36 protein-coding genes (1 of these 36 only partly in view) are annotated in these 49,600 nt (G+C 52.6%); 32 read left to right on the forward strand and 4 right to left on the reverse strand.

Annotated elements, in window-relative coordinates:
* From yicI to AC0YOA_RS30640, 6 genes are all read left to right on the forward strand, one after another.
* Positions 1–765, forward strand: the end of a protein-coding gene (gene yicI, locus AC0YOA_RS30615) for an alpha-xylosidase (RefSeq protein ID WP_475789848.1). The gene continues 1,563 nt to the left of window position 1, outside the view; only the last 765 of its 2,328 coding nucleotides appear in the window; the start codon falls outside the window, past its left edge; the stop codon is at positions 763–765.
* A 271-nt stretch (positions 766–1,036) separates the two neighbouring features.
* Positions 1,037–2,842, forward strand: coding sequence for a sensor histidine kinase (locus tag AC0YOA_RS30620; protein WP_475789849.1), 1,806 nt, complete (start codon positions 1,037–1,039; stop codon positions 2,840–2,842).
* A complete protein-coding gene (locus AC0YOA_RS30625; protein ID WP_475789850.1) occupies positions 2,820–4,373 on the forward strand; it encodes a response regulator transcription factor in 1,554 nt (517 codons plus the stop codon). The genes AC0YOA_RS30620 and AC0YOA_RS30625 overlap by 23 nt, the downstream gene beginning before the upstream one ends.
* Before the next feature lie 399 nt (positions 4,374–4,772).
* A complete protein-coding gene (locus tag AC0YOA_RS30630) occupies positions 4,773–5,726 on the forward strand; it encodes an ABC transporter permease (RefSeq protein ID WP_475789851.1) in 954 nt (317 codons plus the stop codon).
* Between the two features lie 14 nt (positions 5,727–5,740).
* Positions 5,741–6,646 carry a carbohydrate ABC transporter permease gene (locus tag AC0YOA_RS30635; RefSeq protein WP_210037364.1) on the forward strand — a complete coding sequence of 302 codons (906 nt, stop codon included), beginning with the start codon at positions 5,741–5,743 and terminating at the stop codon, positions 6,644–6,646.
* Between the two features lie 83 nt (positions 6,647–6,729).
* Entirely contained in the window at positions 6,730–8,469 is a 1,740-nt protein-coding gene (locus AC0YOA_RS30640; protein ID WP_210037638.1) for an ABC transporter substrate-binding protein, read from the forward strand.
* A 101-nt stretch (positions 8,470–8,570) separates the two neighbouring features.
* Here the strand turns inward: AC0YOA_RS30640 and AC0YOA_RS30645 are convergent, their stop codons facing one another.
* Positions 8,571–9,458, reverse strand: coding sequence for a helix-turn-helix domain-containing protein (locus AC0YOA_RS30645; RefSeq protein WP_475789852.1), 888 nt, complete (start codon positions 9,456–9,458; stop codon positions 8,571–8,573).
* Between the two features lie 124 nt (positions 9,459–9,582).
* On the opposite strand from AC0YOA_RS30645, the gene AC0YOA_RS30650 reads away from it, so the two are divergent.
* The 8 genes from AC0YOA_RS30650 (at position 9,583) to AC0YOA_RS30685 (ending at position 20,173) form a co-directional block, all read left to right on the forward strand.
* Positions 9,583–10,365: a phytanoyl-CoA dioxygenase family protein gene (locus tag AC0YOA_RS30650; protein ID WP_210037366.1), complete on the forward strand. Its 783-nt coding sequence runs from the start codon at positions 9,583–9,585 to the stop codon at positions 10,363–10,365.
* A gap of 220 nt (positions 10,366–10,585) precedes the next feature.
* Positions 10,586–11,575 carry a Gfo/Idh/MocA family protein gene (locus AC0YOA_RS30655; RefSeq protein WP_475789853.1) on the forward strand — a complete coding sequence of 330 codons (990 nt, stop codon included), beginning with the start codon at positions 10,586–10,588 and terminating at the stop codon, positions 11,573–11,575.
* Positions 11,576–11,635: 60 nt separating this feature from the next.
* Positions 11,636–12,568: an aldo/keto reductase gene (locus AC0YOA_RS30660; protein WP_475769303.1), complete on the forward strand. Its 933-nt coding sequence runs from the start codon at positions 11,636–11,638 to the stop codon at positions 12,566–12,568.
* Positions 12,544–13,356, forward strand: a complete 813-nt coding sequence (locus AC0YOA_RS30665; RefSeq protein WP_475789854.1) for an alpha/beta hydrolase — start codon at positions 12,544–12,546, stop codon at positions 13,354–13,356. The genes AC0YOA_RS30660 and AC0YOA_RS30665 overlap by 25 nt, the downstream gene beginning before the upstream one ends.
* 202 nt (positions 13,357–13,558) lie before the next feature.
* The gene (locus AC0YOA_RS30670) at positions 13,559–15,316 is read left to right on the forward strand and encodes an ABC transporter ATP-binding protein (RefSeq protein WP_475769305.1); all 1,758 of its coding nucleotides are present in this window, start codon (positions 13,559–13,561) and stop codon (positions 15,314–15,316) included.
* Complete coding sequence (locus AC0YOA_RS30675; RefSeq protein ID WP_475769306.1) at positions 15,297–17,117, forward strand: ABC transporter ATP-binding protein; 1,821 nt, start codon at positions 15,297–15,299, stop codon at positions 17,115–17,117. The genes AC0YOA_RS30670 and AC0YOA_RS30675 overlap by 20 nt, the downstream gene beginning before the upstream one ends.
* 178 nt (positions 17,118–17,295) lie before the next feature.
* The gene (locus tag AC0YOA_RS30680; RefSeq protein ID WP_475789855.1) at positions 17,296–18,288 is read left to right on the forward strand and encodes an aldose epimerase family protein; all 993 of its coding nucleotides are present in this window, start codon (positions 17,296–17,298) and stop codon (positions 18,286–18,288) included.
* Between the two features lie 385 nt (positions 18,289–18,673).
* Positions 18,674–20,173, forward strand: coding sequence for an IMP dehydrogenase (locus AC0YOA_RS30685; protein ID WP_475789856.1), 1,500 nt, complete (start codon positions 18,674–18,676; stop codon positions 20,171–20,173).
* 100 nt (positions 20,174–20,273) lie between these two features.
* On the opposite strand, the gene AC0YOA_RS30690 is transcribed toward AC0YOA_RS30685, so the two are convergent.
* Positions 20,274–21,167 carry an AraC family transcriptional regulator gene (locus tag AC0YOA_RS30690; protein WP_475789857.1) on the reverse strand — a complete coding sequence of 298 codons (894 nt, stop codon included), beginning with the start codon at positions 21,165–21,167 and terminating at the stop codon, positions 20,274–20,276.
* Positions 21,168–21,370: 203 nt separating this feature from the next.
* Here AC0YOA_RS30690 and AC0YOA_RS30695 point away from each other — a divergent pair, with 203 nt between their 5' ends.
* From AC0YOA_RS30695 to lspA, 3 genes are all read left to right on the forward strand, one after another.
* A complete protein-coding gene (locus AC0YOA_RS30695) occupies positions 21,371–22,252 on the forward strand; it encodes a sugar phosphate isomerase/epimerase family protein (protein WP_475789858.1) in 882 nt (293 codons plus the stop codon).
* 145 nt (positions 22,253–22,397) lie between these two features.
* The gene (locus AC0YOA_RS30700) at positions 22,398–23,414 is read left to right on the forward strand and encodes a Gfo/Idh/MocA family protein (RefSeq protein ID WP_475789859.1); all 1,017 of its coding nucleotides are present in this window, start codon (positions 22,398–22,400) and stop codon (positions 23,412–23,414) included.
* A 249-nt stretch (positions 23,415–23,663) separates the two neighbouring features.
* Positions 23,664–24,140, forward strand: coding sequence for a signal peptidase II (lspA, locus tag AC0YOA_RS30705; RefSeq protein ID WP_475789860.1), 477 nt, complete (start codon positions 23,664–23,666; stop codon positions 24,138–24,140).
* A gap of 150 nt (positions 24,141–24,290) precedes the next feature.
* On the opposite strand, the gene fabV is transcribed toward lspA, so the two are convergent.
* Both fabV and AC0YOA_RS30715 read right to left on the reverse strand, forming a co-directional pair.
* The gene (gene fabV, locus AC0YOA_RS30710; protein WP_475789861.1) at positions 24,291–25,481 is read right to left on the reverse strand and encodes an enoyl-ACP reductase FabV; all 1,191 of its coding nucleotides are present in this window, start codon (positions 25,479–25,481) and stop codon (positions 24,291–24,293) included.
* A gap of 938 nt (positions 25,482–26,419) precedes the next feature.
* On the reverse strand, positions 26,420–27,559 hold the full coding sequence (locus AC0YOA_RS30715) for a GntR family transcriptional regulator (protein WP_475789862.1): 1,140 nt from the start codon (positions 27,557–27,559) through the stop codon (positions 26,420–26,422).
* Positions 27,560–28,088: 529 nt separating this feature from the next.
* Between AC0YOA_RS30715 and AC0YOA_RS30720 the strand changes: the two genes are divergently transcribed.
* From AC0YOA_RS30720 to AC0YOA_RS30790, 15 genes are all read left to right on the forward strand, one after another.
* Complete coding sequence (locus tag AC0YOA_RS30720) at positions 28,089–29,723, forward strand: type 2 periplasmic-binding domain-containing protein (RefSeq protein ID WP_475789863.1); 1,635 nt, start codon at positions 28,089–28,091, stop codon at positions 29,721–29,723.
* 87 nt (positions 29,724–29,810) lie between these two features.
* On the forward strand, positions 29,811–30,737 hold the full coding sequence (locus AC0YOA_RS30725) for an ABC transporter permease (RefSeq protein ID WP_210037384.1): 927 nt from the start codon (positions 29,811–29,813) through the stop codon (positions 30,735–30,737).
* Positions 30,731–31,681 carry a carbohydrate ABC transporter permease gene (locus AC0YOA_RS30730; protein WP_210037385.1) on the forward strand — a complete coding sequence of 317 codons (951 nt, stop codon included), beginning with the start codon at positions 30,731–30,733 and terminating at the stop codon, positions 31,679–31,681. Before AC0YOA_RS30725 ends, AC0YOA_RS30730 begins: the two co-directional genes overlap by 7 nt.
* Before the next feature lie 52 nt (positions 31,682–31,733).
* A complete protein-coding gene (locus AC0YOA_RS30735; RefSeq protein ID WP_475769317.1) occupies positions 31,734–32,579 on the forward strand; it encodes a phytanoyl-CoA dioxygenase family protein in 846 nt (281 codons plus the stop codon).
* 25 nt (positions 32,580–32,604) lie between these two features.
* Complete coding sequence (locus tag AC0YOA_RS30740) at positions 32,605–33,828, forward strand: enolase C-terminal domain-like protein (protein WP_475789864.1); 1,224 nt, start codon at positions 32,605–32,607, stop codon at positions 33,826–33,828.
* A 201-nt stretch (positions 33,829–34,029) separates the two neighbouring features.
* On the forward strand, positions 34,030–35,658 hold the full coding sequence (locus AC0YOA_RS30745) for a response regulator transcription factor (protein ID WP_475789865.1): 1,629 nt from the start codon (positions 34,030–34,032) through the stop codon (positions 35,656–35,658).
* A 366-nt stretch (positions 35,659–36,024) separates the two neighbouring features.
* On the forward strand, positions 36,025–37,770 hold the full coding sequence (locus tag AC0YOA_RS30750; protein WP_475789866.1) for a sensor histidine kinase: 1,746 nt from the start codon (positions 36,025–36,027) through the stop codon (positions 37,768–37,770).
* Positions 37,771–37,869: 99 nt separating this feature from the next.
* Positions 37,870–39,612 (forward strand): extracellular solute-binding protein, encoded by a 1,743-nt coding sequence (locus AC0YOA_RS30755; RefSeq protein WP_475789867.1) that lies wholly within the window; start codon positions 37,870–37,872, stop codon positions 39,610–39,612.
* Positions 39,613–39,675: 63 nt separating this feature from the next.
* On the forward strand, positions 39,676–40,575 hold the full coding sequence (locus AC0YOA_RS30760; RefSeq protein ID WP_210037391.1) for an ABC transporter permease: 900 nt from the start codon (positions 39,676–39,678) through the stop codon (positions 40,573–40,575).
* Positions 40,576–40,596: 21 nt separating this feature from the next.
* Positions 40,597–41,481 carry a carbohydrate ABC transporter permease gene (locus AC0YOA_RS30765; protein ID WP_475789868.1) on the forward strand — a complete coding sequence of 295 codons (885 nt, stop codon included), beginning with the start codon at positions 40,597–40,599 and terminating at the stop codon, positions 41,479–41,481.
* A gap of 215 nt (positions 41,482–41,696) precedes the next feature.
* A complete protein-coding gene (locus AC0YOA_RS30770) occupies positions 41,697–44,123 on the forward strand; it encodes an alpha-L-rhamnosidase-related protein (protein WP_475789869.1) in 2,427 nt (808 codons plus the stop codon).
* Positions 44,120–45,745, forward strand: a complete 1,626-nt coding sequence (locus tag AC0YOA_RS30775) for a beta-galactosidase (RefSeq protein WP_475789870.1) — start codon at positions 44,120–44,122, stop codon at positions 45,743–45,745. The genes AC0YOA_RS30770 and AC0YOA_RS30775 overlap by 4 nt, the downstream gene beginning before the upstream one ends.
* 18 nt (positions 45,746–45,763) lie before the next feature.
* Positions 45,764–47,512 carry a glycoside hydrolase family 2 protein gene (locus AC0YOA_RS30780; RefSeq protein WP_475789871.1) on the forward strand — a complete coding sequence of 583 codons (1,749 nt, stop codon included), beginning with the start codon at positions 45,764–45,766 and terminating at the stop codon, positions 47,510–47,512.
* 377 nt (positions 47,513–47,889) lie between these two features.
* On the forward strand, positions 47,890–48,645 hold the full coding sequence (locus AC0YOA_RS30785; RefSeq protein ID WP_475789872.1) for an IclR family transcriptional regulator: 756 nt from the start codon (positions 47,890–47,892) through the stop codon (positions 48,643–48,645).
* A 76-nt stretch (positions 48,646–48,721) separates the two neighbouring features.
* A complete protein-coding gene (locus AC0YOA_RS30790) occupies positions 48,722–49,495 on the forward strand; it encodes an SDR family NAD(P)-dependent oxidoreductase (protein ID WP_475789873.1) in 774 nt (257 codons plus the stop codon).
* Positions 49,496–49,600: the final 105 nt, after the last annotated feature.

Consider the following 49,600-nt stretch of genomic DNA (forward strand, 5'->3'; position numbering starts at 1 on the left):
ATCTTCAAGCGCTGGCTGGCCTTCGGCTTATTGTCAAGCCACAGCCGCTTGCATGGCAGCAAATCGTACCGGGTACCTTGGGCCTATGATGAAGAGGCAGTCGATGTGACGCGTTTCTTCACGAAGCTGAAATGCCGCCTGATGCCTTATCTGTTCAACACGGCCGGACAAGCGGCGGAGCTGGGCCTCCCCTCCATGCGGGCGATGGTGCTTGAATTTCCGGAGGATCCGGCAACGGAAACGCTGGACCGCCAATATATGCTCGGCGATTCCATTCTGGTCGCGCCGGTGTTCCATGAACAAGGCAATGTTTCCTATTATCTGCCGCAAGGCACCTGGACCCATCTGCTTACCGGAGAGACCGTACAAGGCGGCTCATGGCGGAAGGAAAACTACAATTTCTTCAGCCTGCCGCTGTTTGTGCGCCAGAATTCCATCGTTGCGCTTGGGGCCAATGACCGGCGTCCGGACTATGATTTTGCGGACGGGGTCGAGCTTTCCTTGTATAATCTGGAGGATGGGCATACGGCAAGCACCGTGGTCCGCAGCATCAAAGGCCAGCCGGAGCTTGGCGTAAGCGCAGGCCGTCAGGGAACAACCATACAGGTCGATGCCGAAGGCAGCGGCAAACCGTTCCGCTTCTCCCTGCAAGGGGGAGCAGTCATCGTTTCGGCTGAGGGGCATTCGGGAATTTCGATCGACGGAAACACCGTATCCATTCCTGCCGGATCGCCGAAAGTGAGCTTCAAACTTACGATTCAATAAGCCAGTGGCGCCAGCTGTAAACGGTAGATACCCCCTTATCTCACATGGAAGCTGTCTGTGAGGTGAGGGGGTTCTTTGCGCGGGCAAGGGAAATGTCTAATTATGAACTGAAAAAATGGAAAATTTTTAATGGTTTTTATCAAACTCCACTCGTTTAAAATGAAGAAAGCGTTTATTGCTAAAGCGCTTCCACAAGAAGGCCGGTTATAAACTGGCCAGAGCAGGCGGAAACAGTCCGTGCAGCATCCGAAGAAGAAAGGAGCCAGGCCCAGTGTTTCGGATCATCATCCGCGGAATTAACGATTTAAAGCTGAGAACCAAGCTGATCCTCTCCTTCATTGTTGTGGTATTCATCCCCGTCATGATTGTCGGGTTGTTCCTGACCAATGAGCTGCGGCATCAGGCGCTGGATAATGCGCTGGAGCAAACAGCTGTGAATGTGGACCGGGTCAAGAAGCGGACCTCGGAGGTGATTAACGCCGCTTATGATATTTCTTACCGTCTTTCCAATGACAGCCGGTTGGCCCGTCTGGCTGCTACGGAATATGAGACGGTCTATGATGTGGTCAAGGCCTATAAGGATTATCCCGATATCAAGGAATATATCAGCCTTTACAAGGAAATTTCCAACATCCGCATCTATCTGGACAATCCTACGCTGCTGGATAATTGGGAGTTCATTCAACCCAGCGAGTCCATTATTAATTCCGGCTGGTATCAATCCGCCATGAGCAGCAGCGGCCTGATTGGCTGGAATTATATCGAGGATGAACGGGACGGCAAGAAATATTTGAGCCTGGTCCGCAAGATTGATTTCCGCGACGAGATGAGCAGCGCCGTGCTGGTCATCAACGTCAACTCCCGGATGCTCGATGCGATTCTGAACCAGGAAACCTTCGAGACCATGATTGTTGATGAGAACAACAATATTATTTCGTCCAATCGGCCGGGCCGGGTAGGCAAGGGTCTGTCGGAGATCGATTTTGACCCGAGTATCGTGAACAAGCAAAGCGGCACTTATAATGCAGTGGTCAATGAACAATCGTCCAAAATCCGGATTGAGACCCTTATTCCCCTTTCCAGCTTGAATGGTATCCGGATTTTGTCGGTATTTTCGGTCAAAACCATCGTGAAGGATGCCAACCAGATTATCATTCTGGCGACCATTGTTATTTTCATCAGCCTGATTGTTGCTATTGTCCTGATCTATGGCTTCTCCAATCTTCTCTCCAAGCGCATGCTGCGTTTAAGCAAGCATATTACGAAGGTGGCTACGGGAAATCTCGATGTGACGCTTGCGATCGACGGCAAGGATGAGATCGGCCAGCTGTCCAGGCAGTTCAATGCGATGGTCGGGAGTATCAACGTCCTGCTCGCCGAGGTTCAGGAATCCAATCTGCAGAAGACCCAACTTGTTACCAGGCAGAATGAAATCAAATTCAAAATGCTGGCGAGCCAGATTAATCCGCATTTTCTCTTCAACGCCCTGGAGTCGATCCGGATGAAAGCCCATATCAAGGGCGAGAAGGAGATAGCCAAGGTCGTCAGGCTGCTCGGGAGAATGATGAGGAAGAATCTGGAGGCGGGAAGCAAAGAAGTGACTTTGCGAAGCGAAATCGAGGTCGTCCGCTGCTATCTGGATATTCAGAAATTCCGCTACGAGAGCCGGCTGGGCTATGAGCTTGTGATCGATCCCCTGACAGAGCAGCTGCATATTCTCCCGCTCATTATCCAGCCGCTTGTTGAGAACGCTGTCATCCATGGACTGGAGAACAAGCAGGAGGGCGGATACGTGCGGATCAAGGCTGAGCTGATGGATAAATGGATGCGTATCGAAGTGTCGGATAACGGGGAGGGAATGGATAAGGAGAGGCTTGATTTTGTGCTGCGCTCCCTTGAGGAGCAGGAGGACGAAGCCAATAACCGGATCGGTCTGCGGAATGTGCATATGAGACTTCAGCTCTCTTACGGGAGGGAGCATGGACTTGTGATCACAAGCAGCCCGGATAGCGGGACGAAGATAAGTTTTACAATTCCGACAGGAGGCGGTAAACATGTACAAAGTGCTGATAGCTGACGATGAGCCTACGATTCGTGAAGGGCTGAGGACGCTTATTGAATGGGAGCTGTACGGTTATGAGGTCGTGGATACCGCTGCAAACGGCCAAGAGGCGCTCCAGAAGGCTGCCCATCATTCGCCTGATCTGATTATTGCGGATATCCGGATGCCAGGGATGAGCGGTCTGGAGCTGGTGGAGGCGCTCCGGAAGAACGGCTCCACTCTTCATGTCCTTATTCTAAGCGGATACGCCGACTTCGATTATGCCAAGAAAGCCATCTCCCTGCAGATTGATGGTTACATGTTAAAGCCCGTCGATGAGGATGAGCTGATCGAGTATTTGGAGGTGCTCCGGATGACGCTCGAACGGGAGAAACAGGACAAACAGAAGACGGCCGCGTTAAGCGGCTTGTCCAGAGAATTAATCGTGCAATCCCTGCTTGCGCCGGGAGGCTCGCCGGTTAACGCTTATAGCGAGGAGGAGATTCTGGCTGCGGGATTGCTGTGGGATTGCTATGAGATTATATTGATCAAGTTTCAAGCAATGGAGCAGGAGACTGAACCAGGAGCTTCCGCGCTTCTGAAAAGCCGGTTATGCGAATTGTACGAACAATCGGGCAGAGGCGTCGTTTTTTCCATGGAGCCGTATGTGGGTCTGCTGCTGAATGGTGATCTGCATAATGAGCATACACGTCATCATATTCACACTGAAATCACTGCAGTCGCGGCGCGGCAGAATATGGAATTTACCGCTGCTGGCGGCTGCGTAAGGAGTCTGACGGACATTGGCGCCTCCTGCGGGGAGGTTATGCGGCTCATGAACCAGCGTTTTTATTACGCTGAGGATCTGATTGCGGCTCCCGGAGATATCCCAGCCAGCCTCCCGGCATCAGGCGGTTCCGATAACGAGCCGATGCCTGACTATTCCGCTGTCGCCGATAAAATCTATTTCGCGATCGATGTCGGCAACCGTATGTCCGTAGCCCAGCTGGTTTCGGAAGCAGCAGACCGAATGCTTGCCGCCGGATGCCCGGAGCCCAAGATCAAATCCGGCTTTGTCCAAATCATTACGGAGACGCTCGCCAAACTCGCACGGAATCATTCCGCCAATCCGTCCGTGAGTCAGGACCATTCCGCAGGTATTCTCGATATCTACCGGCAGATGACCTGCAGCTCGCTTGTGCGGCATGTAACCGGCTATCTGCAAACGCTCATTAACGAGCAGCCAGGCGGAGGGATTGACAAGCAGATGAGGAAAATGATCGACCTGATCCAGCGGAATTTTCATGAGAATCTGAAGCTCGAAACGCTGGCTGAGGTGTTCAATTATAACAGTGCTTACCTGGGCAAGCTGTTCAAAAATGTGACCGGCGAATACTTTAATACCTACCTCGACAAAGTCAGGATCGAGAAGGCCAAAGAGTTCCTGGACAGCGGCTTGAAGGTCTATCAGGTGGCAGAGAAGGTCGGCTATACGAACGTCGATTATTTTCACAGCAAATTCCGCAAGTACGAAGGTTCTTCGCCTTCCGCTTACCGCAAGAAGTAGGCGGAGCAGGTGGAAATAGTCTGTAGAAGCGTAAGCGTTCGTCTTTGTACCCCGAATTTATCAGATAAAGGGTTCCAAAATAAAAAATTCAGAGGTACAACAGCGATCCCGACAAGTGACAAGCGATAGACATGCTTGTAGCACTTGCGAGTATCGAAAGACGTTTCCACATGCGCAGCCAGTCATTTTTAAAATAAAAGAACGTATAAAATTTCTCCATACTTTGCTTCTATTTCGGTGGGAAGAAACTTACTGTGCCGCCAAAAGGACGGCCTCAGCCGTTTCTTCTTGACGGACGTTCAAAGCGCTGATTTTTATATGATTTTCGCTTGAATTGGTCGGGTATTGCGGGCATCGCATTTCCATTATCATTAGGACATACAGCAAGGAGGGAAATACATGGCAGCGGTTACAACCGAAATGAAAGCCCCTGCGAAGCATGGCAGAAAACGATTCTGGAGCGTTTTTTTCCAGCAGCGGTATCTGTACCTTATGTCGCTTCCTTTTATCGCATGGGTATTCGTGTTCAGCTATCTGCCCCTGTGGGGCTGGACGATGGCATTCCAGAAATTCAAGCCGGGGCGAAACTTCTTCGATCAGGAGTGGGTGGGGCTCCAGTACTTCAAGGAGCTATTTCACGACCCCCAATTTTACCAGGTGCTCCGCAATACGCTTGCCATGAGTACGATGGGACTGGTCGCCGGGTTCACGGTACCGATCATCTTCGCGATTGTGCTGAACGAAGTGAAAACGATGGCCGTCAAGCGTTTTGTGCAAACGGTTTCGTACCTTCCGCATTTCGTGTCCTGGGTCGTCGTCGCAGGTATCGTAACGAAGATGCTGGCAACCGACGGCGCCGTCAACGGACTGCTTATGAGCCTTCACATCATCGATCAGCCGATCCAGTATATGGCGAAGGGCAATTTGTTCTGGTATATCGTAACCGGCTCGGATGTCTGGAAAGAGATGGGCTGGAACACGATCATTTATCTGGCCGCCATTGCCGGCATTGGGCCTGAGCTGTATGAAGCGGCGAAGGTAGACGGTGCGAACAGGATCCAGCAGATATGGAATATTACAATTCCGGGCATCCGCTCTACGATCATCATTCTGCTGATCATCTCCATCGGGCACCTGGTCAGCATCGGCTTCGAGAAGCAATTCCTGCTCGGCAATCCGCTTGTCAGCGACTATTCGCAGGTGCTGGACCTCTACGCGCTGAACTACGGGCTTGGAATGGGACGGTTCTCCTTCGGTACAGCGATCAATATTTTCAACTCTCTGATCAGCATCATCCTGCTGCTTGTCGCAAACGGCATATTCAAAAAAGTAACCAAAGAAAGTATTTTCTAGGAGGAGGATGCCGCATGGCTTCGCGCAAATGGTCCTCCGGGGCATCCTGGCCGGACAGAACCTTTGACCTGCTTGTCTATCTCATTCTGGCGGTCGTTACGATTGTTACGCTGTATCCGTTCCTGAATGTGCTGGCGATTTCGCTTAATGATTCCACTGACAGCGTGCGCGGCGGACTCACCATTTATCCCCGGGTGTTTACGCTGAAGAACTACGAGACGATCTTTGCCTTTGGCGGGCTGATTACCGGGCTGAAAATCTCTATTCTCCGAACGGTTATCGGGACGATTCTGGGACTTGTCAGCGCTTCGATGCTGGCCTTTACGATCAGCCGCATTGATTTTCAGGGACGCAGATTCGTTTCGGCTTTCCTCGCAATGACGATGTATATATCTGGCGGGCTGATTCCGTTCTACATTCTGATTCGCGACCTGCATATGATCGGCACCTTCGCCGTCTACGTGCTTCCCGGTCTTGTGAGCGCATTCAACGTCTTCATCATCCGTTCCTTCATCGATGGCATTCCTTATGCGCTGCAGGAGTCGGCGAAGCTGGACGGGGCGAACGACTGGACGATCTTCTGGCGTGTCATCCTGCCGCTGACCAAGCCGGCGCTGGCGACGATTGCGCTGTTTCTGGCGGTGGGACAATGGAACTCCTGGTTCGATACCTACCTGTTCAACGGCTCGAAGGAACACTTGACCACCCTGCAGTTTGAACTGATGAAGGTGCTGCAGAGCACGACGACCAACGCCGATTCCTTCCGTGGCCGCAACATGACCGAGGTCATGCGCCAAATCTCGCCTGAATCGGTGAAGATGGCCATTACGATCGTCGTGACCGTTCCCATTCTGGTCGTCTATCCGTTCCTGCAGAAGTACTTTGTAAAAGGCATGACGCTCGGCGCGGTCAAGAGCTGAGTGCAGCTGATAAACCGGTATAGACAGATAATCTGTTCATTACGATATTTCTTTACTACAAATTGGGAGGGTTTTTACGCATGATGAACACAAGATCCAAAGCGGCGGCGCTGCTCATGACATTCGCGCTCTCCGTCGGCTTGCTGGCCGGCTGCTCCAGCAACAATAATGGCGAGAACAGCAAGGCTGCGAACAACACCGGCACGGCGAATACGAGCACGAACGCCGGTGCGGAAACAGAAGACTTGTCCCCGGTCACATTCAGCTTTTTCGCCGAGGATCCGAATCCCAACTGGAACAACATGCAGGATGAAGTGTCCAAGGAAATTACGAAGAAAACAGGCGTTACCCTCGATGCGGAATTTGCCGTAGGCGATCCGGCCCAGAAGGTTGCGCTCATGGCGGCAAGCGGTCAATATCCGGACATCATTTCGGCCAAAGGCGATATCGGCAAGCTCGTCGATGCCGGCGGCGTCATCGATCTGACCGACTTGATCAACAAATATGCGCCCAATATCAAGAGAGTGCTTGGTCCTTACCTCAGCCGGGCCAAATATACGACTGAGGATCAGTCCATCTACGCCATTCCGACCTGGGCAGCCGTTGATGAACAGCGATTCGTGGCCGGTGGAGGCTTCGAGCTTCAGCATCGCGTCGTGAAGGAAGCGGGTTACCCGCAGATTCGTACCGTACAGGATTATGAGAAGGCCATCAAGGATTATCTGGCCAAGCATCCGACGGACGAGAATGGCAACAAGAACATCGGAGTTTCGCTGAATGCGGATGACTGGCATATACAAATCTCCGTTACCAACCCGGCCGTTGCCACAACCGGCGGATCCGATGACGGCGAATACTGGGTCGATCAGGACACATTTGAAGCCAAGTACCACTTCCGCCGTCCGGAAGAAAAGGAATATTTCCGCTGGCTGAACCATATGAACGCCGAAGGGCTGCTTGACCCGGAAAGCTTTGTGCAAAAGTATGACCAGTACAAAGCCAAGGTCGCTTCCGGCCGCGTACTCGGCTTGATCGACCAGGACTGGGATTACAACGACGGCCAGCAGGCTCTGAAGTCAGCCGGCAAGTTGGACCAGACATACGGTCATTATCCGGTGACCCTGAGCGAGGATTTCAAGGAAACATCCTTCTGGCCAACCGGTTTCATGGGCGGCTACGGGATCTCGATTTCAAGTACCGCGAAGGATCCGGTGCGCATCATCAAGTTCCTGGATTTCCTCGCATCCGATGAAGGCCAGATTCTCAACAACTGGGGAATTGAAGGCAAGCATTATGTCATGGAGGACGGCAAGCGCGTCGTGCCGCAGGAAGTGCAGGACCGCATCAATAACGACAACACGGCATTCACAAAAGAAACCGGTATCGGCTTCTATTGGAACATGATGGTGCACTATGGCGACGGCGCGAAGGATTCAACCGGCAACTACTACACCAAGAACAATCCGGAGATGATCCCGACCGGCTACAGCGATGTGGAGAAAGAAACGCTCAAAGCGTATGATGCTACAATTTGGAAGGATCTATTCCCCAAAGAAGACGAGTTCAAGGTGAAGGCGTACGGCGCAGCCTGGAATATCCAGATCCCGGGCGAAGATGAAGTAGCCGTTCTCGGCAACAAGATGAAGGACATCACCTGGAAGCGCGTTCCCGAGGCGATCCTGGCGAAGCCGGAGAACTTCGATAAAGTCTGGGAGGCGTACCAGCAGGATCTGATCAAAGCGGGCGTTGAGAAAATGGAAAAAGGATATACGAAATACGTGCAGGACCGCGTTGCATTGTGGAGTGCCGATTCCGGCCAATAAATGCTGTCATTCGAAAAGCCGCCCTCGTCAATAGTCGAGGGCGGCTTTTCTTATATAGCAATAACCCGATTCAACCTGAATGAGAACAGGTATGGACCGGGTTATTTTTGTTTATGCGTACGCCGGTATTCTCTTGGCGTGACGCCTGTATGCTTGCGGAACATTTTATTGAAGAAGCTGACATCGTTGAAGCCGGTTTCGAGTGCGATATCCAGCACCTTGATGTCCGTATCGAGCAGAAGCGCAGAGGCATGGCGGATCTGCACCTCATGCTTGTAGTCCATGAGGCTCTGTCCGGTGGCTTCCTTGAATTTGGCGGTGAATGAGGAGACGCTCATCCCGCAAATCCGGCTCAGCTGGATTAGGGTCAGGGGCTGACGGTAATTCAGCTCGACAAAATTGCGGATCGACAGAATCCGCTCCCGGTCGCTGAGCGTATGGCGCTCTGTGCTCCGGTTCTCTTGATGATAGCGGCTGAGCCAGACCAGGCATTCGATCCAGCGTGTCTTGATAATGAGCTGGGAGCCGTCGCGCTCCTGCTCATATTCCTCGTAGATGGTCTGCAGATGGCCCTGGAACTGCAGCTTCTGCGCAGCCTGAAGCGGATGATAGGGGATGAACGACTGGCTTTTCCGCAGGAAGGGCATCAGATAGAAAAAATCGATAAAGGCGGGAATTTCCTGAAGCGCCTCCAGCTCCTTTTGCAGGAAAGCCGTATCAAACAGCACATTATAGACTAGGGTATCCTCATCGGCCGATCCCAGATAGCTGTGGTATACATTCGGCTCCAGAATGAACACATCACCCGTGGCCAGCCGGTATTGATGACCGGACATTTCGTGAAAGGCGCTCCCCTCAACAACAAACACCAGTTCGACGAAATCATGCGTGTGGGAAGGAATCGGCTCATTCCTGCGAATGACGGCGCGGTCGATATAGAACGGAAAACGGCTGTCCTTGAAATAATTGCTGCCTGTATAGGTTGTCATGTCCTCTTGTCCCCTTTTTGGCAGATCGACCTGGTTTTGTCGCTCATCCTCCAAGATTATGGTTCTATAATAGCTTAAATTAAGAGTAAGACAAATAACTTTCGAAGCAAAGGGAGACGAGCGCATGTTAAAAAAGAAAATCAGGCTGACGGAGGATCAAATCAAATTTTACCGGGACAATGGTTTCGTTCAGGTTGACAATATGCTGTCCCGCAAAGAGCTGAATGAGCTGCGCGAGCACCTGAACGAGGCGATGGGCCAAAAGACGGGAAATTCGGTGCAGACGGCTCAGAAGGAAGGGGCTTATTTCAAAGTCTTGAATCAGCGTGTAAACACCTGGCGCGATCATGGCGGCATGGCCCGGTTCGTGCTCTCGGAGCGTTTTGCCGACGCTGCCAAGCAGCTTACAGGCGCGAGCGGCATTCGGCTGTTCCATGACCATGCTCTGTTCAAAATGCCTCAGGATTCCAAACCGACTCCCTGGCATCAGGATGCCCCATACTGGCCCATGAATGAGCAGACCGGCTTGTCGATTTGGATTGCACTTGACGATGTGGATGAAAATAACGGTTGTATGATGTTCGTTCCGAAGTCGCAAAAGATCAAAAACCTCAAGCATGTGGACCTGGTTTCGCCGCATGATATTTTTGAAGACTCGGGCGCATCGGAAGTGGACCGCAACACGGCGGCCATCGTCCGGATGAAAGCAGGCAGCTGCACCTTTCATAACGGCCTCACCTTCCATTATGCCCATGCGAATCAAACGGATCAGCCGCGCCGCGCTCTGGCCATTATCTATATGGAAGATGGAACAACCTACAGCGGGGCCCGCCATGTCTGCACGGACGGACAATCGCTTGCGCCGGGAGACCCGCTGCGGGGAGGATTATTTCCGAAGCTTGCGTAAGCGCTCTCTTTCTCCGAAAATACAGAAGCCCTGTTCGTTCCAAGGAACGATAACGGGCTTTTTTTCGTTGATAATGCTGTAGATTTAAGACCTTTCCCGGTTGTTCGTGACGAGAATGAAAGCGCTAATCTTATATATTCAGAAGTAGTTTTATATTTCCACGCCGGAGGAATTGGTCTATACTAGGGGCAAATCCATTAAGGCAGGTGTAAACGTATACATGACTACAAAAAAACTTAGATGGGGTATTCTTGGAACGGCCGGAATCGCGAAACGTTCGGTCATTCCCGGGATCCAGCAATCGCAGACCGGCGAAGCGGCGGCTATTGCCAGCCGCAACCTGGAGAAATCCCGGGAAACAGCAGCGCAGCTTAATATTCCGACCGCCTACGGCAGCTATGAGGATCTATTATCGGATGGCAGCATTGACGCCATTTATATACCGCTTCCGAATCATCTCCATATGGAATGGTCCATTCGGGCGATGGAAGCAGGCAAGCATGTACTCTGCGAGAAACCGATTGCGTTGAATGCCGAAGAAGCGCAGAGAATGGCAGACACAGCAAGCCGGACAGGCGTGCATCTGGCCGAAGCCTTCATGTACCGCCATCATCCGCGTTATGAACGGCTCAAAGAAATTATCGACTCCGGAGAAATAGGCGACGTCCGCGGCATTCATGCTGCATTTACCTTCAATAATGCCGGGGACAAGGGCAATGTCCGCTACCGCAGGGAATGGGGAGGCGGATCGCTTTACGATATCGGCTGCTATCCCATCAGCGTGGCACGTCTGATTCTGGGAGCGGAACCGGAAGCCGCAACTGTGCATGCCTTGATTTCACCCGAGCACGATGAAGTCGATATGATGGCTTCCGGTCTCCTGGAGTTCCCCGGCAGTGTAGCGCTGACATTTAACAGCGGCATGTGGGCCGCTTTCCGGAATCCTCTTGAAATTCTGGGATCAGACGGCTGGATTGAAGTGCCGGGGGCCTTTGTGGGGGATCAGCACTTCATCGTTCATACGAAGGACGGAGTGCGCGAAGAGAAGCCGCAGGAGCTGAATGCGTTCGCGCTGGAAATCGACGATTTTGCCCGCACCGTATGGGGCGAGCAGACGGCCCGGTTCAAGCCGGATGATGCGGTTGCCAATATGAAAGTGCTGGATGCCTGCCTGAAATCGGCCTATTCGCGCGAGCGCGTGCTAATTTAATATTAATTCATCTTAATAAATTTTAATAAATCATGTATAATAGAGGAGGATGTTTACCAGATGAAAAAAATCGACCTGCCCGGACTTAAGCAAGGCGTGACCCAGTTGATCATGGGATCGGATTATTTTGCACCGGATGTTTATGAACTTGTCAGCACGAATCTTGATGCGTTTACTGCAATTGGCGGCAACACGATTGACACGGCTTATGGCTACTCCGGAGGCAAGAGCGAGCAGGCTATAGGCATGTGGGTGGAGGAGCGCGGCAACCGCGACCAGATCAATATCTGGACGAAGGGCGCGCATCCGAACAAGGATGGCCCGCGGGTGAACAAAGCGGCGATTCATGAAGAGCTGATGATCAGCCTGGAGCGTCTGCGCACGGATTATGTCGACCTGTATGCGCTTCACCGCGATGATCCGAACATTCCTGTCGGGCATATTATTGAGGCGTTGAACGAGCATGTGGAAGCGGGACGGATTCTGGCGTTCGGCGGGTCCAACTGGACGACGGCCAGACTGGATGAAGCGAACCGTTATGCGGCTGAACACGGCCTGCGGGGCTTCGAATTCAGCAGTCCGAACCTCAGTCTGGCCAAAGCGCAGGAAGCGTATTGGAAGGATTGCATCAGCGTTGACGAAGAAATGCTGGCCTGGCATGAACGCGGCGGAATGCCGCTGTTCTCCTGGTCTTCGCAAGCCAGAGGCTTCTTCACGGGCCGATTTACGCCGGAGGATCGTTCTGATGCCGACCTGGTGCGCGTATTTTATAATGATGACAACTGGAAACGTTACTACCGTGCCGAAGAGCTTGGAAGGAAGAAAGGCTTCTCTACGATTCAAATCGCGCTTGCCTACGTGCTGAATCAATCATTCGCGACGGGCGCCATCGTGGGTCCGCGAAATGAAGCAGAGCTTAAATCCTGTTTGGAGGCAACGACTATCTCTCTGACACTGGAGGAAGTGAAGTGGCTGGATCTGAGAACGAATTAATCGAGCTTTGGCCCGGAGGCGCTCCACGCGCCGAGGGTAGTACGGAAGAAGACCGTCCGGCGCTTACCACCTATCTGGTGGAAGGCAAGGGAAGCGGCGCAGTCATTGTGGTTCCGGGCGGCGGATATGGCATGCGGGCCAATCATGAAGGTGAACCGATCGCTTTGTGGCTTAACTCCATTGGCATTTCGGCTTTCGTTCTGCGTTACCGCGTAGCGCCTTACCGTTACCCAAGCGCACTCACGGATATACAGCGGGCTGTCCGTTATGTCAGGCATCGTGCTTCCGAATGGGGAATTGATAAGGGCAAGATCGGCGTACTCGGTTTCTCGGCCGGGGGACATCTCACGGCAACGGCTGGAACCCTGTTCGACCGGGGAGAAGCCGATGCGGATGATCCGGTGGATCGGCAATCCAGCAGACCGGATCTGCTCGTATTGTGTTATCCGGTTATCACGATGCAGCCGCCGTATTCCAACGAAGGATCGAAGAAAAATTTGCTCGGTTCCGAGCCGGAAGAGCATCTGGTCCAATTGATGAGCATGGAACAGCAAGTGACAGAGGATACGCCGCCAACCTTCCTGTGGCATACCTCCGACGATGCCGGTGTTCCCGTGGAAAACTCGCTGATGTTCGCTTCGGCTCTCAGCCGCGCCGGTGTACCGTTTGATCTGCATGTGTATGAGCATGGACGGCATGGTCTGGGACTTGCCGAGGAAGATAAGCACGTCGCCTCATGGACCTCCGTGTGCGAGCTGTGGCTCAAGCGATACGAATTTCATAAATAAAGCTAGCATCCCCTTTCCTGAAAGCCAACCGGATGAATACATCCGGAAGCTTTCAGGATGGGGATTTTCTGCCTGCATGCAAAAAGACAAATGGTTTTTCAGCTTGACTAGAGAGCGCTCTACAGCGCAAGCATTAAACGTTTTATTCGGCATTCAGTATGGTTAATAGGAATGTACGTCTTTTCGGGGGTGTGATTTTCTTTTGAAGCCGCAACGGTTGCTGTTTAACTATATTCGGACGAATTGGGGTTTGTATGCAATTGCCGTCGCCTCTATCATGACAGGAAACATTATTCAGTCGTTTTATCCCAAAATCATCGGAAATTTCACGGATCAGCTGAAGCTTGGAGATATTACCCGTACTGCTATTATCGATTACAGCTTGCTGCTGCTGGGTGTCGGGTTAAGCTTTGGCCTGCTGGCGGGCATTGGACAATATATGATTATGCGGCTTGGGCGCCGCTTTGAATTCTATACCCGGAACCGCTTGTTCGTTCATTTCATGACGCTCAGCGAAAGCTATTATTCCAAGCACGGAGTCGGCAAATGGCTGAGCTACGTCATCAACGATGTGACGGCCGTTCGGGAATCGATCTCCATGGGGATCAATCAGACAACGAATGCGACGATGCTCATTATTTCGGCCATTTTTATGATGCTGATCAGTGACATTCCGTATTATCTGATTCTCGCCTGTGTGCTTCCCCTGCTCATTATTCCCTGGATTGTAACCCGTTTCGGTCCCGTCATCCGGGGCCGCTCGCTCAAGGTTCAGGAGTCCCTGGGCAAAATGACCGAGTCGGCGGAGGAGCAGTTCGGCGGGATCCGTGTGACGAAGAAATTTGCGGTGGAGCCGATTATGATCGCCCGTTTCGCTCAAACGGTGGACAATATCCGCGATAATCAGCTGCATCTTGTACGGGTATCCTCGCTGTTTCAGGCGCTTATTCCGTTTCTGGGCGCGCTGTCGTTTATTGTGACGATCATGTACGGCGGGTACTTGACGATTAACAACACGATTTCATTGGGGAGCTTCGTCGCATTGACGCTGTACATCCGGATGATGGTGAACCCGCTGCAGCAAATCGGCAACGTGATCAACACGATGCAGCGCTCGAGGGCATCCTTGACACGCATCAACGATCTGCTTTCCGTAGAATCGGAAATCCAGGATGCGATCGATGCGAAGTCAGCGGATTTGAGGCATACGGGAGTCGCTATCCGGCATCTCTCCTACACTTATCCGGGGGCATCCAAAGAAACGCTGCATGATATCGACCTTAAGGTGGAGCCGGGCAAGACGCTGGGCATTATCGGGAAGACGGGGAGCGGCAAGACGACCCTGATGAAGCTGCTTCTGCGGGTCTACGATTCGCCGGAGGGTACGATTCTCTTTGACGACATGGATATTCACGAACTGACGATTGAGAGCCTGCGCAGCCAGATTGCTTATGTACCGCAGGACGGGTTCCTGTTCAGTACGACCATTCGCGATAATATCGCGTTCTTCCGCCGGGAATCCGGATTTGAGCATGTCGAGAAGGCAGCCAAGCAAGCCCAGATCTATGACAGCATCGCAGCGTTTCCTGATAAATTCGAGACCAAGCTGGGCGAACGGGGCATCACGCTGTCCGGCGGTCAGCGGCAGCGCACGAGCCTGGCCAGGGGAATTATCAAAAATGCGCCGCTGCTCATACTGGACGACAGCGTAAGCGCGGTGGATGCGGTGACGGAGACGAGTATTGTAAATTCCATCCGCAAGGAACGCAAAAGCAAAACCACCATCCTGATTGCGCACCGGATCAGTGCGATCAAGCATGCGGATGAAATCGTCGTGCTGAGCGAAGGACGGATTGTCCAGCGGGGTACGCACCAGGAATTATTGAAGCAGCAGGGCCTGTACGCTGAGCTGTATACCATTCAGGAGGAGGGAAGCCGGCATGTCGACCATATCCGTTAAACAGGAGCGGCAGAAAGCATCTCCCCGGGATGAAGCTAAAAATGAGCAAATAGGAAAAACGGGCTTCCGCGCCTTGTATGCCTATGTGAAACCGCATCGCCTTGCTTTTTCCCTGATGTTTATATGCACGCTGCTGGCGATTGCGGCTGATCTGTTTCAGCCTTATTTAATGAAGATTGCCATTGATGATCATTTGATGGTCGGCAAAACCGATTACGGGACCTTGGTCATGATCGGCGGCATTTATTTTGCCCTGTCGATCGGAGGCCTGGTATTCACTTATTTGCAGAATAATCTGCTGCAGTTTGCAGGCCAAAGCATCGTCGCCCGCATTCGCAAGGAGCTGTTCGAGCATATTTCCAGGCTGTCCATCCCGTTCTTCGACCGTACACCGGCGGGGAGCCTGATCACCCATGTGTCGAGCGACACAGAAACCTTGAATCAATTCTTCACTCAGGTCGTGCTGAGCGTCTTCCGCGATGGCCTGACCTTGATCTTCATACTGGTGTTGATGTACCAACTGGATGTCGAGCTTACGCTGTACTGCATGATTTTGCTGCCGATTATCGCTTTCATCGCCATAGCGTTCCGCTCTTATATGCGCAAGACATACCAGCTGTCCAGAACACAGCTCTCCAGGCTGGTTGCTTTTGTGGCGGAGAATCTGGCCGGTATGGGCATCATCCAGGCATTTCACCAGGAGAAGGAGCAGGGCAAACAGTTTACCGGCCGCAACGAGTCGTACCTGAAAGCGAATTTGCGGGAAATCCGCACCAATGTGCTGTTTAACCGGTCCTTCGATATTTTGGGCAATATCTCGATTGCCTTCGTTACGTGGCTCGGCGGGATGGCTGTTTTTGATCATAAAATCGAGTTCGGCGTGCTGTATGCGTTTATTACGTATATCCGCCAGTTCTTTCAACCGATCAACGCGATAACGCAGCAGTGGAATACGCTGCAATCCACATCGGTTGCCGTCAACCGGATCTGGACGATTTTCTCCATTTCCCCTGAAGTCAAAGACAGCAAAAGAGTAACCGACGTAAGCCTGGCGGATGTCAAAGGCCGCATCGATTTCAACCGGATCACCTTCGGCTACAAGCAGGACACACCTGTTATCCGCGACCTGGATCTTCATATCACGCCAGGCGAAATGATCGGAATCGTCGGAACGACGGGTGCCGGTAAAAGTACGCTGATCAGCCTGCTCTGCCGGTTTTATGACACGCAAGAGGGCAGTGTGCTGATCGACGGAACGGATATCCGGGACATTCCGCAGGAGAAGCTTCACCGGATCGTCGGACTTGTCCAGCAGGAGCCGTATCTGTATTCCGGAAGCATCGTCGACAATGTGCGCATGTTTGACGAATCGATTTCCCGGGAAGAGGTTATCGAGGCCTGCAAGTTTGTTGGTGCGGAGCAGCTGATTTCCGAGAAAAAAGAAGGCTACGACACGCGGCTGTCGGAGCGGGGAAGCGGGCTTTCCGCAGGGGAGCGGCAGCTGATCTCGTTCGCGCGCATCATTGTGTTCAAGCCGAAGGTGCTGATTCTGGATGAAGCGACGGCGAATCTGGATTCGCAAACCGAGCAGCTGATCCAATCCGCTCTGGAGGCTGTGTCCGAGGGACGCACCACGCTGGTTATCGCGCATCGGCTCTCCACCATCATGCATGCGGACCGGATTCTGGTTATGCGCGATGGCGAGGTTGTGGAGGAAGGCACCCACGAGCAGCTGCTCAGCCGTAAAGGATATTACGAGGAGCTGTACCTGCATTCGCAGGGGAAACAGATTACGGCATAGCGGGCGGATTAGCCGCGCCGCCAAACGAATGGCGACAGCCGTTTCTTCTTGCGGGACTAGGTAACCACAAAAGGCAGCCTTCTCCACAGGCTGCCTTTGTGGTACTCTTATTGATATATAATGAAGTAATAATTGGTCTGGCATTCATTATTCATATTAAAGGAGCGATTAATTACACATGAGCGAAGCAGCTGCATACAAGGGTGAATATCAAGGCGAGAAAGCAGTATGGCTGAAGAGCGGAAGCTATGAAGCGGCAATCCTGCCGGAAATCGGCGGGAATCTGATTGCTTTTCGCGATACAGCAAACGGTTACAACTTCCTTCACGAGCCTACAGCGGACGAGATGGAATCGTTTAAGGCAAGGCCGATTATCCATGGCATTCCGGTGCTGTTTCCGCCGAACAGGTTCGAAGACGGCAAGTTCCCTTGGAATGGCAAGACCTATACCTTCCCTGTCAATGAAGAGAAGACCGGCAATCATCTGCATGGCTTCGTACATAGCGAGAACTGGGATGTGGAGGAGTTCGGGCAAATCGGACAAGAGAGCTTCGTCACCGTAGCGCTTAAGGTAGATGAGCAGCATGCGGTGTACAAATTCCTGCCTCATCTGTTTACCATCAAGCTCAAGTATACGCTAAGCTCTGCCGGTTTATCGCAGCATATCCTGATCCGCAATGACGGAGCGGATGTGATGCCATGCCTGTTCGCCTTCCATACGGCAGTGAACGCTCCATTCGCGCCTGGAAGCTCGGCGGCCGATTACCGGGTGAAGCTAACGATCGGAAGCCGCTGGGAGATGAGCGAGCGGATGCTGCCTACGGGTCAATTTCTGCCGCTGACTGCGGAGGAAGAGCAGCTCAAGGGCGAAGGCGTTTATCCATTCTTCACGGAATTGGACAATCACTACACGGCGGTGCCGCAGAACGGGCGCAACCGGATGGAGCTCACCGATACGAAGCTTGGCCGCACCTTGGTCTATGATGTGGGAACCTCTTATAAGCAGTGGATGATCTGGAACAACTTCGCGACCGAAGGCTTCTTCTGTCCGGAGCCGCAGATTAATCTGGTCAATGCGCCGAATGTCGATCTTCCCGCGGACGAAATCGGTTTGTTCAGTCTGGCTTCGGGCGAGATCTGGGAGGAAACCGGAAGACTATATCTGAAGTAGTTAGAAGTAGTTATATAATGTGAAAAAATCCGCTTATTCAGCAGGCAGACGGGCATCAAGCCGCCGTTGGTCCTGCTGCGATAAGCGGTTTTTTTGATATATAAGAAGGCATAAAATTCCACCATACTTTGCTTATATTTCTGTGGGAAGAAACTTGCCGCGCCGCCAAAGGACGCCGACAGCCGTTTCTTCTTGATATATCGGCAAGTATAAGAATTCCTCCCTGCTTTGCTTCTATTCTTTAGCGAAGAAACTTACTTGCCCGTCAAAGGACGGCGAAGCCGTTTCTTCTTCAATAAATCCTGTTTATTAACTATTGACCTCCGGTTAAGCAAGGTGTATGATTCTAAAAATTAACTAAAAATAGATGAGGAGTGGGAAGAGAGTGGCTTTCTATTATACTGAACCGTCCCGGACGTTCAATGAGTTCTTGTTAATCCCCAATTTGACGACAAAGGACTGCACGCCGGCCAATGTCGAGCTCAAGACGCCAATCACCAAATTCAATAAAGGCGAACAACCTGATATTTCTCTCAACATACCGTTCTCATCCGCGGTCATGCAGTCGGTTTCGGACCATAATATGGCGATTGCATTGGCGCGCTGCGGCGGTATTTCCTTTATCTTTGGTTCCCAATCCGTTGAGGATCAGGCAGCCATGGTACGAAAAGTCAAGGAATACAAGGCGGGCTTCGTTGTCAGCCGCTCCAACCTGACACCCGAGCATACGCTCAAGGATGTGCTGGAACTGAAGGAGAAAACCGGTCATTCGACCGTAGCGATCACCGGCGACGGTACGCCAAACGGAAAGCTGCTTGGCATCGTGACCAGCAGAGATTACCGGATAAGCCGCGATACATTGGACAAGCGCATCCAGGATTTCATGACGCCCTTCTCGTCGCTTATTTACGGCAAGTCCAGCTTGACCTTGCCTGAAGCCAATGATTTGATCTGGGAGCATAAACTGAACTGTCTGCCCATCGTGGATGAGCAGCAGAATCTGTGTTACCTCGTGTTCCGCAAGGATTACGATGCGCATAAAGGCAATCCGCTGGAGCTGCTCGATGGCAACAAAAGCTATATCGTCGGGGCAGGCATCAATTCGAAGGATTATGAAGAAAGGGTGCCGGCACTGGTCGCTGCTGGAGTCGATATTCTCGTTATTGACGCTTCGGACGGGTACAGCGAATGGCAGCGCGACACGCTGCAATACGTCAAATCGAATTTCAATGTCAAGATTGGCGCAGGGAATGTCGTTGACCGTGAAGGCTTCCTCTATCTGGTGGAATCCGGCGCGGACTTTGTCAAAGTCGGGATCGGCGGCGGCGCCATCTGCATTACCCGCGAACAAAAAGGGATCGGACGCGGTCAGGCATCGGCGCTGATCGAGGTCGCGGAAGCAAGAGAAGAGTACTATAAGGAAACGGGCATCTACGTGCCGATCTGTTCCGACGGCGGGATTGTACACGATTATCACATCACGCTTGCGTTGGCTATGGGCGCCGATTTTGTCATGATGGGCAGATACTTTGCCCGGTTTGACGAGAGCCCGACCAAGAAGCTTATGATCGGCAACAACTTTGTTAAAGAGTTCTGGGGAGAAGGCTCCAATCGGGCGCGGAACTGGCAGCGGTACGATACCGGAGGCAAGCAGGGCCTAGTATTCGAAGAAGGCGTCGATTCCTACGTGCCATACGCCGGGGGGCTGCAGGAAAACCTGGACAAGACGATCAGCAAGATCAAATCAACGATGTCCAACTGCGGTACGAAGTCGATCGCAGAGATGCAGCAGAATGCCAGAATCACGCTCGTATCGGCAACCAGTCTGGTCGAGGGCGGCGCGCACGATGTTATTATGAAGGAAAGCAGCTTGTCGGGGGAATAAGGAATAAGAAGCAATAGCATAATCGGAATATGAGCCGGTTTCTTCTGCCATTGGGCAGGGGGAACCGGCTTTATTGCGTCTGTCAGCTCATGTGCTTGGGTCAGCTGCGGGAGAGCAGGATTGCGGTGCTGGCGCTGTGAAGAGCGGCTCTTTTTTTTCGGATATCGGAGGGAGTGCCGTCCTTGAACTTCCTGAACACGCGGCCGAAATAGGTCATGTTCGAGAAACCGACCCTGTCGGCAATTTCAGTTATGGAAGCATCAGTCTCCAGCAGCAGACGCTCGGCCTCCTGGATCCGCAGCAGATGAATATATTCAATAAGCGTCTTGCCTGTCATTTGCTTGAAAACATTGCAAAAGTAATTCGGGCTGAGGTTGACCATCCGGGCGGCTTCCTGGACAGTTATCGGTTCATGGTAGCGCTCGCGCAGCGTCTGGAGCAGCCCGGAGAAGTCCGGCGTATTCGGAAGGCGCGGAGATTTTAACGTCTCGAACTGCTGCGCATAACGAAAATACTGCCCGAAAATCCGCAGCAGCTCGGCTTTGACCAGGAGCTCGTAGCCGGGCTGCTTGCCTTTGAATTCGCCCACCAATCTGGAGAAAGACTCATTGATGCCCTCCATAAGCGGTTCCGTTCTGCGGATAATTCCCGGCCACTTCAGATGCTGGTTCAAATAGGGCTGAAAATAATGATGCTCGGTAATATCCAGACCGCTCCCCCGCACCAAAGCTTCATTAAAAACAATGCAGATCAGCTCGGTATCCGGACCCAGAACAACAGCGCTGTGCAGCTGCCTGGAGTTGACGAATGCCAGCTCCCCCTGCTGGAGCGTTTCGAAGTCGGCATCGATCTGGATGCGGGCTTTGCCTTCCTTGACAAAAATCCACTCGATATGGTCATGCCAATGCAGACCGATTCCTCTCACGAAAAAAACATTGATGGGAAACGTCTGATCGGGAATCCAGGTATGTTCCTTGTGAGGGCTGACGGTCATAAACGCGGTCTCTCCTCTGCGGGATGAAAAGTAGGTTCATACAATTTTCTTATTATAATCGCTATTTACGAAAATGTCGACGCTGTCATTTCCATAAATATCGTAAGATCGTATGATTGAAACGCAATTTCATTCATAGCTTGCTCTCCGCTCTTTAGGTAAGATAAGGGAAGATCATATTTGTAAAACCTTAGGAGGGTACAATGAAACAAATTCGAATCGGTACACTTGTCGGCGGTGGCGACGCGGTGCGCGTTCTGCCCCAAATTATTCCACATGGCTTTGAATCCTTCTCGCTGACCTTCTGGCAATCCACCAAGGATGCGGATCTGATGGAGCTGTCGAAGCGCGTTAAAGAAATAACGGCAGAGCATGATATCGTCATCTCAAGCTTGGGCATATTCGGGAATCCACTCACCGGAGCGGGCGATAATGCAGATACATTAGCGAGTTGGGAGAGACTGATCGATCATGCCGAGGCCTTCGGCACCAATCTGGTCGCCGGCTTTACCGGGCGGATGCCGGGCTCGATCGATGAATCGCTGCCGCGCTTCGGCGAGGTGTTCGGCGAATTATCGCGCCGTGGCGAGGCCAAGGGCGTGAAGCTTGCTTTTGAAAACTGCGATATGGGCGGGACGTGGAAAAATGGCGACTGGAATATTGCACATAATCCGACGGCGTGGGAGATGATGTTCAATGCCGTGCCGGCGGCCAACATCGGCCTGCAGTGGGAGCCAACCCACCAGATGGTCAGCCTGATCGATCCCATTCCGCAGCTGCGCAAATGGGTGGATAAAATCTTCAACGTGCATGGCAAGGATGCCACCATTGCCTGGGATATCGTTCGCGAATACGGCATTCATGGACCGAAGGAATTCGTATGGCACCGCACGCCCGGCTTTGGCGATACGAACTGGACGGATATTATTACGATTTTGCGCCAGGCGGGCTACGAAGGAAGCATCGATATCGAAGGCTGGCATGATCCGGTTTACCGGGGCGAGCTGGAGATGACGGGGCAGGTGCACGGCCTTAATTATTTGAAAAAATGCCGCGGCGGCGATTTTATTCCTAATCCTGAGTAACCTGCACGATTTCGTGGATCGACTGTGCGGATTGACCTATCGTTACTCCACCCTTGAAAGTTTCACGGGAGAGCGTGCGCATGGGAGCTGGCCTATTTGCGATATGGGAAATGATCATACTTTTACAATGAGAGGGTGCTTTTGATTGGCACAACATAAAATTGTCGTAGCAGGCTGCGGCGGCATGTCCAATACATGGCTGGATTACGCAGCGCAGCGGGAGAACGCCGAGATTGTCGGTCTGGTGGATATTTTCGAGGAGAGCGCCAGGAAAATGGCGGAGAAACGCGGTCTTAACGTTCCGACCTTCACCGATCTGTCCCAGGCGCTGGCGGCAACGGGAGCCAATCTTGTCTTTGATGTGACCATCCCGGCCAGCCATAAACAGATTGTCACAACCGCGATGGAAGCGGGCTGCAACGTGCTTGGCGAGAAGCCGATGGCGGAATCGTATGCCGATGCCGAGGAAATTGTCCGCATCAGCGGGCAAACAGGCAAGCGCTATGCGGTTATGCAGAACCGCCGCTACCTGAAGCAAATCCGCTCGTTCCGCGATTTGGTGGGGTCGGGGGATATTGGACAAGTAGGCTCGATTCACGCCGATTTCTTCCTGGGGCCGCATTTCGGAGGCTTCCGCGACGCGATGGACAGCCCGCTTGTTATTGATATGGCGATCCATACCTTCGATCAGGCCCGCTTCATCATCGGCGCCGACCCGGTATCGGTCTACTGCCATGAATATAACCCTCCGGGCTCCTGGTACACAGGGAACGCTTCGGCGATTTGCATTTTCGAGATGAGCGACGGTTCCGTATTCAGCTATCGCGGTTCATGGTGCGCCCAAGGCCTCGGCACCTCCTGGGAATCGGAGTGGAGAGTAACCGGCAGCAGCGGTACGGCGAAATGGGATGGCGCTAGTTTGCCGGTTGCAGAGGCTGTCGACACCAGTAAAGCACCGGAATTCTTCCTGTCGATGAAGCAGATCGAAACGGCTGTCACCTATGAAGGACGCGAAGGACACTGGGGCTGCCTGGACGAAATGTTTAATGCCCTGGAGCAGGGCCGTCCGGCGGAGACCGATTGCTTGGATAACATCAAGAGCGTGGCGATGGTATTCGGCGCGGTTGAGAGTGCAAGGACGGGGAAGAAAGTACAGCTGTAGGCTGGATGGACAGGATTTATTTGCTGGAAGGGGCTGCCCGATTGCCATGTGAATGGCGGGGCGGCTCCTTTTTCTATGACAGCTGGCGATCTCGACTGTTATAAGTATCATTGTATTACCGGTACTGGCATATCCCATCCAGAGAATGTTATGATATTGAGGATTAGGTAAACAGGCAGATACATAGACACAGCAAAAATTATGATCGTTAAAGATGAGCTTATGACGTATTCAAAAGGAGTGAATGGAGTGTTCCGTTATTATTGTATAGCTGTCGGAGTTATTATCGTGGACCATGTGGTCAAATGGCTTGTATCCATGTATATGACAATCGGACAACAAATACCTGTTATACCCGGAGTTTTTGGACTCGCCTCGATACGAAACAAGGGAGCTGCATTCAGCATACTGGAAGGCCAATTGGGATTTTTCATAGCCGTAACCTCCTTGGTTATTATCGGAATCATGATCTATTTGCACAGGGTATACCGGGAGAATCAGTTTCTATCTTATGGATTAGCCCTCGTTCTAGGCGGTGCGTTGGGTAATTATATCGATCGTGTCTTTAAGGGAGAAGTCGTGGATATGCTCCAGGTTCATTTTTTTAATTTCCCTATTTTTAATGTTGCTGATTCCTTGCTGTGCATAGGAGTCGCTATGATTGCGATTGATTCCTTGAGAGCCTCGCGAAAGGACAGAACGGGTATAGTTTCGCCGGAATCTTAAGCGAATTGCTGAAGCGGGGTAATCCACAGATTATCGTGATGTAAACGAAGCTAGGTAACTCAGATTAAAATTGAAATGCAAAAGAAAAGGGGCTTCCGGAAATAATCCGGGAGCCCCTTTTTTAGTATGGAAAGATGAAACCGACCGCTGTTATCGCAGATTCGGTATTTCGACCTCAGGCGAAACATCCGCTTCGTAATCAACCCCGTCCGCTTGAAAGCCGAACAGCTGGAAGAACTCCTTCCGGTATCCTTCGAGATCCGACAGCTCATAAATATTATCGGTAGTCAGCTCTTCCCAGATCCTCGCGACCTCCGCCTGCACATCATCACGCATTTCCCAGTCGTCGATGCGAATGCGTCCAACCTCATCCAGTTCCATTCCGTTCGAAGTATAAAGTCTGTCCGCGAACAAGCGATAGGCCTGCTCAATCGTGCCTTCGTGCATCCCTTTTTCCTTCATCACCTTGTACAAGGCAGAGATATAGAGAGGAACTACAGGGATGGCCGAGCTGGATTGGGTAACCAGTGCCTTGCATACCGATACGTAGGCATGTCCGCCCCGTTCGCCGAGCTGCTCGTTGAGGCGGTGACCCGTTGCTTCCAGATCGTCCTTGGCCCGGCCGATAGTGCCTTCCCGGTAGACTGCCTGCGTCAGTTCAGGGCCGATGTAGGAATAAGCGACCGTCGTTGCGCCGTCGGCAAGAGCGCCCGCATCCAGCAGCGCATCAATCCAGAGCTGCCAATCTTCGCCGCCCATAACGGCAACGGTGTTGTCAATATCTTCGTCGGTTGCAGGATCAATGGTGATGGAGCTTACCGTGCCATTGTGGAAATTAACCGTTTTGTTCGTGTATGGCTTGCCGATCGGTTTCAAGGTGGAATTGAACACCTCACCGGTTTTCGGATGAATCCGTCTGGCCGATGCTACGCTGTAGACCACCAGGTCGACTTGACCCAGCTCCGTGCGGATCACGTCGACGGTTTTGGCTTTGGTCTCATCGGCAAAGGCGTCGCCGGTGACGCTGAAGGACTTGAGGCCGGCTTCCTGCGCGGCCTTCTCGAAGGCTGCCGAGTTGTACCAGCCGGCAGTAGCCGTGCGGTTGTCGGTGGCTGCGCCTTGACGGTAAACACCGACCGTATTGGCTCCACCGCCGAAAGCGGCGACAATTCGGGAGGACAAGCCGTACCCGGTCGAAGCGCCAATGACCAGCACATTCTTGAAGCCGCTCACCGCAGGCTGGGCTTTGACATAATCAATCTGCTGCCTCACCTGGCTCGCACAGCCCTCCGGATGAGCCGTTGTACAAATAAATCCCCGTGTTCTCGGTTTAATAATCATTATGTAAATTCCTTTCTTCGATCAGAGTGGATAGTGCATGGGGCGTTAAAAGATGTAAGAGATCATCTTTTATATTTTAATGATTTTTTGGGGAAATGGGAAGCGGGGAATGGGAATACCGATGTAGCAATATTGCACTTTAGGTTTCTTAGCTACTCAAGGAGGGAAAATGGAACGTTTCGATTTGATTTATAATAAAACAACCGATTTCGACAAAAAAAGATACATTGGGCATGTAAAGATTCACTTACAACGACTACTATAGCATTATGTCCTTCACACACAAAGTAATATAAATACCCCTAATCCCACACAGATGACCCCAGTCAACAAATGTTTAATTTTAAGACTAGTAAGAAGTCTCTTCAGTTCTGCAATGAAATTGTTGAATGTATGGTAAGCCAATTTGGCATATCTATAGAGGAAGCTGTTGGTAGAATAAATCGGATATGGGGTGGACTTGAACTCACTTCAGAATACGATATGATCTATCATGAGACTGTTGAATTTTGGGTAATTGATATTTATTACGGTCACGATTCTAGATGGTGGGCAAGAGAAAATGATCCTTCTCTCCGATCACTACCATTCCCATAATTATAAAGCAAGTTGAAACGAAATAGAAAAATTTCACAAAATCGAATGGAACAAAAAAATATTCCACATGTTGATACTAAGAATGCGGCTCATACTGGATTTGATTTCGTACTCTTGGAAGCCACATGATCGGTATAAAGACATTGATTTACTTGAGACTATCAGTGTTAATCGATAATTAATGGGAAAGGATTTATTGTATCTGATTAAGATACCTGAATTCTCTTATCAATAAATAATAATAGACCAGGAGGAAACAACCGACTGCTGGAAAAGCCGAACCCACAAACAAGCCCCAAGAACCATCCTCAATGGTTCTTGGGGCTTCCTTATTCCCGCTCCTAATCATTGCTGTCCATCACCAGAACCCCTGGCTTCGCGGTCGAGTCCCTAATGACCAGCTTCGGCGGGAAGAACAGCTTCTGGGTATGCTGCTCGGGATTCTCCATGACGGAGATGAGCAGCTTGGCGGCCTCCTGGCCGAGCACATTTTCTTCCTGGCTGATGAAGGTCGGCCTGACGCTGTGGAATTCAGAGAGCTCGAAGTCGTCGAAGAAAATAAGGGATAAGTCCTGCGGAATGCGGATGCCCATCTCGGAAGCGAGCTTGATGACCTGCAGGCCAATGCCCGGATTGATCGCGAAAATGGCCGTTATTTCAGGATTCCGGTCCAGGAATGACCTGATTTTCTTGATAATCGGTATTGGCTCGCCGAGCTCGATGTCGACATACCGGTAACGGTGGTCGATGGGGATATTATGCTCCGCCAGCGCTCTCTCGTAGCCGGTCAAGCGGTCCTCGACGCTGCTCGTGCCGGCAATGGTCGTGGATAGAAAGCCGATATTGCGGTGGCCAAGCGAGATCAGATGGTTAACGCCGTCCTGGGCCCCCTTGATATTATCCGGGCACACGCAGTTCGTGTCGATTCCCCGCAAATATCGATCCATTACGACAAGCGGGAACGAATCCAGGGTAAGCTGCAAAATTTCCCGATTATACGACTCGCCGTCGACAGGATACACGATCATGCCGGCTACATCGCGTTCAACCATCTCCCGGATGATGCGTTCTTCCTTCTCGACGGAATTCTCCGTATTGCAAAGCAGGAGGGAATATCCCGCCCGCGAGAGGATATGCTCGGCACCATTCAGTAACAGCGCGTTATGCTGGTTGTTGATGAAAGGAAGCAGCAGCACCACTGATCTCTTCTCCGAAAAGCGGACAGACACTATATCCGCAGCGGCTTCTGCGTCCGGCTCGGATACGAACGTGCCCTTCCCCTGCACCCGGTAAATGACACCCTGCTCGACCAGATCGGACATCGCCTTCTTGACGGTGATCCGGCTTACGGAGAACTGCTTGGTCAGTTCGTTCTCCGACGGAAGCCTGTCATGGGTCTTCCAATGCCCCTCCTGAATCTCCGATAAAAGATGCTGCTTGATCTGCTCGTAGAGCGATAAATGTTGAACGGTTTTCTCCATTTTGTAACCTCATGTCATATTTTGCTTGTTATATATCATCTTATAGTTTGATATATAATTTGTAAAGGTTGCCAGAGTACTAGGAGATTAGACTGCGCAAATAGTTAGAAAATTGAGAAAACGATACGAAACGGAACATTGAGGGCGATATTGCCTCGATTTTAAGCAAATATGGACCCTAAACCATCATTTACAACACGTTACTTGTAATGATATCATCCATACCAAGATCATGAATAACCGCCATATAACATGACAATATGATTCAATCATACCAACTGGCCAATCCGAAGCATACGCCTCAGTCTTATCCTCACAGATAGCAGTCTTCAACCTTTTGTAAGCGTACCCATACTCAGATTTTCACATCCCCCGACAATGAAAAGGGGCACTATTAACAGCAATTTTGTAAGCGCATTCTTAAAACCGATGAAAATTCCCAACCTGGGAGATTTCATAAATTAAACCGGTTTCGAACAACAGGGGGGCTGCCGCGTTTGTTAACCAAACCTATCGAAGGAGGACGAACATGAATCGGGAGATGACGGAAAAGAAACGATTGCAGAAGGTTGGGTTGTTGGCTCTGGTAACAGTCATGCTGCTTGGTCTGATCGTTGGCTGCACACAGAATAATAATTCCGGACCGCCAGCCGGGGGAAATACGAATGGGGCTGCAGCTGAAGACAACGGCGATAACGGGGGCAGCAGCAGCGATACGGAACCGCTTAAATTCTCTTATTCAAGACCGACATGGGGGCCGGCCACCTATACCAAGGGCGGCGCTTATGAGAAGGAATTATTCAAGCAGGGCAATGTAGACATTGATGTTAGAATCATTCCCGTCGTGGACTACGATGCGACGATCAAGACAACCGCAGCAGGCGGCAATATGCCTGACGTCATCTGGGGCAAGGGGCCGGTCGATCCGTTCTGGAAGGATATGCAGGATCAGGGCGGTTTCCTGAAAATCAATGAATATCTGGATCAGTTCCCCGCCGTCAAGGATGCCGTGCCTGCAGGCATCTGGGATAAAATGGCGGATGACAAAGGCGATATTTATTTTATCCCGAATCTGATCTATCCGATTGTCCCGTTCTTTATTAACTATCGTGCGGATATATTCGAGGAGCTTGGAATAGCAGAGCCTACCTCTGTAGCCGAGCTCGAGGCGGCACTGGAGAAAATCAAGGCGAGCGGCAAAGGGATTGTGCCCATGACGCATGGGAACACGATTCCATTCTGGGCAGCCAAGGATCTGGGCACATCATTCGGCACAACCTCCGGGTGGGCGCCTTCCAAAGAGGATCCGAACAAGATCGTCCCTCCGGAAATGCAGGAGGAGCATCTGGATTTCAAATTCTGGCTGCAGGATCTGAAGAAACGCGGATTGTTCGACGAGGAAGCCGGCGTCAATCCTGATGCTTCCTTCGGGGAGACGAAATTTAAAGCCGGGCGTGCAGCAGTCATTCTTGGCGGAAATCTTCAATCGCTTTATATCGATCTGAAGAAGAATGAGCCTAATGCAGACATCAAGATCATGCCTCCTTTGACCGGACCGGATGGCCAGCAGGGCGGAACGCGCGTCGTGTTTCCGCAGGACAGGGGGTTCTACGTCAATGTGAAGGCGAAGGATAAGGCAGCGAAATTTTTTGAATTTCTGAATTGGTCCTTAACTACGGGGTCCGACTTCAGAAGATACGGCATTGAAGGCAAGACCTATACGGTAGATCCGGAAGGAAGAAAAGTGCCGATTCCGGATGAAGAGCGGGAAGCCGACTATAAAGCCGCCCAGATCGAACCGCTGAAGTTCCTCGACCCGATGAGCGAGAAGCTGGACTGGGAAGCGCAGGAGCTGAACTTCATCGGAGCAGGGATTCAGGATAAGTTCGAATATTTCAAGAGCATGTTCGAGAAATATGCGGCGACGCCTTATAACGACTTCAAGGATCCAACGGTAATGTCACCGACCAACGCGGAAATCGGCCCTCAGATCTGGGAGGACTATATGGCCAAGGTGGACGGGAGTATTTTGACCGATATGAATCTTACCAAGGAAGCGTACAAGGAAGCCCGCCAGAAATGGCTGGATGCGGGTCAGCAGAAAATCATCGATGAGTTCAATGAACTGCAAACGAATAAGTCGGAACCGAATTATGTAGATTAATGGGCCGGAACTTCTGGAATAGGCAGCAGCTGCGGGCCTGTTCCAGAACATTTCCGGCATGTCCGCAAGAAGGAAAGGAATGATTTCATGAGGGCGAAATCCGTCTATGCTCCTAATAGGCTGGGTACACGGATTTGGAAGTCGCGGTTTATATACCTTCTGATTCTGCCGACCATTGTTTATTTTGCCATCTTTACTTACGCGCCCTTCTACGGTATTACGATTGCATTCAAGGATTTTAAAATCATTGCGGGCATCATGGACAGCCCATGGGTCGGCTTTAAACATTTTGAAGCGATGTTCACATCGGATAAATTTCCGGAGCTGCTCAAGAATACGGTCATTATCAGCTTGTACCGTCTTCTATTCGGCTTTCCGGTTCCGATCCTGTTCGCTTTGCTGCTGAATGAAGTGAGAAGCTTCTGGTTCAAGCGCTCCATCCAGACGATCACGTATTTCCCGCACTTTCTCTCTTGGGTTGTGTTCGCGGGGGTCATCTACAATTTCATCGGGCCAAGCGGAATCATCAATCTCGTGCTGACGAACATGGGGCTGGAGAAGTTCAATTTCACCACCAATCCCGACGTGTTCCGCACAATTATTGTCATTACGGCCATTCTGAAAGAATTCGGATGGGGCGCGATCATTTATTTGGCAGCCCTGGCAGGCATCGACTCGCAGCAGTATGAAGCGGCCAAGATCGACGGCGCCGGCAAACTGAGGCAGATCTGGCATGTGACCCTGCCGGGAATCAGGCCGATTATCGCCCTGCTCTTCTGCCTGCAGCTGGCAGGCATCCTGGATGCCGGTTTCGATCAGATCTTCATGTTCCTCAATCCTGCTCTGTACGACGTCGGAGATATCATTGATACGTATGTGTACCGGTTGGGCATTTTGCAGGCCCAATTCGAGCTCGCGACTGCAGTCGGTTTATTCAAAGGCATCATCGGCATGATCCTCATCATTACGGCCAATACGATCATTCGCAGGATGGGGGAGAAATCGCTATGGTAGATCAAACCGCCGAATCAGCGCAGCCCGTCAAGGAGCTGGACTTAAACGGGAGAAGCAGAAGCCTGGACGCGAATCCGTGGTGGGCGCAAGGTCTCATCTATCTCATCCTTATCGCATCGGGCCTGATTACCTTGATGCCGATGGTTAACGTGTGGGCGATTTCCTTCAGCGAAGCGCATGAAATCTACAAAAACCCGATGATGCTGTGGCCCAAATCATTCACGCTCGAATCGTACAAATATATTTTCAACACGGAGGTTCTGTTAAAGGCATTCAGCATCACGGTGTTCGTTACCGTGGTGGGGACCTTCCTGAATCTCGTGTTTACAGCAACCGGCGCGTACGGGCTGTCGAAGACGCATATTCCGGGCCACCGGATACTGCTGTGGATCGTGATCATTCCGATGCTGTTCGGGGCTGGCCTGATCCCGATGTACATTTTGCTCAAAAATATCGGGCTGCTCAACAGCATCTGGGTGCTTATAATCCCGCAGCTGGTCGCTCCCTTCAACCTGATACTGATGCGCAACTTCTTCTGGAGCATCCCGGAAAGTCTGGAGGAATCCGCCCGGATCGACGGTGCCTCGGATCTGCGTGTATTATGGAGCATCATTCTGCCCCTGTCCAAGCCGGTCATAGCGACGGTGGGTCTGTTCTACGCGGTAGCGCACTGGAATGATTTCTTCTCGGGTCTGTTCTTCATCAGCGATAACAGCAAATGGCCGCTTCAGATGGTGCTGCGCTCCATCATTATCGATTTCAATATGCTGAATATGGGAGCACAGGATACAAGCACGCTGAATGATTCGAGCCGGCTGATCGTCCAGCCGGAGAATATTAAGGCGGCAACCATTATTTTCGCGATCGTTCCGATTCTGATCGTGTATCCCTTCCTGCAGAAATATTTTGTCAAAGGCATCATGCTCGGCTCCGTCAAAGGTTAATCCATCATTCCCACATTTGAATCTCAACACATGAAAGAGAGGTTAGTGAATTATGACTGTAACCGCCTATCAAACGACAAAAGAGGAAATTCTGGCGCATTACAAGGAGAATGGCTTCGCCGTCATCCCGAATGCTTTGTCACAGGAGGAGCTTGACTACTTGAACGGCATGGTCGAGGCTTCGCTGAAGGAATCGCCTGAACTGTGGCATAAGCCGATGGAAGGCGCTGTCGGCACAGGCAGCTTTCTCGGGAAGCATCCGCTGGAGATGGATAAGTTCATCCGCCACCCGAAAATTTTTCCATTGATTCAGGAGGTGCTGCTCGGCGAAGCCCGCTTCGCCCAATTCGACTTCCGGGATGTATCGGTTGACCGGGCGAGCAGCAGCGAGATGAAATTCCACCGCGATATCAGCTATTACGGCACGATGGGAGGGATGATCTACGATCCCGAAAATCCCTATATCAGCACGTTCACCTGCGTCATCTATTATTTGTCGGATGTCCATGAATGCTGCCCGGCCTTCTGCCTGGTCCCGAACAGCCATATGTACAGCTCTCTGGATGAAGCGAAGGAGAAGCAGGGAAGTGAATATCAGGAGGTTCCGATCCGGGGCAAAGCGGGAACTGCGGTGCTGTATAATATTACAACCTATCACACCCGCAAAGGGGGAAGGGACGACTGCACGCATGGCCGGCGGACGATGCATAATTATCATTCCCGCGCATCGAGCTACCCTCTGACGAACTGGGCGACAGTGCCGGAGGTGTTGGCGATGAGCGAGGACCACGATACCCGCCTGTTCTACTCGCAGTGGACGCCCAATCAAATCAAGTTTGCGCGAGATACCTATACGCAGCCGGTTCCGCCTTATTATCCGGTAGATAAACTCAAGTAGCGGCTGCTTCGAAAGGAGAATTAAGGTGACGAAAATCAAACGGATCCGGCTGATTCGGACGCGCCACGATGCAAGCTGGTCGATCGTGAAGGTCGAGACGGATCAGGATGGACTGTATGGAATCGGATCGGCGAATGATTATTTCAATCCGGGCGCCGTAGCTGCGGTTATCGAGGAGCTGCTGGCGCCGACGCTGATCGGCCGCGATGCCGGGGCGATCGAGGATATTTGGCAGTCCATGTACCAAAGCGGTTATTGGCGCAACGGTTCGGCACTTATGACTGCCATTGGCGCCATCGATATGGCGCTGTGGGATATTAAAGGCAAGGAAGCGGGCATGCCGGTGTACCGGCTGCTCGGCGGTCAATGCCGTCCGGCGGTTCCCTGTTACGCGCATGCAAGCGGAAGGGATATCTCCGAGCTGACGGAGAGCATTACCCGCTACAGGGAGGAGGGCTATTCGGTGGTCCGCTGCCAGCTCGGCAGCTATGGCGGGGGAGGCTTCATCTCCGCCGATCAGGCGAAGCGGCCGACGAATGCCTGGCCGGCCAAGGTTATTTTCGATGAAGAGGCTTATCTGGAAGCGATTCCCAATATGTTTGAGCAGCTCCGCGGACATTTTGGTCCGGATGCCAAATTCACGCATGATGTGCATGAGCATCTCAGCCCTCAGGGGGCGGTCATGCTGTCCAAGCGGCTGGAGCCTTACCGCTTGTTCTTCCTGGAGGATGTGCTCCCGCCCGAGCAGATCGCCTGGTTCCGTTCGATCCGGCAACAGAGCACGACGCCGCAGGCGATGGGGGAGCTGTTCACAAGCCCCCATGAATGGATACCGCTTATCCAGGAGCGGCTGATCGATTATATCCGGGTCCGCGTGTCCAAGGGCGGCGGCATATCGGCCTGCCGCAAGCTCGCGGCTTTCGCGGAAGCGCACGGCGTCCGCACGGCCTGGCAGGAAGGCGGGGATAACGATCCGGTGAACCAGGCGGCGGCCATGCATCTGGATATGGCGGTCTGGAACTTCGGTATCCAGGAAGATAATGCGTTCAGAGCAGAGGAGCTTGATGCGTTTCCCGGTCATGCAGTACTTAAGGGTGGCCACCTCTACGCCAATGAACGCCCTGGGCTGGGCGTCGATATCGATGAAGAGAAGGCGGCGAAGCTCGTAAATCCCGAGCTGCAAACCCGCATGTACCATAAGCCGTACCCGATAGACCGCAAGGCGGACGGCACCATTGTCAGGCCTTAATCGCAATCAGCTGCCCAAACGTAAATAACCGTTAACCGTACAGAGCGCTTGGAGTTCCCTTAATAAGGAGCTTCTGGCGCTCTTTTTTCGTGCCCTTTCCAGCCTGTTCCAGCTCTGCCGATCCCCTAACATCTGTAATTGACGACCCTATATCCATATGAGAGAATGAGGTGCTTAAATCGGAAAAAGGAATGGTGAACCATGTACCGGTTGCTAATTACAGATGATGAGCCGATTATCGCGGACGGATTATTCGAGATGTTCGGCGAGCACACGGAAACCGTCGAGCTTGAATTGTACCGTGCTTACTCGGGCGAAGAAGCGTTGCAGCGGCTTAACAATACCCAGATCGATATTCTGCTGACGGATATTCATATGCCGGAAATTTCCGGTCTTGAGGTGCTGAAGCATGCCAAAGCGACCTGGCCGCACTGCAAGGTCATTATGCTCACGGGCTATAACGAATTCAAATATATTCAAGAGGCCGTTCGCGGAGGAAGCATCGATTACGTGCTCAAGACCGAAGGCGATGCCAAGATCCTGCAAGCGGTGCAGCGGGCCTGCCGGGAGCTGGACGAGGAATGGAAGCTGAATGATTTGATTCTCAAGGCAAAAGGCAGCATGAGCGTCGCCCTCCCCATGCTCAGGAAGGTGTATCTGACCGGACTGCTGGAAGGGGCGCGGACCGCTGCCGATGTGACCCCGCGCAATTTGGAGCAGCTGGAGATTCCGCTGTTGACAGACCGTCCCGTTCTGCTTGTGACCGGCAAGGTTGACAAGTGGCAGCCGGAGCTTTCCTTATCCGACAAGGAACTGCTGCTGTTTGCGATTAACAATATTGCCGAGGAATATCTGGCGCCGAAATTTCTTATTGTGCAGGTGAAGTATGAAAGCGATCAATGGGTGTGGCTGCTGCAATCCAGGGAACCGCAGGACGCTGACGGCCTGTGCCGCTTGATCCGCGGGATTCTGGAAATGACGCAAAAGCAGAGCTATCAACTGTTGAAAGTAAGCGCTTCCTTCTTGATCGGGGAACGGGAAATCCAGTGGGATCAGCTGACCGGGGCTTATTTTCGCATGAAATGGCAGATCAATTACGGCATCGGCATGGGCCGCGAGATGATGCTCTCCGAGTACAGCGAGCCGTCTCATAGCGATGGAGCTCCGGGCAAAAATCAATTTTACGCCCCTGCGCTCAAGCAGCTGGAGGCTTATCTCGAGAGCGGCCAGCAGGAGAAATTCCGTGAAGCGATGGCGGCTTTTCTGACCGGGCTGACAGAGAATACGGACGGGAATACGTACACAATGCAGGAGATTTTTCTCGCGCTTTCCTCCACCTTCATGACATGCATCAACCGCTCCGGCTTAAGCCGGGACATTGGCAGGCAGATCGATCTGGGCCGCTGCGTGGAATACAAATCCTTTCCGGACTGGAAGAGCGTGGCCGATTATTTTCTCCAGCTGGCTGCGCATTATTTTGAGCTGCGCAATCAATCCGAATTCTCCCCGTACCGCGATGTGGTGCAGACGATTGAGGATTATGTGCATCGCCATATCGCCGAGGACTTGTCGCTGACCCGTATGGCGGAGATTGTTTATTTGAACCCCTATTACCTGTCCCGGCTGTACAAGAAGCTGACCGGCGTTTCCCTGACCGATTACGTGATTCATGTGAGAATCGAACGGGCCAAGGAGCTGCTCAGAGGAACCAACCGCAAGGTGCATGATATTGCCCTGGCCGTCGGCTTTGAATCCTCCGCCTATTTCACCCGTTTCTTCAAGCGGCTGACCCGGATGACGCCTGTCGAATACCGGGAGAAATCCGTCTGAGAGGCATTCAAAAAGCCCGGTGAAAAGGACATGCTGCGCATACGGAAACGTCTTCCGATACTCGCAAGTGCTACAAGCATGTCTATCGCTTGTCACTTGTCGAGATCGCTGTTGTACCCCTGAATTTTTGAATTTGAATACCTTTGGTGCAAAGCGATCCACAATAAACAACGTGAATCGCTTTGTCACCTTTTATCGGTTAAATTCGGGGTACAAAGGTCGTAAGTGGATGCTTACGAAGCAGCTTTCTAGCGAAAGCTTTCAGCTTACGCTTCTCCAGACTATTTCCGCCTGCTCCGCCTATTATTCACCGGACTTCTAAAAGCCGCTTTTTGAAAGCTCATTTTGAATATGTGGAGGGGCCGTATGTTACTTGTCAAACGCCGATTCAAGCTGACCATCTATCCGAAGATCGTCTTCGTCTTCCTGCTGGTCATCGTCCCGCTTTGCACGCTCAGCTTGTTTATTAACCAGAAGGGAAAGGAGAGCGTGCGCGAGGAGCTGTCCAAACAGATGGAAGCCAGTGTTCAGAAATTCATGGACTCGTTCAGCACGGAGATCGACCGGATGAGCAAGCATCAGCGGGAGTTTATTGACGACAAGGATTTGCAAAGCATCAGCTTCGGCGGTTCCGTGCTGGACAGCTACGAGATGACCCAGCGTATTCTGAAAATCCAGGAAAAGCTGTCGATGATCCAGATTTCCAGCGCCCTGATCAGTAAAGTAAGCGCCTATATTCCAACCATTAACCGGGTGATTTCCTCGCAAAATATAATAGCCGATCTGCCGGCGGACGAATACGGCATGGTGGTGAAAGCTTCCGCTACAGGGGGAGCGGCTATTGTGGAATGGCAGAGCCGCCTGTTTATTGTCTTATCCTATCCCTATTACGGCTTCTATGACAAAGAACCGTCCTACGCGCTCAGCATCGAGCTGAACGTCGATACGATCAGGCATGAGCTGTCGCAGTTCTCCACCTACGGGAACGGGGGAGCGATTCTCTGGAACCGCAACCAGAACTGGTCGCTGGCCAGCGGCACGGACAATACTCTGAATGAAGCGATCCAGGCCTCCTATGAACCTCCGGAAAGCAAGCTGGGCGTCTATCCCTACCATTACGACAATGACCGCTATCTGATTTCCTACCGGACCGGGGCGGAGAAGGATCTGTCGCTTGCCGTCTATGTGCCGGAGGAAGAGGTGCTGGGGAAGCTGTCCGCTTACGGCAGCTGGTTCTGGATGCTTTCCATTATTTCGATCGTCGTTATTTTCATATTCTCGGCCTGGATTTATCGGGTGATTCACCGTCCGATGAGCCATCTCGTCCATTCTCTGCGCAAGGTGGAGAAAGGGGTCCTGGAGAAAATGCCGGTCACCAGGAGAGGCGACGAATTCTCCTATCTCTATACGCAGTTCAATTCCATGGTCGATCAGCTCAAGGTGCTGATTCATGAGGTCTACGAACAGAAGATCCGCTCGCAGAGCTCGGAGCTCAAGCAGCTCCAGTCCCAGATTAACCCCCATTTCCTGTACAACACGTATTTTACGCTTTACCGGCTAGCCAAGATGCATGATATCGACAAGGTGATCCTGTTCTGCGAGCATTTGGGCGAGTATTTTCAATATATTACCCGCGGCGCGGCCGAGCAGGTTCCGATGACGATGGAGCTTGGGCATGCCAAGTCCTATACGGATATTCAGGGCATCCGGTTCTCCAGCCGCATCGAGGTGGAATTCGACCCGCTGCCGGAGGACGTGGCTGACCTGCCGGTGCCGCGGCTGTTCCTGCAGCCGGTTTTGGAGAATGCGTACAACCATGGGCTCGAGCATGTTGTTCGCAACGGAAGGATCGCGGTATCCTTCGAGGCGAATGAGGCAAGCTTTATCATTCGCGTTGAGGACAGCGGCAGGGCGCCGGATGATGCCGGCATGGAGGAGCTCCGGCGCAAGCTTCGCGTCCGCGACGATCAGATGGAAACGACGGGACTGATTAATGTGCACCGCCGCATTCAGCTTGTCTTCGGCCAGGAGAGCGGCATTACCCTGGAGCGAAGCGCTCTCGGGGGACTGAAGGTAACGATATTGATAATTCGCGGCCCCAAGAAGTCATAAGAAGTCAACATATGTGCAATTGTGAATCTGTCCGTTTGCCGCCGTATTCCGCATAATGGGAGATGTAGAACAATACAGGATCCGACAGGGGGATTAACATTGAAAAGCGCAAAGAGGTTCAAGGGAACGCTTGCAGTCCTGCTCGCTTGTATGATGGTATTGATAGCGGCTTGCTCGAACAACGGCACAAACAATCAAGAGGGAGCAGCTGCCCCGCCAAGCGGGGAAGAGAATACCGGCAACGCCGAAGCGACTCCTCCGGCAGATCCCATGGCCAAATACGACCCGCCCATTGAATTGACAACGGTTGCATTCCAGATGGAGAACCCGGTCTATCCCCAAGGGGACGATATTGACCACAATGTATGGAGAAGGGAATACGAGGCCCAGCTCGGCATTAAAGTGAAGAACCTGTGGGTGGCCAGCAGCTCTCCCGAGGTCAGAGACCAGAAGATGAGCGTGGCGATTGCCTCGGGCAATCTGCCGGACATCATGGACGTGTCGGCGCGTGAGCTGCAGATGATGATCGACGCCGATATGGTCGAGGATCTGACCGACGTATTCGATCAATATGCTTCGGATGCCGTGAAGGCCAACCTGAATTCCAATAACGGCATTATGATGCAGGCAGCCACCAGCAATGGCAAATTGATGGCCATTCCCAATACGACCTCGGGCGGAGGCACCGATGGAGCGCAGCTGGTGTGGGTCAGGACGGATTGGCTGGAGAAGTTGAATCTTGATCCGCCGAAAACGATGGAGGATGTCATCAACATCGCGCGCGCTTTTACGAATGACGATCCCGACGGCAACAACAAGAAGGACACGTTCGGACTTGCCATCGGCAAGAATGTATATGACGGATTTGCAGGCGTAGAAGGCTTCTTCGCCGGCTATCATGCTTACCCGTACAGTACGGATGTGACGATGTGGCAGAAGGATGAAGCGACGGGCCAGCTGGTCTACAGCAGCATCCAGCCGCAGGTCAAGGAAGGGCTGATTGCTCTGAACAGCATGTTCAAGGAAGGCTTGATCGATCCGGAATTCGCCGTCAAGGACGGTACGAAGGTTGCAGAATCGGAAACCTCTGGCAAGATTGGCCTGCATTTCGGTCAATTCTGGAACGCTTCCTGGCCGCTCAACGATCTGAAGCAGCGCGACAAGAATGCCGAATGGATGCCGTATCCGCTTGTATCGGTTGACGACCAGCCAGCCAAGGCGTATATTCCACAGCCGGTACCGGCCCATTTCTACGTCGTCAAGAAAGGCACGGAGCATAAAGAAGCGATCGTCAAGATGCTGAATTTCTACTACGAGAAGATTTACGGCGAAAATGCCGAATCCTCCAAATATCATACGATTACGGAAGGCGACAAGAAAATTCCGGTATTCGGCGGCGCAGTGATCCAGACGTTCACGATGGATACCAACATCAACGCGCATGAGCTGGTGACCGAGGCTTTGAAAACCGGCGACACCTCCAAGCTGAACGAGGAGTTCAAAGGCTACTATGACCAGATGAAGGAAGCTACGGCGGGCACGAATTTTACAGGCTGGTATTTGAACCCGATCTTCGGCGAGAACGGCGCGTATGCCATACTCAAAACCTACAACGAGAACGACCGGGTCGTATCCAATGCCTTTTACGGGACGCCTACGCCAACGATGGTCGAGAAGGGCTCATTCCTTAAACAGCAGGAATTCGAAACCTTCATCAAAATCATCATGGGAGCCGCCTCGCCGGATGCGTTCGATAAATTCGTCGGGGACTGGAAGCAGCTTGGCGGGGATCAAATCACCCAAGAAGTCAATGAGTGGTATGCAGCAAGCGATGCCAAATAAGATCAGGCTGCTCGAAGGGGAGGGTCATCCCTCTCCTTATTGCTTTGGACAGGAGGACCGAATATGAAAATTCCGCAGTGGAAAAAAGAGCTGCCGCTTCATCTCATGGTATGGCCGGCTCTCGCACTAGTGCTCGTATACAGCTACGGCCCGATGCTGGGCATCATTATCGCTTTCCAGAAATATTATCCGACGCTCGGCTTCCTGAAATCGGAGTGGGTCGGTTGGGACAACTTCGAGTACCTGTTCCATCTGCCTAATATCTGGAGCGTTGTGGGCAATACCCTGTATATTTCCGCGATGAAAATCATTGCTGGACAGGTTGTTCCGATTGCGGCGGCGCTTGCGCTCAACGAAATCCGCGTACGCAAGTTCAAGCGTTCCGTACAGACGCTCGTTTATTTGCCCCACTTCCTGTCCTGGGTCATTCTGGGCGGAATCATGATTGATCTGCTGTCCCCTTCAACAGGGATCATCAATCAGGTCATGGGAATGTTCGGTCTTAAGCCGGTCTTCTTCCTGGCCGACAACAACTGGTTTCCGTTCGTCCTTGTGATCTCGGACGTATGGAAGGAATTTGGCTTCAGCACCATCGTCTACCTGGCTGCCTTGACCGGCATTAATCCCGCTCTCTATGAAGCGGCTGTCATGGACGGCGCCAACCGGAGAAGACAGACCTGGCATATTACGCTGCCTGGAATGATGCCTGTCGTAATTCTGCTCGCTACGCTGAGCATGGGCAATGTGCTCAATGCCGGCTTCGATCAGGTATTCAATCTGTACAGCACGGTCGTATACGAATCCGGAGATATTATCGATACCTTCGTTTACCGGCTGGGGCTGCTGGACTATCAATACAGCGTCGCGACAGCCGTGGGACTGTTTAAATCCATTGTTTCCCTTATTTTCATAGCGGGGTCTTACTTTCTCGCTTTCCGGTTCGCCAACTATCGTATTTTCTAGCAGCAAAGGGAGGGGTGCGACTTGGTTGAGAACAAGACGCTCAGTCAAAGAATTTTTACAATCGGCAACTATACCGCACTAAGCCTGCTGGCGCTGCTTTGCATATTTCCGCTGGTCCATATTCTGGCCATCTCATTCAGCTCCAGCAGTGCGGCCACGGCGGGCCAGGTCGGTTTGTGGCCGGTCGATTTTACGGTCAAATCCTATTCGTTCGTCGTCAATGAGCCGGCTTTCCTCAAATCCTTCATTGTGACGCTGAAGCGGGTGGCGCTGGGCGTATCCTTGAATATGCTGCTGGGCGTACTGGTCGCCTATGCCCTGTCCAAGGAGGTCCGGGAATTCCGCTTTCGCACCGTCTATGTATGGACCTTCGTCATTACGATGCTGTTCAATGGCGGACTTATTCCAACGTACGTGATTGTGCAGAAGACGGGTCTGATCGACTCGATATGGGCCTTGGTTATCCCGAGCGCAGTCAATGTGTTCAACATTATTCTCATTCTGAATTTCTTCCGCGGACTGCCGAAGGAGCTGCTGGAGGCATCCTTCATCGATGGAGCTGGCCACTGGAAAACGCTGCTCAAGGTCGTCATTCCCGTATCGATGCCGGTGCTTGCTACTGTGACGCTGTTCTCCGTTGTTTTTCAGTGGAACGAGTGGTTTACGGGGCTGATTTATATGAATTCCCCGGATAATTATCCGCTGCAAAGCTATTTGCAGACCGTCATCGTGACCAAGGATTTCAGCCGTCTGACAGTCACCGATCTGACCCTGCTGGGCCAGGTGTCGAACCGGACGGTCAAAGCGGCGCAAATCTTCCTCGGAACGCTGCCGATCCTTCTGGTTTACCCGTTTCTGCAGCGGTTTTTCATCAGCGGCATTGTGATGGGAAGCGTGAAGGAGTAGCGCAGCCTGCCGGACAAGAGGACTCGAAGCAAGCGGGTTGCCTGGAGCGTGGTGCTGCCTGGCAGCCCCTTTTGCTTTGATATAGGGCAAGACCGGCAAATTGGATGGCACCGTGATACTTTAAAAGCGACAGCTAAAGTCCGGTGATTAACGGGCTGAGCAGGCGGGAGCCAGATTATTTCACTCGCATTATACAAGGGAGATGATGGATAAGAATGGAAGAGAACCGCAAATGGCAGGCCAAATGGATCTGGCCGCAGGCTTCCTCTCAGGAGAATGCCTCCGGGAATAATGAACCGCAGATTGCCTGTTTTCGCCGCAGCTTTCATGTTCCCGATAAGAATAATGTCCGATTGACCGTGAGTGTTTCGGCCGACAGCCGCTATCGCTTATGGCTGAACGGAGAAGCGGTTTCAAACGGGCCGTGCAAAGGCGACATGAATATTCATTATTATGAAGTCGTTGATGTGACAGATAAACTGTTGGACGGCCGGAACGTATGGGCCGCTCAGGTAATTCATTATGGGGGGCATTCCGGCCCGGCATCCGTATGGCGGTCGGATATGGGCAGTTTCCTGCTGGATGGCTGTCTTGAGAATAATGATGGGAATCGGCTTGAAGATGTCAGTACGGATGGACGCTGGCAGGCGCTGTGTCTGGAAGCGGGCGCTTTCGCCTTTGAGAAGGAGACGTTCACGCTGTTTATCGGCGGAGGGGAACGCGTCGACGGAGCCAAGCTGCCGATTGGCTTCGAGAACAAGGAGTTCCCGGACGGACATTGGCCCGCAGCCGTGGCGGTCAGCGATGTGCTGGACCCCATGTACGGACAACTGACCCGCTGGCAGCTGACAGAGCGGACGATTCCGCCCATGCGGGAAACCGTAAGGACATTCACCCGGATTATGCAGGGCAAATGCGGGGAACGAAGCTGGGCGGAGGGAGAATCACCCGACAGCTTGGCGGGTTTGGCGCTGCCCGCTGGAGGACGGCTCACGGTGGAGCTGGATACCTCGCGGATGACGAGCGGATTTTCGCGTGTGGCTTTTTATGGCGGGAAGGGGGCCAGGGCTTCCGTTCTGTATGCCGAGTGCTACGAGCTTCCGCCGGGCGCGGACGGTTCAAGGCGCAAGGGTGTCCGGGATCAAATGGAAGGAAAAGCGCTCTACGGCTTCGAGGATCACTATACGCTGGCTGGAAGCGGCAACGAGCCGCTGTCCTCCACCGAGATGTATGAGCCGCTTCACCGGCGCGGTTTCCGCTTCATCCGTCTGACCCTTCAGGCAGCGGATGAGCCGGTTGTTTTGGCGGGGGTCGATTATCGTCAGAGCGGCTATCCGCTGCAGGAGCTTGCCGGCTTCGACAGCTCCGATGCCACTCTTCGTCCCCTGTGGGAGATCAGCCTGAATACGCTGCGGGGCTGCATGCACGAAACCTACGAGGATACGCCTTATTATGAGCAAATGCAGTATGAGCTCGACAGCCGTCTTCAGGCTTTGTTCACGTATTCCGTCAGTGGGGATGACCGTCTGGCGCGCAAAACGATCCGTGACTTTCACAGCTCACTGCTTCCCGGCGGCATGCTGCAGAGCCGGTATCCTTCTGTTTCGAGGCAGGTTATCCCGGGATTCGCTTTGTTTTGGCTGATGATGGTTTATGACCATTACAGCCACTTCGGAGATCCTGCGCTGGTGAAGCGGTACCGTCCGGGTATGGATGCCGTTCTTGGCTGGTTCGAGGACCGCCGAGACGAGAGCGGGCTTGTCGGACAGATTCCGGAGGGCTACTGGTCGTTCGTCGATTGGACGATGGAGTGGAAGGATAATGCCGGTGCGCCGCAGGCTGGAAGGTCGGGTCCCATGACGGTATACAGCCTGATGTATGCGGATGCGCTTGTCAAAGCGGCGGAGCTGAATGAATGGACCGGGAGAAAGGATACCGGAGCGGAATACCGCGTCCGGGCGGAAACCATCCGTGAAGCGGTCCGCCGGCACTGCTGGTCAGGGGAGCGGAAGCTTTTCCGCAACGGCCCTTCCGTTGAAGCCTACAGCCAGCATGCCCAGCTATGGGCGGTTCTCTCCGGTACGGTCGAAGGGGCGGAGGCCCGGGAATTAACGGAGCGCATGCTTGACCGCAATGCGGCAGCAATGGCGAAGGTATCCAGTGCCATGTCCTACTACTTGTTCCGCACTCTTGCCAAGACGGGTCTGTACGAGAAGACTTTTGAGCTGTGGGATATCTGGCGGGAGCAGGTGGATCTGCATTTGACGGCCTGGGTGGAAGATCCCGTGTCGGAGCGCAGCGATTGTCACGCATGGGGGGCTCTGCCCTTATATGAATTCCCAGCGGAAATTCTGGGCGTCAAGCCGCTGAAGCCGGGTTTTGCGGCAATCGAAATTTCGCCTGTTGTGGGACCTCTGCGCTGGGCAAAAGGAAGCGCCTCGACTCCCCATGGGCTTGTGGAGGTGGAGTGGAGACTCGAAGCGGATCAGTTTACTATCCGGATCAACGCGCCAGCGGGCATCCCTGCAATGATCCGCATGCCTGTCGGCGAGATCCGGCATGTGGAAGATGCACGATCGCTGGAATTGGCGTGCACATATAAACGAGCAGACCTTGACAGAAATGGAGCGGACGAACAATGAATGTGGGAATTGCTTACTATCCGGAGCATCATGGCAGGGAGCAGTGGGCGGTCGATTACCGGAAGCTGATTGATGCCGGGATCACATCGATCCGGATCACGGAATTTGCCTGGTCCAGCCTGGAGCCGCAGGACGGGCAGTATGACTGGAAATGGCTGGACGACGCTATCGATTTGGCCGGCGAATCCGGCATCGGGGTAGTGCTCTGCACGCCGACGGCTTGTCCGCCGGTCTGGCTGGCAGAGAAGCATCCGGAGATTCTGCCTGTCCACAAGGATGGCCGGACAGTAGGCTTCGGCGCCCGCCAGCACCGCTCATATTTTTCGGATCAATATGTGAAATATTCGCTGCGCATCGTGGATTTGATGGCGCAGCGTTACGGCAGTCATCCGAACGTCGTCGCCTGGCAGCTTGATAATGAATTTGGCGGCGAAACCAAGTACGATTACGGAGCATGCGCGAAGCAGGCTTTTCATGCATATTTGGCCGAAAAGTATGGAACGATCGAAGCTCTGAACGACAGCTGGGGGACGGCTTTCTGGTCCCAGCATTATCACAGCTTCGGCCAGATTCCGCTGCCGGGGCCTGTAAGCTCCGATGTGATGATGTGGCATCATCCCAGTCTGGAGCTGGAGTTTGCCCGGTTCTCTTCGGACGGCATGGTTCAATTCGCGCGGCTGCAGGCACGGGCCTTAAGGCCGTATATCGGAAGGCGACCGATTACGACCAATGCCTTTATGTTCAGCTGGGGCGATAATGTCAATTGGGCGGAGATGTTTGCCGAGCTTGATGTGGCAGGCATCGATATCTATAGCAGCAAGCCTTATGAAATTGCCTTTTACTGCGATGCGAGCAGAGGGGTGCTCGCCAAGCCGTTCTGGATCATGGAGTTTGGAGCAAGCTCGCCGGAGCTGGAAGCGAAGCTTATGCTCGTTCAGGGGAGGGGCTGCGAGAGCTTCTTCCTGTTCAAGATGAAGCCTTTTCCATGGGGACAGGAGCAGTCCAGGGGCGGTCCCGAGCTGCTGACGATAACCGGGGAGCCGGGCCCGAATTATGAGGCGGTGCAGCAGTATATCATCCAGCATGGCGCAGACACAGAGCTGAGTGTGGCAAGCGGTGCAGCCCCGGCGAGGATAGGGCTGTATTATCATTTTGACAGCTCCTGGTGCTACCAGCTTTCGGTCGGAGACCGGCTGAATTACACGGATTATACGGTCAATACCGTGTACAAGACGTTATATGAGGCTCACACCGGACTGATCGATATTTTCTATTCAGCCGGTCAAATCGGTCAGCATGAGCTGATCGCCGTGCCGCTTCATACGATTTATGACCCGCTGCTGGAGAAGCGCCTGATTGCCTATGTGCACGCTGGCGGCAAGCTGATCGTGACAGCCGATCTGTTCCGTAAGGATGGCAGGAATGTCTATCTGACAGAGGTTCCGAGACTGTTCAGGGAGCTGCTCGATTGGCATGAGAACAACTTTGTCACCGATGGCATCCCGGAGCGGCGGGCTGTATATTTGACACACAAGAGCGGACAAGGGCAGACCTGGCTGCTGGCCAGAGACGCATCGCAGAAAGAGTGGCTGGAAGTAATAGAGACAGCACTGGAAGCTTAATATACAGGAGGAACAGACATGCAGCGCACAGCTATTGAACTGCCCGGGTGGCAGTTTCAGATTGACCAGAATGATAGAGGCGAGAGACAGGAATGGTTCCAGCAAGCCTATGACAAGTCAGGCTGGATGTCCGTTCAGGCTCCCGGGCCATGGGATTTCTATCAGGAAGCCTTCTGGGGTTATGAGGGAATCGGCTGGTATGCGGCAGAAATATCGGGGGAGCTGGCAGAACCCCATTCCCTGCAGCGGATTGTTTTTAACAGCGTCAGCGGTCATGCGCGCGTCTGGTTGAACGGCATCTATCTGGGCGAGCATCTCGGACCTTATTTGCCCTTCGAATTTGTTGTTTCACCTTATCTGCGGACGGACGGCAGCAATCAGATTGTCATCAAAGTGGACAATGTCCATCGCGAGGAATGGCTTCCCGGCGGCCGGGTCGTGGAATGGATTCAGTACGGCGGGATTCTGCAGAAGGTTGCTCTGGAGACAACATCTACGGTTTATGTGGCATCTCTTGGCATCCGCACCTCTCTCACGGAGACCGGAGCCGCTCTTGTGCACTGCAACGCGGAAGTGGTGAACGGTTCAAATGATGCGTTCGAGGGTGAACTGACCATTCAGATCAAGGGTGCTGGACTTGACTCCAATCGGCCTGTACATGTCAGCTGCCTTCCCAATAAAGCGGTCATCGTATCATGGGAATGCGGGCTGGCAGATCCGCAGCTATGGGAGCTTCACAGCCCGCATCTGTACAGCCTGCAGGCGATGTTGTCGGCGGACGGAACTTCCCTGGATGAACGGGAGGCACGCTTTGGCATCCGAACGGTTGAAACGGCGGGAAACACGATTTTGCTTAACGGCAAGCCGCTGATCATCAAAGGCGTCAATCGCTATGACGAGTATGCCGGCTATGGCCCAAGCGTCCCGGAGGAGCTGATCCGCGAGGACTTGCTGAAAATCAAGGCCATGGGCGCGAATCTGGTGCGCGTCCATTATCCGCAGGCCCCTGTTCATCTGGACATTATGGATGAGATCGGTCTGCTGTATATGGCGGAAATCCCGCTGAACTGGTGGCTGTCCGAATGGGATGACCGCCCGTATATTCCAGAGGTTATCGACAAAGCGCAGGCCGCTCTGGATGAGATGGTCAAGCGCGACGGCAATCATCCTTGTATTATTGCCTGGAGCATGTGCAACGAGTCCGGCACGAACAGGGAGGTCGGAATCGCGGCGATGCGGAGGCTGATCCGCAGAACGAGGGAGCTGGATACAACGCGGCTGGTGACGTTTGCGACGACGGGCTCGGGCGGGCATCATGCCTTCGAGGAAGCCGATCTGGTGTGTGTCAATTTGTATTACGGCGTGTTCTTCCACCGCAGGCTTGCTTTTGATATTTCCGAATTCGACGAGGTTGTGAGAATCCCGACCGAGGAGCATTTGCGGGAAACGGCCAGCCAGTATCCGGATAAGCCCGTGTTGATGTCGGAATTCGGCACGCATGGCATTCTGGGACTGCGGGGTAATGAGCGTTTCTCCGAAACGTACCAGGCCGCTTATCTGGAGAGCGTGTGGCGGGCCATCGGGAACGCCGGAATTCAGGGCGGAATCGTATGGAGCTGGGCCGATTATTATCACCGCCGGGATTTCTACGATTCGGATGGCGGCCTGAAATGGAGCGCTCCATATGGCCCCTTTGGCGTAGTCACGATTGACCGCAAGGAGAAGGAAGGGTACCGGACCTTATCGCGATTATTTCATGAGAAATAGATGCGGCGGATTGACGAAAGATTGAATTAGCTTGAGAAGTAGAATTCAATTTGAAAGGCGTATAATTTTAATTTGAAATATGAAGCTGGAGGCTGCCGGAGCTTGCAAGAGTGAGGCGGCTTTTTCTATGTTTGGGAATTATGCTCCTAAGAGGGATGGCTAGCTCATGCAGGCGGAGATAACCGAATGATAGAAGGATGAGAGCGGGTAGTTCGGCTTCCATTAATGTGTCGGTTGTCGGCGTTTTTAGGCACCATCCTGCTTTTTAGACAAATAATTGACTTGAAGATTGGCCTGAATCGCGATATATTAAGGAAAGGAGTTTATTATATAGAAATTGGTTTATTATAATAAACCTACAGGTGAGAGGCGATCAGGTGACAGAGGAACGAAAGTATTGGGTGCCCGCTCTGGAGAAAGCGGACCGCGTATTGTCCGTCGTATCGCTTGAGCCCGGGAAATACAAGCTGATTGACCTGTCCAGGCAGCTCGCCATCAACAAAAGCTCCATGTTCTCGCTGCTGCACACGCTGGAGACGTTGAATTGGGTGAAGAAGGGTGCCGACGACACCTATTCGCTCGGCGAAGCCATCGCGGTGCTGGGGTCCTCCTTGGTCAAGCAGTTCGACCTGAATGACCGGTTTCAGAGCGAGGCTGCGGGAGCTAGGGACCGGCTGCAGGAGACGATCCAGTTAGCCCGGCGGATTGAGGATCACATCCTGTATTTGGGCAAGGTAGAGGCGCTTACGCCGGTGCGGCTGCAATCCGAGCCCGGCATGCGTCTGCCCGCTCATACGACGGCTTTGGGCAAAGTCATGCTCGCCCAGCTGCCCGAAGCGGAATGGAAACGGCTTTATCCCGAGAGAGCGCTTACCATGCAGACTCCGAACACCATCGGAGACCGCGAGAAGCTGTTCCAGCAGCTCAGGCAGATTCGCCAGCAGGGTTTTGCGCTTGATGATCAGGAATCCGTTGTAGGGTTTCGCTGTGTGGCAGCCCCGATCTATAACATTGTCGGCGATACGATTGCCAGCGTCAGCTGCTCCATGCCGCTTCATCAGTGGGAGTACAAGGCGGCAGACACCAAGCGGGAGATCGTAGATTTGGCAAAGCGGCTCTCGGGCCTGAATTAGCAGGGCACGGGACTTGCTCCCGGAATTGAAGTGCTACATTTCTGCGGGTATCCGCAGACATTAGGAGGTATTCCACATGAGACTGAAAGACAAAGTCATCCTCATCACCGGTTCGGGTTCGGGTATTGGCAGAAGCACAGCGCTGCTTTTCGGTCGTGAGGGCGCCAAAGTTATTGTCAACGATCTGAACGCCGGGCATGGCAAGGAAACGGTTCAGGGAATTGAAGAAGCAGGCGGCGAAGCGATTTTCATCCAGGCCGATGTGACCAATCCCGGCGAAGTATCGGCCATGGTGGAGCAGATTATTGCCAAGTATGGCCGTATTGATGTGCTGTTCAATAATGCCGGAATCAGCGGCGTTGGATTGCTCCATGAAATCGAGCCGGAGGCTTGGGACAAAGTCATGAACGTCAACATCCGCGGCGTGTTCATCCCCAGCAAGTATGTCATCCCGCATATGATGGAGCAGCGCAGCGGTTCTATTATCAACATGTCTTCGTGCATCGCCGAGGTCGGGCTTGCCCGCCGGGCATCCTATGCGACGACCAAAGGAGCGGTGCTTGCCCTGACCAAGTCGATGCAGGTGGATTATGCCCCTTATAATATCCGTGTGAACGCACTGCTTCCGGGTACGATTATGACGCCATTTGTTGAAGATTATTTGAAAAAATCGTACGACGATCCAGCCGAGGCGATCGCCGGACTGAAGAAACGCCAGCTCAGCGAAGAGCTTGGCCGTCCGGAGGATGTGGCCCAGGCCGCGCTGTTCCTTGCCTCTGACGAATCCAAGTTTGTCATGGGGTCGCCTCTCTATGTTGACGGAGGAGTCGTATTCGGCAAAAACGCTTAAGAGGAAGTTCAAAAAAAGCCCCCGATTGATCACGAAGCAGACTCGGGGAGCATAGTCGACATCGAATCTTGCGTTCGCCTTCGAAGTGCGGTGCTCATGTAGGTT

This window comes from Paenibacillus sp. JT22N12 (genome assembly GCF_056269365.1).

Coding starts and splice junctions, on each gene's coding strand:
- AC0YOA_RS30775 (WP_475789870.1), top strand. CDS start 44,120: ATGAATGTGGGAATTGCTTACTATCCGGAGCATCATGGCAGGGAGCAG.
- AC0YOA_RS30735 (WP_475769317.1), top strand. CDS start 31,734: ATGACTGTAACCGCCTATCAAACGACAAAAGAGGAAATTCTGGCGCAT.
- AC0YOA_RS30780 (WP_475789871.1), top strand. CDS start 45,764: ATGCAGCGCACAGCTATTGAACTGCCCGGGTGGCAGTTTCAGATTGAC.
- AC0YOA_RS30675 (WP_475769306.1), top strand. CDS start 15,297: ATGTCGACCATATCCGTTAAACAGGAGCGGCAGAAAGCATCTCCCCGG.
- AC0YOA_RS30770 (WP_475789869.1), top strand. CDS start 41,697: ATGGAAGAGAACCGCAAATGGCAGGCCAAATGGATCTGGCCGCAGGCT.
- AC0YOA_RS30750 (WP_475789866.1), top strand. CDS start 36,025: ATGTTACTTGTCAAACGCCGATTCAAGCTGACCATCTATCCGAAGATC.
- AC0YOA_RS30645 (WP_475789852.1), bottom strand. CDS start 9,458: ATGACAACCTATACAGGCAGCAATTATTTCAAGGACAGCCGTTTTCCG.
- AC0YOA_RS30715 (WP_475789862.1), bottom strand. CDS start 27,559: ATGGAGAAAACCGTTCAACATTTATCGCTCTACGAGCAGATCAAGCAG.
- AC0YOA_RS30695 (WP_475789858.1), top strand. CDS start 21,371: ATGAAACAAATTCGAATCGGTACACTTGTCGGCGGTGGCGACGCGGTG.
- AC0YOA_RS30745 (WP_475789865.1), top strand. CDS start 34,030: ATGTACCGGTTGCTAATTACAGATGATGAGCCGATTATCGCGGACGGA.
- AC0YOA_RS30630 (WP_475789851.1), top strand. CDS start 4,773: ATGGCAGCGGTTACAACCGAAATGAAAGCCCCTGCGAAGCATGGCAGA.
- AC0YOA_RS30690 (WP_475789857.1), bottom strand. CDS start 21,167: ATGACCGTCAGCCCTCACAAGGAACATACCTGGATTCCCGATCAGACG.
- AC0YOA_RS30655 (WP_475789853.1), top strand. CDS start 10,586: ATGACTACAAAAAAACTTAGATGGGGTATTCTTGGAACGGCCGGAATC.
- AC0YOA_RS30725 (WP_210037384.1), top strand. CDS start 29,811: ATGAGGGCGAAATCCGTCTATGCTCCTAATAGGCTGGGTACACGGATT.
- AC0YOA_RS30640 (WP_210037638.1), top strand. CDS start 6,730: ATGAACACAAGATCCAAAGCGGCGGCGCTGCTCATGACATTCGCGCTC.
- AC0YOA_RS30720 (WP_475789863.1), top strand. CDS start 28,089: ATGAATCGGGAGATGACGGAAAAGAAACGATTGCAGAAGGTTGGGTTG.
- AC0YOA_RS30730 (WP_210037385.1), top strand. CDS start 30,731: ATGGTAGATCAAACCGCCGAATCAGCGCAGCCCGTCAAGGAGCTGGAC.
- AC0YOA_RS30680 (WP_475789855.1), top strand. CDS start 17,296: ATGAGCGAAGCAGCTGCATACAAGGGTGAATATCAAGGCGAGAAAGCA.
- AC0YOA_RS30625 (WP_475789850.1), top strand. CDS start 2,820: ATGTACAAAGTGCTGATAGCTGACGATGAGCCTACGATTCGTGAAGGG.
- AC0YOA_RS30650 (WP_210037366.1), top strand. CDS start 9,583: ATGTTAAAAAAGAAAATCAGGCTGACGGAGGATCAAATCAAATTTTAC.
- AC0YOA_RS30760 (WP_210037391.1), top strand. CDS start 39,676: ATGAAAATTCCGCAGTGGAAAAAAGAGCTGCCGCTTCATCTCATGGTA.
- AC0YOA_RS30660 (WP_475769303.1), top strand. CDS start 11,636: ATGAAAAAAATCGACCTGCCCGGACTTAAGCAAGGCGTGACCCAGTTG.
- AC0YOA_RS30790 (WP_475789873.1), top strand. CDS start 48,722: ATGAGACTGAAAGACAAAGTCATCCTCATCACCGGTTCGGGTTCGGGT.
- fabV (WP_475789861.1), bottom strand. CDS start 25,481: ATGATTATTAAACCGAGAACACGGGGATTTATTTGTACAACGGCTCAT.
- AC0YOA_RS30635 (WP_210037364.1), top strand. CDS start 5,741: ATGGCTTCGCGCAAATGGTCCTCCGGGGCATCCTGGCCGGACAGAACC.